Raw genomic sequence first — 57,671 nt, 5'->3', positions numbered from 1 at the left:
CGCCTCTTTCCCTTACCATGCTTTGGATGCCTACTTACCCAAACTTATCCGAGCGGGTATGCGAGTGGCTATCTGTGATGCGCTCGAAGCTCCTAAACAAATCAAAAAAGAATCCACCCTTTCAAACAACGAAACTATGGCGAAGAAAAAGAAAGAACAAGGTACGCAGGAAGAACCTACTCAGGCGGTCAAAAGTGCTGCAGAGGAAAAGCCTGCCAAGAAATCGAAGGCTGAAGCTACAGTGGAAACTAAGGCAGATGTCAAGAGTGAGCAACAATTTGAAGCCAAGCAGGAGCGTAAACCCCGTGAACCGCAGATGATAACAGCCAATGGGGAGAAAGTGACGCATGGTCATGCTTACCAAAACACTACCAATCCCAATGAATGGTATTTCACTGCTAAGATTGATGGTCAACAACTGAAACCACAAAAGATGGATGCTGCCGACCTGGCCGCTTATCAGAAGAAAGAGATGACGGTGCCCCAGCTGATGGAGCGTTACTATCCCAGTAAGCTCCAACCGAAAGTATCTGAAGAAGCCTTCAAGTTCCCGAAGCAGATAGCCGGTCCCGATGGTGCCATCAATATCGACAAGTTCAATGTCTATAAGGAGAAAGATGAGCAACGTCCAGATTTTGGCAAATACAAATTCTATGTCGAGGTAGGAGATACCAAGATGTCTGCTGTAGCTTCTCGTCAGGATTTGAATGCCTACTTTGATCGAACGATTGCCCCCACACAACTGGTAGAGAAAAATTTTGGCGAACGACTTCACTTGAAGTCTGCCTATGAGAAGTACCAACTTCCTGAGGGTGCCGATGCAAACGGCATTCGAGTAGCCAAAGACCATAACGACAACAAATGGAAAGTATCTATGGACTTGGGCGATAAAGGTCAGACCTCTAAGAAGGAGATATCCTTTGACGATGGCTATTCGCTCTTCAAGTCAAAAACGGCTACCCGTGAGCAAATTGCAGCCAAGTACCTGCATACAGAAATCACCGGACTACTCGCAGCTCCCACTGCCAAAATGGAGAAATCAGCCTCCATGAAGATGTAATATCATTATCCACTTAAAGAACAAAGATTATGTCAGCAAAAATGAATCACGAGGAGTTGGTAGAACTCCTGCAAGACGGTAAGATAGGCTATCTCCGTTTCGTTATGGACGGAGAAAACTCACAGGATTATTTGGATTGGTGCCAGAAGCATGGTACTGACCCTACCGATGAGTCCGCAGAATTTTATGTAGAACAGACCGACATCGCTCAAATGGACAGTCAGGTCATGAATGACGAAGCGTATGGCATATGGCACTAATACTTCCTCCACCGGCAATGCAGGGCAGGTGGCCATCGATCGCTTTGCCGAGATGATGATTGCCCGTATGGAGCAGATGAAGAGTGCGGATTGGAAGCAGGGTTGGATAGGAGGAGCATCCGGTTATGCCGGTCTTCCTCAAAATGTCGGGGGACGTAACTACTCCGGCTCCAACTCTTTCTTCCTCCAACTCCAGACAGCTGCCATGGGTTATCAACTTCCGGTCTATCTCACCTTCAAGCAGGCGCAGAATCTCAAGGCGCATGTGCTGAAAGGCGAGAAGGCGTTTCCGGTGGTCTATTGGGATATGCTGGTCAGAGACCAACATGGACAACGTATCAGTGCAGAGGAATACCGTGCCATGAGTAAGGACGAGAAGCAAGGACTGGAAGCGATTCCGTTCATCAAAGCTTTTCCGGTCTATAATGTGGCGCAGACTAATCTGGCCGAAGTGCAACCCGAGCGGATGCAGAAGCTATTGGATAAGTTCAAAATGCCTGAGCTTCGCGATACGCAAGGCATGTACGAACATGCTGCTCTTGACCGCATGATTCAAACGCAAGGTTGGCTTTGTCCCATTCAGGCTGATAAGCGTGAGAATGGTGCTTACTATTCGCCCAGTAAAGATATTGTAGTACTTCCGATGAAGGCTCAATTTAATATTGGCAATAGTCCCGATGAAACCTATCGGGGCGGTATGGAGTACTATTCCACCATGCTGCACGAGATGACGCACTCCACCATGACTCCGGAACGACTGAATCGTGAGATTGGCGGTAAATTCGGTGATCCATTGTATGCCAAAGAGGAGTTGGTGGCCGAGTTGACCGCAGCGATGATTAGTCACTCCATGGGCTTTGACTCCAAGATAACCGATAACTCAGCAGCCTATCTGGATTCTTGGATTGGGGTACTGAAGAAGGAACCTAAGTTCATTGTGTCGGTGATGGCGGATGTCAACAAGGCTTCGGAACTAATCCTAGACCATGTAGATAAGCAACGCCTACAGCTGAACGAGCAACCGTACTTGGCCAAGAACGATCCGCTAGCTCCTTTGGATGGTGTGGAACTTCCTTTCAAGAATGCAGCCATTGTCAAAACCCGAAACGGAGATTATGGCATCCGTGCTTCTTACGACGGTGTGGAACTGGGCTTGAAGAAGGTCTCCAAAGAAACCGCTCGTACCTATTTCCAGCTCACGGATATGAAGGACAAGACCGCTTTCCTTCATATGACTGCTCAAAAGACGTACGAACCGGAGTTGGCTATGATGCGTCAGACGCAGAAGGCCAGCGCAGGATTAAGAATCTAATATTCACCTTGTTAATAGACAGCAGACTATGACTGATTACAAGATTAACTTTAGGGAGCTGAAATCGAAGGTGGGCATCGATGATGTGGCTTATGATTTGGGCTATAAGCTGGATAAGAAAGCCGGTGTGGGCCGCTATATTGAGCTGGTGTTGAGTGATGGTAGAACCAAAAGCGACACCATCATCATCAGTAATCCCAACAACAAAGCTGCTCAGACTTTCTTTCGCAGAGATGGCTCCAAAGGGGATGTAGTTACCCTCATCCGCGAGAATCTGAACGCATTCAACGTGTCCGGCAAAGACGAATGGCACCGCATCGCTAAAGTACTGGCCAGATTTGCCAACGCACCTGAACCTGAGTATCATGAAGACCGGGAGTATGTCAGGTCTGCTAAAGTGGATGCCGTCTTTGACAGCGCCAGGTATGAGGTGAAACCGATTGATACGAATAAGCTACCTCCTTTGTTCGCTCAGCGAGGCTTATCCGCAGAAACAGTCCAAGCACTTTCTCCTTTTATCTCCTTGATACGAGATAAGAAGAATGAGAAGTTCGAGGGCTTCAATATAGGTTTCCCTTATACCCAAGGCGAGGACCAAACGGTCAAGGGTTATGAGATTCGAGGCTATGGTGGCTACAAGTCCAAAGCAGCAGGAAGTAATTCCAATTCAGCGGCCTGGGTAGCCGACCTCTCAGGAGGCAATTCAGAAGCAGTCAAACGCGTCTTCTTCTGTGAATCCGCATTCGATGCCATGGCCTTCTATCAGATGAACCGCCTACAGCTTTCATCTGATGTGGCCCTGGTATCTTTAGGAGGAACCTTTTCGGATGGGCAGATAACCGGCGTGATGCAGCGCTTTCCGCAAGCCAAGGCTTACGACTGTTTTGATAACGACTTAGCGGGACGTATCTATGGCCTTCGTATGTTGGCTTTATTGGAAGAGATACCGATGAAAATCAATAAAACCAACGAGGGGATTCTGGTGGAAGCGAAAGGAAAGAGATTCGTTTTGAATCAAGACCGTTCCTTGGCTGCACAACTGAGTGAACACTTGAACATCCGCTATCGAACCGGACAATGGCTTCCTCCCAAGGCATTCAAAGATTGGAATGACTGCCTCTTGAACAAGCCGATGGAGAGGATAATTACTCATCACAAAGAAGAACGTGAACAAAACCTGGCTGAGCGTAGAAACGCTGGCCTTAAAGTATAACAAGTATGAAAGCAATCTCATTCAAACCCAAAGTGCTGGCACTTGCAGCCTTTTTCGGTTTTGCGCTCTGTGCTCGCCCAGTTTTTGCTCAACAAACCGATCCGACTCTAACCGCAGCGGTAGTGGCACAAACGGTGATGTTGAACGATGTTCATCAGAAGCGCAAGAAGACCCAGGAGAGAATCATTGCAGCCGAAGCAGCCGTGACCATCGCCCTCGATCGCGTACATCGGGTCGAGGACAAGATGCTGGAGTACCTATCCAATGCCCAAGGTGCGATGCAGAATCTGTATCAAATCAAACGGGCAGGAGAGTTGGTCACGAAGGAGATACCGCAAAACTGTGCCTTGCTCACGAAGTCGGTAGGAGGAAACCTAAAAGGAACCGCGATAGCAGCCATCGTGTCCGATGAGCTAACGGATGCCGCCACGCAAATGGCTGCCCTCTACCCTTTCATGAAGCAGTTGGTCACCTCTGGTAGCTATAACGTGACGAACTCCGATGGCAACAAGGAGAAGCACAAAGTCAACCTGCTCAACTCTTCGGAACGCTATTATGTGGCCAATGAAGTCGTTACGCGCCTTGAAGCCATTAATACCGACCTTTTTATCTTAGCCTGGCAAGTTCGCACCCTCTCTTGGAACGACCTTTGGTTCTCTCTTGACCCTGAAGGATGGGCCAACGTGATGTCCGGCAAGAATATCATTGGAGGTATCATTGCAGATTGGAATCAAGGCTACGTACTAAAATGGTAATTTTCAAATCAAAAAACATCAGAAACATGGAAACAGAAAAGAAAACAATTGGTTGCTGTCCGTTGTGTGGCGGCAACGTCGTGAAGACCTGCAAAGGCTATCGCTGTGAGCACAACTTAGGTGAACAACCCACTTGTGCCCTCAATATTAATAGCATCATCGGCAATCGGAAGATGAGCGATGAAGAAGTGGCTGAACTGTTGGAGAAACGAAGCATCCTCTTAGATGGCTTTGCCACCAAAGAAGGCAAATCGTTCCCTGCAGTACTTGAACTAGCCAATGATGGAGCCATCAACATGCAGTATGTCATTGGAAAATGCCCCCATTGTGGCGGTGACATCCGTGTGGGTACTCGTGCCTTCAACTGCTCCAACTACAGCAATCAGACCGCTCCTTGTAGCTTCTCCATCTGGCGAAACATTGGTGGCCATCAGTTGACCTTAGCTGAAGCCAAAGAAATCTGTGAGAAGGAAATCATCAGTTCAGAGCTGGAGATGTACCGTGATGACGGAGCCATCTATCGCAAACGTCTCGGCCTTTCTCCCGATAAACTCCAAATCGTGAAGATATGAAGCCGGGTATGAAAATCGTGATTATCTTGATCACAGCCGTCCTGTTTTGGGGTGGCATGTTGGTCGCTTGTGTCAGTTGTTCGGAAAAACCGAACAACTTGGCGGTGAAGGTGGCTGAGAAAGCCTTGATGGCTACTGTGGATCATCCGGAATCAGTCAAGATTCTCGGCATCAGTAAAGCTGATTCTGTCTTTGGCAAGAACTATGTGACCATGGAAGAGAAGATGGCACTCTCTGTAATGATGATGAAAATCAACGAGCAAGTGATGAAGGCCACGAACAACTTCGAGGATTTCAATCCCGACAACAGGGAGATGAACGAGTTGGTGGAACGTCAAATGGAAGCCATGACTACACTTCGTGCCTTAGTGGCCTTTGGGGACATTCAACCGGAGGTACATGGACAGAAGAAACCGCAAGCTCCCTTCTCAGGTTGGAAAGTCAAGGTGGAAGTTGAAGCACCCAATGCTGAAGGGAAGCTGTGCCGTTCGGAACATTGGTTCATTCTCGATATGTCTGCCCAATTCGTTGTCAAATCATTTGAAATTCCCTTGTTATGAGACTAAATCAAATCATCATATCGCTGATGCTGGTGGTCTCACTTTGGGTAACTACCTCTTGTGAGTGTAACCATGACATCGTAACACCTTTTACTTCTTCCCTTCAAGTGGGGAATGTGGTGTGTGCCGATGGTACCGTGATTTCCGCTACAGATTTCAGTAACTCGGGCAAAGAACCGGTTGCCGTCATATATCATGTGAACCAAAATTCTGAAATCAACTGCCTCGGTTATGCTGTTTACATCCACGATATGGCTCCTCAAACCTTTGCCGATAGTCTCGGTGTGGAACAGGAAACATCTGCTTCACTTACTGACGAGGATGGTAATGCAAATACTTACGCCTTATACCATTGCGAAGATGTTTCTTCTTCAATGGCCATCAAGGTCTTTGACATGTGGAGCTATGGCCAGTCGGCCTTCGTTCCTTCTATTCGCCAGTTGAGTTACCTCTTTCCAGTCAGATATGCTGTGAACGAACGAATAAAGGCTGTGGGTGGCGAGCCCATCAGTCTGGTACTTATCAGGAAACGCCAAAGAATCAGGCGCATCGGTTCAGACCGATAATCTCCATCTATCATGTGGAGTAGGCATAGACAAATCCATGCTGACAGAAGATGAGTCGCGTCATCAATCTGCAGCATGGATTTACTATAATACTACAATTCGGTCTATTCAGCGTCAAATACTTCGATGGCCACACATTTACGTCCTCGAAGTCCGACAAATCCCTTTGCCACCAATTCTGTTGCTTGGTCTTCTGCATCACTACCACTGACGGCTGTAATGCCCAAAGTCTCATGTTCATCCAATTCTGTAGTAATATCCACTTCATAGTGGTGCATGATTTCGTGTCGATTATCTTCCAATGCTCGACTTGCCAAATCTGAAGTCCAATTGATCTTAGTGGCAGGTGCCTTACGCATATTCTTCAGCATTTTTACCTTTACAGCAGCATCAGACCCATCTGGATTGACTTTGCGAAAGCGTTTGCAACCACAAGAACAGCTCCAGATTGGTGGCCGGCGAGGTATATTGTCGCCACCCATGATGGCATCCTTTCGGTACTCAAGCACAAACTCAATCTCAGTCATGTCTCCTGTGCCATAGATTATATCTACCACCTGACTACCACAATCTGGGCATTTTGAGGGTTTGCGTGTCACATTGATGATACGTGGTTTCCTTTTGTCTAACATAAGCGTTACAATTCCTCTTTGATATTCCAAGTGATACAATTCAAAGCGCCACCTTTCTCGACAACTTCAGAAGCTTCTATCTGTAGCACTTTACATTCAGGATAATAGCTTTGGATTTGTTGAAGTGCTTGTTCATCTTCTTCTGCGTCCAATCCTGGTATGACAATCGTATCGTTCACACGCAAGAAGTTGATGTAAGCCCAGTTATTCTTATTCGGATGCTCCAAATGGTAGCTTAGCTTCTTCACGGTAAAGTGTTTGCTCAGTATATTTTCAAACCTCTTAGCGTAATGAGAATCAAAATTATCGTAATTAGTCAGAAGAACTGTGTTGTCGTCGATAGCCTTAATGATTCCGTCTGCATGTCCATAAGGTTCTTTTATATCCCATGGCAGCATGATAACATCACGATGGAAGATTGAACAAAGTTGCGCTCTAACTTCAGCAGGCTTTAGGTGGCTATTTTCAACATAGACCTTTTCCGTCATGATGATGTACTTTCCTGCTTTTACCACATTACCACCATCAATCACCAAATCTGTTTTATACGTTAGTATGCCTAGCTCTTTACATACAGAATCAACATCAGTAATGCTCTCTTTGTCTTCTTCATTCTTTTGCAGATAGTTTGGATTATAGCAATACCGTACAAAGTGGTCATCATAAATTTGTATGGGCATGTAATCACGGGCCCATATATCATTGGTAGACTGCATTACTTGATATGATATTCCATAGTCTTGAAGCAAGGAGATAAAGCGCCCATAGAAATCTGGGCATTCGTCTTTTAGCCAAGAAGAGAGATACACCTTATTAGAATCTGAGTCTGTGATCTGTTTGCGTTTGAATTGCCATTTGCGTAGGTCTTGAACAAACTTTTTGTCTTCTGTAGCTAATAGTTCCGGATAATCAGAAGCTTTCTTCTTTTCTCCATTGGTATCGAATAGAGCCACATTCTTACGAACATCTGCAGTAACTTCAACTGGCACATTGCCATCAACCCACTGTACGGAAATGCCGTCAAATACTGATGATTGCTGGTAAAGTGCTTCGTAAAGCATCGTTGAGCAGTCGTCATTCCTTCCGTCAATTTCAAACTCACGAATTAGCATAGAAGCTCGAATGGCATTATCTGGTGAGTCACCTTTTTCAAAGGCAATATCAATACCAGACACATGATTATGTAGAGTTCCGAAATCGAAAGCAAGCTTGGGATTATCTTTCATATTGCGGTGGTACACAATATAATCCTTAATTCCGTGTTCGGCCTCTTCATGATAATAGAACTCCACGCAGGTAGGGCGTACAAGAACGTTACCTTCTTTGCCTTTGACACAAAAGTGTCCGGCCAAAGTCGTTTGGGCTATTGCCTCAAATTCTGTGGGAGCTTCATAACTTCCGCTGATTATGTTTTGGTGAGAGGATTCACTTAGAGAAAAGCCTCTCAATCGTTGTTCAAGTTTGATCATAGCTAATACCTTTAATTGGAATAATTGATTTCAATCCGTAATCGGTCAATGGCAATTATAGGCGCTTTTATGCTATCATTTCTCCTTTTATTCATTGATTACAGGCAATTTAATTCCAACTTTATAAAACCTTACATATCCGGACACCTTTTCAAATTGAGGTTCCTTGTATCGAGTGAATGTGAAACGCTCTTCCTGCTCTTGGTCAGGATAGATTATCAGACATTTTATGGGTGGAGCTGTATTCTCATCAAGGCCCAGTTTGGCGTAGATGCTAATAAGCCGCGCATATCCACCAACTTCTCTTGCATCATCGATGGATATTCCTTTTGACGATTTATACCGAGGCTTATATTTCGCATCGATAATATAGGGCTCTGGCCATTCTGCAGGATTCAGCAAGTAGTCCAGCTCTTGATAGTATGCGTTTACATGATAACGAACCTCCCCCTTAACTGTGAAGACCTGACGCAGATGATGGAAAACATACAGTTCAAAGAGCTTACTCATATCAATCCAGAAGGGTGGTGTCTGAATCTCATGCTTACCAACAACTGTAATATCATAGCTATAGCGGCGTAGCAATAATTGTGCAAACTTTATTGCTTGGTTGTATTCCTTAAATACAGGATTGCCTTTATAGCTTTTAATAGACTTAACGCTAATCTCATCACTGACACTATCGAAGTATGGCGCAATCAAGCGAACTTTTTTCTTTAGGGGCTCTATATTGACTGCATTTTTGTAGATTTCAAGCTGCTTGCTGCAAAACCTAAGTGCCATTTTGAGAATTTGGTTCTCTGGGGAATCAATATCATAAACTTGATAGCGACAGACGTTATCTGTAATATTACCTCTCGAAAGGTTCTTACGGATATTCTTTCCTATAATAATTTTACCCTTAACCTTTTTAGCAAGGTTTTCTTCAACTGTGTAGTAACTTCGCTTTAATCCCTTTCTTACTATGCGATGCAAAATGCTCAGATATTCTGTAATGAGAAATATACTGAGTATGTCTTGCTGTTGACTTACCTTTATCGATGGTTTATCAAATCTGATTGTAATCAAGTCTGTTAGATGTTCAAAGTTCTCAGGTTCAAGAAGAGCATCATTGAGCATTCTCACATAGTCAACCTCAAAACCATTGTTCAGTTTGGGGCTTACTTGTACGGCAAGTTCGTTTTCACAAAGCCAGTCTATTCCTACGAAATAGGAACCGCTTGCAGCAATCTGTTCCGATTGACGTTTAAGCGATAGGCAAAGCGTTTTTTCCTCACGTCCCCTTTTGACAGTGTACACAACTTCTTCTCCATCCTCCATATAAGGGAGGATGAAGTCTGCATCTTGCCGAAGAAGTGGTGTATTCTCCAGTATTTGCTCTTGAAGTTGTATTATAGTCATTGCTCGATTGCTTTTTGATATAATTTATCAATGGTTTCTTGTGCCTCTTCGGTTAATACACCATCGCGGACATACTCCTGTAGTAGTGGAATGATGTCATAGAGAATACGATCACTTGTGATGTTTTCTCCATTTTCCTCCATTATGAAATAACTTTGGCCAATCCACACATCTTCAGGTTTGTATTCTTCCGATAGAGTTTCAGCTGGTTCTAAAGTAAAGTTTGGATCCCATTCACTTGCTTCATAGTCCTCATAGTTGGAAATAAATAAAGCACTTACTTCTTTGAACAACTCTTCATCAAATCCTTCTACTTCACCCTCAAGAGAATAAGGCTTCCAGGGGATAAAGGCAAATCGTCTTCTGATGGCGTAGTCTAATGTCCCCAAAGAGCGGTCTGCCGTATTCATCGTGGCTATAATAAATACGTTGCTGGGAATCATAAACGACTTTTTCGAATACGGAAGCAACGCACTCTCAGCATTTTTGCTTCCCTTGCGTTTGTCTGCTTCCAGCAGCGTGATTAGTTCGCCAAATATCTTTGAAACGTTACCACGGTTAAGCTCGTCAATAACCATCACATAGGGCTTAGTATTGACCTCCATCGTAGTTGGCTTCTGATACTTATCTAAGAGCGCTTTCACATTATCTAAAGTGATGGAGTTCAAACGGTACACAATACTTAATGTCATCGTCTTGCCATCATTCATCTCAACGATATTCTCATTGATACCTTTTAGAATCCAATTGACCTTCCTAACTCTCTTATAGTCGTGGTATGAATCAATGAATTCATAATCACCTACTACAACACCAATGGCATCAATGGTGGTATTAGTATAACAGCTCATCACAATGTCACCAATCTTCATACTGTTCAGAAAGGCATCAAGGATACGCTTACCCTCACCATTGTAAATACTCCAATCGGTTTCATCAGAAATGACAGGGCCATAGTCGTCCCATCCAATGCGGATATGTCCATTATCCATGCATTCTTTGCGCACTGGGTTATCACCAGTTCCACAAAGAGAAACTTTCCAAACAACAGCATCATCCGCAATGCCGATGTGCTTATCTTTCACGATAGGACGTGCTGCTTCCTCGCAAAGCTGTTTGAAAATGCCAGATTCGATTTCGTATGTTACCTGATTGTTATCTGCTACGGGCTTTAAACCTTCAATCCAATCTTCATAGTCCATTGACTGGTGGAACGTCGTAAATGCAATGCGCTTATCCTGCTTCAATTGATTATATCGTTTCATCAAATCTTCTCTTGAAGAGCAATCAAAATCAGGGTCACAAAGTCTTACGGCAATTTCAGGAACATCATAAGTTTTGCCCGTGCCAGGAGCGCCGTACATCACGATATTCTTTCGTCTGCTGAGAATGCGTACAACATCGTCGTACCATGTGTGTTCGGTATCTCTATCTGATGTATGGCCACCTTTATTTGCGTTTGAAGAAAGTTCATAGAATGCCTTTTCCTTGATTTCTTTGGAAGCTATCTTATCCTTGATACCCTTTAACAAGCCCATATACGTTTTGTAGTCAGGGGCTTTCTTGGGTAAGTCAATGCCATATTGTTTCTGTAGATAATCTCTATTGGTGCTATCCAAAGCAAGAAAATCGTTTGGACGAATCCAAAACAATGCCATTGTGATATTAACATTGATGATGAATTGATTTACAACTGCATTGTATTCATCATCAAAATCTTCATTCTTCACAACCTTCTCAAAAAGTGACCAGAGGTTTTCAATGTCATTGGCTTGTCTTTTGCTTCTAAAGCCAAAGAAATGAGATTTTTGATTGTTGAGCACAGGAATACCTCTGAAGTCTTTAGGCACTTCAGCTTTTATCCCCAGCAGTGTTTTAAACACTTCGGCCGTATGAATTCTATTTTGAGATTTAATTCCTCTATTAAAGAGTCCAAACGTTGTGAATGGATCTATGTCCGAACAAAGATCATCATAACCATCCTCATCATGCAGGTAGCCGGCAAGAAGTTCTTCTCGTCGGTCATAAATCAATTTCAGCAACGACTTTCTGTCATTACGAAATGCCAAGAGCTTTTCTGCAAACTCCTGATAGTATGGTATCCATGTATAGTTCATATCATTATTGAGATTATGGCTTTTATTGTACTGCAAATTTGTTAATTACTTTCTAATGGTCGAAATTAATCGACTAAAATTAGAATAAACGACCTCCTCACTGATGCCAATATCAACAAGGGTATTCTTTATTGAACATACCTTATTATATGGTGCATCGGTTTCTGTTAGAATCCTATCTTCTGGTATGCGTTCTATTATCTTTCGACCACTATCTGTTTTTGTCATTCTTTCATTGATAGAAAAATAGTAGCCACGTTCAACTATCTGTGGAATAAGTGTCAGTGGTCCAGAATACCAATGAAAAATAACGTTCCTAATGTCATGCTGGCACAACATATCAAACAGTACCTTTTCTGCTCGTCTTGAATGAACGCTTATGATTTTATTCTTTCCTGCAATTTGAAGAAGTATATTGTTCAACACAATCATTTGGTCTTCCTTTGTTGGTAGTCCCTCGCTGCTGAAATCAAGACCTATCTCACCGATATAGCTAGTCTTATCTACATATTGATTAAATAAAAGCAACTCGCTTTTCTTTTCACAGGCATACAAGGGATGTAAACCTAGTGCAAGACGGGAATATCGGTACGATTTGACATGCTCTATGCCCATAGCAAAGTGACTCGGTAGGTTGGTCATACCTATCGAGATATTGTGCATAGCCTCTTGCTCTTTGAGATAGAGTTCCGGAGTCGGCATCATATCAAAATGACAATGTGTATCTATAATCATAAACCTAAATAATCATTTATTGAGCTACTATTTACAGACCTAAGCATTACTGTCAATTCATGCCTTGTGCGTTTAACAAGATCTACATATAGATCGAAATTAGGTAGATTTGACATTCCTGCTATGGTGAGTTCATCACGAATCTCAGCATCACTAAGATTTCGTCTTAAGAAATTCAGCATTGCATAGAAGTCATCTGAGATTGAACGAGTTCTTAAACGATAAAGAGTTTCGGGCTTTATTCCGTATCGAGTATTGTCATTAAAACCAATCAAAGAAGCCTTTCTATACATACAAGGCATGCAGCGACCACAATGAGTAGCATTTGTGTCATCATAGAAAAGCTGCTTACGACCTCTTTTTCCACATGAGTTTGATAACTGTACAATATTAAGTAATAAATTAAGATTGTGGCAACTACGAACCATTTCACCTTTTGTCATAAACTCATATGGATTATGTATTTGTGAGGTTAAATCCATTTGTATTAGCAAATGATTAAGACTATGAATAACGATCGGATGTGTAGTTCTCGTTGAACAGGAACCTCTTCTGGAAGCAGATAAAGGATAGTTTAATGAAACAGATCCATTTTCGGGGATTACAATATCCGTATGAGTGTATTCAGCAACAACTAAGGCTAAAGCTATAAAGAGCAGTGAACGAGATCTACATGTAGTATCACGTCCATCCTTTGGAGTCACCATAACTGCTGAATGATGATATGGGAACGTGATATACTTTTGACAATATTCCTGATGAAATACATGCAGCAAACCAGTTTGATCTGATTTTGGCCCCGGCATTGAGCTATCATAGTGGGATGCAAGAAATACCTTCTTCGAATTATTGCTTGACAAGAAATCTATTGCTCCAATAAGTGAGTCTAATCCACCAGAAAACAAATTAACTTGAGATATTTCATCATAAGCCGTTGGTATTTCAGCCTCTTGATATACAGGAGCATCAGATGGAGCAAAAGAACATGTCCAATAATCTCCTGTCAAAAACGATAGTATCTTCTCGATTTCAATACGGTTTATAGAAAATACCGCATTGCCAGGAAGCTTAAACTCAACATCAAACTGTCTAGACCAACCATCTACGGAATAAATTTCACGCTTAAATGTTCGATCTATTGCATATACCAATGATGCGAAATATAATAGTCCACATACTGTTCCTGAACTTTTAGCAAGTATTGCCGATAGATAGGTCACATTGATTGTTACATTACTGGAGAGCATACCCTCCTTGGATTCACTTCTAAAGTGGATCTCCAAGAACAACTCTTTTTTCCTAGAAACGAGTTGATATTCTGTAGTCTTAATCGTTATCATCAGCTGAGAGGATTCTTAATATTCGGTTAAACTCTTTAGTGATATATTCATGGCCTTGTGTGCCCTTCCAGTCTATTTCTGTTGCTGGAGTTCCATCATCAAAGCCAACTCGAACATCTTCCATAATCAAATCTTTGATTTCAGCAAAAGTTTGATTAGAAAGTTCTTCTCCTTTTGTTTTTGCTATTCTTTCTGAAAAATCTTGTACCAGATGGTGAAATATATACATGCCAAAGTATTGATCCAAGAGATAAGTCATCATCTTAGGGTCAAGTACTTTGTCTATATTTTGATCAATTGCATCCACTTTATCACCAATAATTTTTTCCATCAATTCAATGACGTGCATTTCTGCTTCACGAGCTGCAGTATCATCAAGTCCACCCATGTAGTCAGAAGATATTTGAGCGATTAGCTTTATAATATCCTTGCTTGTCTTATTATCAATGGTCTGATTGTGTTCAGCCAACCAATTAGCCAAACCTTTAGATTGGATATCTTGTAAGTTCCCAGCGAAGTTTCCTAACCATGAAACGCCACTTCTTCCTATTGCATAAGATTTGCCACTAGCTACAGTTGAACGTCCACCTGCAGCTCTAACCATATTACTTACAGAACGGTGATAATTGGATCTAATCCTATTATTCACACGACTTTGTGCCCTGGCATATTGTTTGGGTGGCATATTACTGGAGTTCTTCTCCAATTTATTACCATCTTCCACAGCTTTAGCCGTAGAAGTCACTGATTGAGAAGCTTTACCCCAATTCGGTTCCCCAGAGACCGATGCTTTATGTCTATGTGATGTTCCCATATTACTTCGGATTAATAGTTGCCATTAATTTGGAATTTTTGCTGAGTAAATCTGTTATTGCTTTTTGCTCATTATCGTTGCAATTCTCTAGAATTTCTCTAAACGAGACACCTAAAGGAGCAGGCAGCTTCCTGCAATCAATTCGATTTAGTATTGTAATGTATTTATTAAAATACAAGGCCTTATCTTTTATAATAAGGAGATGATATATAGAATGTAATTTCTTATCATCTGACGTAATGCTAAGTTGATTATCAAGGAGAGCGAAGAAATCTTCTCTGTCTTCTTGATTCAGAGCTTTGATTGATGCGTAATCTATCATATCTCTGTTTGGAGCGTTTAGAGCCTTATTAAACATGTCCTTGATTCTCGGCGATATAATAGATATTCCAGAAATATTATCAATTATACTATCTCTGGACACCCAAAACAACTCACGAAGATCAACTCTACTAAAACGAGGCTCTTCTTCAATCAACCTTTTGAGAGAAGAATTATCCCAATTTTTCCATTCGTTTTCAGTTTTATGCCCTGTAGCATATTTTTCTAAATCTAAAAGCTGCTCAGTATAATTTTTTGAAGAGGAGATGAGATTATACAATTCTTTGAACCTTTCATTATACTGTTGTTCGATAAGCATGAGCTTAAGTAATGCAAATTCATTGTTGTCATTGTTCAGTCCGTTTATCCGGAGTAATTCTCTTCGAATATCGAAAGCATTAAGAAAGCGCTTGATTAGACGTGGATTTCTCTTTAATGCATAACTAATCGTTGACGAAAATTTGAGGACATGAGTAATTCTAGCCTTCAAATCATCAAGTCCTTCAACTCCCTTGATATCGGATATGGCATCAGTTAAGGCAAAGGAATCAAATCGATTTTTCTGAACAAAGTCCTTGTAACCATTATGTATGGGTGTGAATATGTCAGAGGACAATACGGAATCACACAGAAGAAGCGAAACATAGGTTTCTACTTCCTTATTGCTCAATTTGGGCAACCTATAGGGTAGTTGAATAAACTTTTCCATATAGGCATTCCCAATATCTCTCTTTTCCTGACCATCTTTACCATCTTCGACCAAGGTATTGTACTCGTTTCTAATTGCGCCAGATACGATGCTCTCGTCTGCCGCAATAATGAAGGCTGTTTTCGGGACATTTAAGAACAGTTTTATAGCTTCAAGATTGTCAATGATGTGCCTCGGAAGACAACGGTCTAAGTCATCAATGAGAATAATGATTTGGTCTTTTCCTGTAGCTTCAATCAATTTCTCGAAATCTTCTCTAAACTCACGAACAGCAGCATATTCTTTTTCGGATATAGACTTACCTTCCCAAGCATCTTTCAATGTGGACAAGACTTCCTCTTTAATCTCTTCCTTATTACTAATTAGCAAACTTAGTAATGTAGGGACTATGGCTCCACCAGTTACTGCAGCTGTTCCAATAGGAAGAACAGAATTCTTAACTATGGATTGAAGCGTGCGCATTGAGAAAATATGCTCTTTGATCTTTTTAAAAAAAGATTTCGTTTTCTCAATTTTGCCGACTTTGACTTCCAATTGATCAACAATGCCTTGGATTAACGCCATCTTGGCATCATCAAAACTTTCAAATGACCATCCGTCAAAGTAGAGAATGATAGTTCTATCTTTTATTCTATCATCCTCATCTATAGACTTTTTAATCAATTTAAGGACACTGGATTTACCTGATCCCCAATCGCCATATAGCCCTATTGTTATCGGCAAATTCTTCTGGTTACACACAACATTCTTAAGAAGGTCTGCATGAACTTGATAACCAAGAAAGTCTCTATCTGTTTCTTTGTCTGACCACATACTTAATCAACTTTAGTGTACACAATTTTGGTTTCTAAACAAGGGCGTAAATCTAAGTCATAGTAGCCCATGAGGTAGAAGTTGCGGCCGATGTTCTGGTAGATATGGAGCCCACGGTCGAGCGAGATATTCCATCCGTTATCAGTGATGATATACCTTGCATGAATCAAATCCGAGAAGGTAAACTCAAAATCTATGTCTATATCCTGCAGGGCAGCCTTGAGCTGTTCAAGACCATCTTGAATTCTTTTCGTGTCATCAATTGTATCACCCATCTTCGTGGTGAGGGTAATCTTCTTGCAGTCGCCAATCTTTGCGATGGTTTCGGCAAAACGTGTGAGGTTCTGCAACTGGTAACCATGGGACAGGTAAGGCTCTTGTAGCTCGATGGATTTAGCTCCTTCCAAGTATTCGGCAAAGAGTTTATCGTAGCTGTAGCCAGTATCACCATAGCGAATTGACAATGTTTTTGGCTTAGGACCATTGTCTGTGATAGCCTCTGACACAATATCATTCTCTGCAGGCGTGGAAGGTTGCAGATTCTCTACAGGATTCTCTTCTGCGGAAATGTTTATTGCTTGGGTAGGGCGAGCCGCTGGTGCCTGTGGTTCTTCTGCTATTTCTACATCCCCAGTCTTTCTGGGATCCTGTGTAGCCATAGAGTCCTTACTTTCCGGACACCAAACAACCACCTTTTTGCCATCCTTATTGACATACGACATGTTGATGCGGGCGTACTCCTCATCAGGCTTACGCTTGTTCAACTGCTCCTTCACACGACGGCGACCTTCAAGTGCATAGGCTACAATATCATCAAATTCCTCAGGTGTAGGTTCACCTACAGGGTAGATGAGCTTCAGGAAACCAAGCACGGTTTTCTGTAACGCACGGCTATCTCGACCTTCTACATTATCGCCTACCTTGAGATATTTATTCAATACAGGTAAGTAGTTGCTATTATGGTCAAAGAGGTAATGAAGTATTTCCGACAAGTAGTCAGAAATCATACCATAGTTATTGTTATAGGCCGAATCGTCAATCTTTGGAATCTCCCATCCGGGGATGTAGTTGTAGAAACGGTCGATAACTGCGAAGTCGAACGCCTTAGGCAGTGTGGCCAAAAGGTCATGGTCGTAGCTATTGACGATTGAAGGAATATTCAAGTCGAAGTTTCCCACAAAGACAAAGCTGGCTTGTCCGGTAACTTCCTGCCCACGACTAAAACGGCCATTGGCCATGTAGTCCTTCATGATTTGAATGGTATCAGCATCCTTAATTTTCATGTTGGCCACTTCATCGAAAGCTACATTGTCCCAAAAGCCTACAGCACCCACTTGCTTACGTTGGTTGTTATAGAGCAAGGTTGCCGTACTTGCCTGTCCTCCAGAAAGCAAGGTCGAGTAAGGTGAGAATTCGGAATAGAAATATGATTTACCAGTACTTCTTCCACCCAATTCAATGCTATTGTAGTTATTCTGGACAAGAGGGATAAAACGAGCCAGAATGTGATATTTCAATCGCATGCCATCTTTGTCTCCTTTGATTGAACGGCTACGTGTAGCCAGCCAATCAGGATTGATACCGATGCTGCGAATCAGTACATCAATCCACTCATCAGTGGTAAAGCCTTTTCTGCCTTCAAACAGTTTTTCGGCATCGAAGCGAGCTATCTGGATGGGACGAAGGTCTTCTACGTAGAAAGCATAATCATCCTCCTGCACTTCATTGTAGGCCAATGTAACCTCTGCCCAGATACCACTTTCAAGCAGCTTTTCATTCTTCTGATAGAACTGAGGATTGATGGCTATGCGCTTTGAACCAAAATTTTCCATTTCGGCCCAATAGCGCTTTTCGCGTTCCACATACTTCACATGAATCTTATCAATGAACTTATGACGCTTTTTCTGTTCTACAAGAGCTTGAGCCTTGTTACTTTCATCGGGCTTCACATAGTTCTTCTCGATGGTTTGCAGCACGGCTTTCTTGCCTTCCTCTATCTCGTCCGGGTCATCTGATGCACAATAACGTGACAATAGAAATTCCAATACGAAGGAGGGTACGTTTACTGTTTGCTTGATTTCATGCAGCAAATCCTTACGCACCACCTTCCCAGGGAAGTATTCATTCAGTTTTATATCTAATCTGTCCATTTCTTAAAAATCAAATTCAGTTTGTAATTGAATGGAAGCCAATGTGGCATTGGTATCAGGATCGAGCGCCATAACAATGATGTCACCCTCAACACCCTCATTGATTTCGATGGGCTGTTTACATTTATCACATTCACTTGGAATAGAGATTAACCCAGTTGTTTCGTTATAGAAGGAAGAATCGACTACGTGACCGACTTCATTGCCAGAAACATCGGTTACCATCAACTTGACAATGCAATGTTCAGGACGGAACAGCGTGTCAACGCTACTGAAGTTCAATTCTATGAGCGGACGATTAACACGTACCACGCCACCATTCTTACCCTTATAGGTCAACTCCAGTCGGAATGATTCTTTCGCACGTTCTTCTTTGAGTTGAACAGACACAAGTGGGACTATATTTTCCTGAAGTGATAATCCTTCATGGAAATAGATGGTATTCTTTTCATATACACCATACTGTTTGGCAAAAGCGAAACGATAAACCTGACTTCGCACACCTACATGCTCAGGGGTATAGAGCCAAGACGTTTCGTTTCCATTAAGGTCACCTGCCTGACTACGTCGTTCATTCATCACACTGGTACCTACGGGCTTGCTCATGTTATCTCCAGCTTGGTATTTAGGCTGTATCATATAGCCGTGATCAGCCATCATAAGTACCATGTCGAAACCTGATTTCTTGCACGCACGAATACACTTGGTGAACAGACGCATTTCGCTTTCCATTTCAGCATAGCCTACGCTATTGATGTTTTCACCAGCAGCATCAATGGATTGACTGCGAATGATAAGCAGATTCACATCTGATGGAACATTGGCAGACAAGAAATCTTCAGACTTTACGTCCATCAACTTCACATGAGCAGGAACTTTGCTTTCGATATAACTAATACGGTCGGCAGGCAGCTCCACTTTCTTTCCCTCAAGATAGGGTTGAAGTTTGCCATCTTCCACTACTAATTCCAGCTTTGTTTCAGCTTCAGGCAATAGTGCAGCCATGCCAAATCGGGTGACGGTAGGCACGTATGCTGTAGATGGCTTTACATTGACAGTATAACTATTTTCCAAGCTCAAAGCCAAATCTTTACCCATCTCATAGCGGAAAGCATCAGCAAAGATAACCGCTACTCGTTTACGTGCTGACAAGAGTGGTGCTACTTCTTTATTCCAAGCCTGAATGTTGCGGTTGATTCCGGAAATATTATAGCCCTCTATCTCGATTTGCTTTTGATAGCGACTTTGCATCTGCTCAGTAAAGCTACGGTAATTGCGATAGACGAACTGTGCCAATTCGCTGATTTGAGGCGTATCTTCGTCCGAACTTGTGAGAATCGTCTGAAAGCGGCGGAAAGCATGGTCCACTTTATAGCCTTCTTCGCTGTACCACTTAGTGATTTCATTAAGGTTATGAAGGTCGGACATTGGTTGACGAATGCTTTGCATCATGCGCTCACATTGATCGGTCAAGTTCCAGAACAGAGCCACACCGGCATCTGCTTGATACCATACGCTTTTCTTATTCTTGGCTACCAACAATGTTGCTTCATCATATTTTCCCTTATGTAAATGATCCAGATAGAGATTAAACTCCACTTTATTCTCAAAAGCGAAGGTTACAATCTTACCTAAATCAATGGCATCAGCAAAGAGGGTGTCAAGGTGCAGACGACTGGTGATAGCTTGTGCTTGCTCTACATAGTCATCACGAAGGTCAGCACGATTACGAATGCTCTGACAGAGATTGTTGATACTCTCGATGTTTTCTTTCGGGCACTTGGCTACTGTATTGAGTTCAGCGGGGATAGAGTCTGGCAGGTCATGTACAAATTCGCTGAAGAGTAAGTATTGCCACAACTTCTGCTTTACGTCCTTCAGGGTAGTGCCGTTACAGTCCAATCCTGGCAAGTGGTTTTCGCCAAAGCTCTTCCATTCGCTCATCCAAGCGGTATTGTTCGTTGAAGTGAGAGCCAAGAGATTCAATGAAATCTCCACCATGCTCTTACCGCCTGTCAAGTTTTCCAATTCAGGATAGTTGACTCCCTCTTGCAGGGCATTGATATTGGCAAAACTGGCGGTGCCATTCTTGATCAATTCATCGATAGCCTCTGTTTTTCCATGCAGAAAGCTTTTGCAGAGATTGACGTATGAGTCATTGGGACCAATAGGGAAACGAGCACCTATTTGGGTCATACCGATATAGGGGTTGTTTACGCGCTCTTTGTCTTTAGGTACGGCTGTTCGACGATAGATAAGCATACGAGCTTCTTCATTTTTGGGTAGCTCGTTAATCCAATAGTCACAGGCCTTTTCTCTGTTTTCAATCAACGATTGGGTTGTGTCAATGACCATGACACCACGTTCGGCCACCAAAGGCAAAAGCGAATAATATTTGCCTTCGGGGTCGTAAACCGTTATGATGGGATGTTCTTTGGTAGTCTTACCAATCCAAAAATCTATGATATGTCCTTGTATATCCATATAGGTAGGAGCTTTATAAGTCTAACATTTGTTGAACAGGTTCATCGCCACTTCGCTTCTTTCGGGTCTTTTTCTCTTTAGGCTTGTTCTCACAAAGCTCTTCAAGCCCATGCGTCAAGGCCATGCACCAGTCTTTCTTCGCTTTATCGCGAATGCGAGCCGGATAGAGGGCATAAGCCAAATGGCTCCAATCGTACTCACCTTTTTGTAGCTCGTCCCAATTACTTTGACATTCTTTATTCCAACCATTGTGGCGGAAAGTGTTAAGCAAGGGAGCAGCTGTTACAGGCACACCGTCATCGTGATTGGGCTTATAAGGTAAGTCGTTCACACGTTGAAGCTCGGCTTCCAAGGTTTGAATATCGCCCAGCAGACTAAGCAGTGCTGCTTCACGCTTCTTGTCGTTGGCCAGTTGGGCGGCAGTCAAGTCGCTTTGTGCGGCTGTGCGTTCTTTGCTCAGCAACAGCAGCAAATGCGGCAATGTCTGATTGCTCAGTTTCGGATAATACACCCACATCGTTATCTCTCCCTCGGGCGAAGATATGGGCCAATAGATGGGAGCCTTACGGCGACTCTTTGTATAGCGCTTGAAATGGTAGTCGAAGAAGCCATTAGGTGATTCGAGATAGCTTTGCAGACTATCCACGCCTATCAACTGGCAGAGTTCGCTTTCTATTTCGTCAGCATCATTTGGCCAAAGGCTTTGCATTACTTCCTGCACGCGTTTTACCAAACTATCTGGATGATTGTTGTCACCCATCAAGATGCCATCTGCAGGGAGGGTAAGCGGATAAGCCATCGTTTCTTCTGCTTTCAGCGAGACAACCGGCATAAATGGAAGCGGGTCGAATACGTCACTAAAGGCGGGAATGGTGGAGGGCTTGGCTGCATAACGGATATTCCATCTGCCGAAAGCCATACCTACCAGTTCCATCACGATTTCTTGTGCCATCACTTGCTTGTTGATAACATTTCCACTGCTGGCTCCGTCGATGGAGAGCAGCTCTTCATACGGACGACGACTTTTATAGGCATTCAATGTTGCTCTAAAGTCGCTATCTTCTTCAATCCCTGCTAAATCCATCCACAAGTCATCGTTTTGCTTCACCAAATTTTGGTAGCTGTTGTAGTCGGCTGTGAGTTTAGCTTGAAGCTGGTTTATGCTTTCTTCAATATGATGGCCGCTAATTATTTGCCCTATGAAGCCATGATATTCCAAGTTGGTCTCGTCTAGGCTAAACCACCAACGTTTGATGTCGATAATCTCAGCGATAATTCGCTCGATGTCAGACTGACGGGTGGCATAGTCGGGCATAGGTAAAAGATTGACATTACCTGTTTGTTTATGCTGACCTGTATACAAATTGATTGAATACTGCCCTAGAATTGAGTTTAGAAGAGCATTTGATGCGAAAGATTCATAATTATCTAAATTAGGTAAGGCATAACCTTCCACAGTAAATACGCTATTCTTTCTAAAGATATGAGCATCAATTATTTCTCCGCGCTTTCCATAACAACTTCCTTGCTTAAAATGGTATGATAAATTTCTTAATACTACAGAAGGGTTGTTTTGAAGAAGTACCGCATTGTCTCCCCAATAAGACAGTTCTCTATAGTAGGTATAAAACATAGAAAATAATGAACCATTATACATTAGCCTATAATCGTTGCTTTTTGGGGGAATTTCATAGAACAGTCTAAAATGCACATCTGCTGTAAGAGTATCTCCATTCTTAGCTGTCATATTCAGATCTTCCAAATTATGGAATTTGAATAAGCTCAATATTGGTTCATCAAAATAATATCCAATTATTGCATTAGGAAGGTTTACAAATTCAGCAGATTTCCGAATATATGTATTGCTCCTTTTTTTATTAATGAATAGATCTTCTATAGACCCTTTAATTACTTCTGACTTAATAGAAGAGTCTTCATCAAGCACGTTAAGGAATACTCCCTCCCTTTCTTCAGAAGGAGTCTTAGATAATACTAATGTAGATGTTTCTACACTCGCATCCAATACGCCCCAGCCAGTATCAGCACAGGTCGAAATAAAACCACATATATTCTTCTTGCGGAATGGCTCATAAGAAGATTTAATGAGTACAGTACGGTCAAAGATAGAACCTACCAGACCATTGTCTTCCAATAATTCTTGCATACGATCGAAGAAAGCACATACAAGGTTTTTACACCAGCAGGAATAGTGGTCGTCCAGATAACCAACCGTACATTCAGATCCTTCGCCAAAAGGTGGGTTCATTAGAATCACGTCATAACGTTTTTGGCATAGCTCAATAAAGGCGAAGCCACGTACTGCATCGTTGGCAAAAAGAGTGTTTTCGTAGCCTTCTTCCTCAGAAAGACGAGAGGAAACATTGCGCAAAGCCTCTTGCAGTTTCTCAACAATCGTAGCAAAGAAAGCAGCCTTGGCTTCTTTCTTATCAAACTTCGCTGTCTTTTCGTAGGCTGCAATGATTTTAGCCTTCTTCTCATCAGAGTCGAACAGACTGGCTGACGGGGTGGCATTCACCTTGCTCCAGTTTTTACGTAAGTCCTCAATTTCTGCCTCAATCTCTTGCTCCATCTTAATGAGCAGACCAGCTTCACCAGCATATTGCATCTTTTCCCATATCTTCACGAGCAGGCGTTGCATGGGTTTGTCGAGCTGTTCCGTCAAAAGTTTGAGCATACGCTTATTGCCCGGCATCGGCTCAGCCAATACCAGGTGTGAACGCTCAATCACAGGACGCTCCTCACGAGGTACACCCAGTTTGCTCCACGACTGTTGCGCACGGAGCCAGAGCGACAGGGCTGCAATTTGTAGGGCACGAGGATCAATCTCCGCGCCATAAATATTGTTCTCCAAAATAAGCTTGGGTACCAAGCGGGCAAACGATTCTCTGGTTTCCGTATAGCGGTATTTCGTTAAGAGCTCAGGCTGATTGTCCCACGCATCCATATAGATGGCTTCCATCACATCAAAGGTGTAAAGGCCAAAGTGCATCGAACCGCAAGCAGGGTCGAGCATCGACATCTCCGTAGGATCCTTGATAGGACGCTGTGGTAGCACCTCGTTGGGACGGTGAATCATGTATTGGCACAATTCGGTGATAGAAGTGTGTCCACCTGTCATCTCATACCAAATACGCCCCAAGGAGTTATCCGTGAGGAATCGCACGACATAGTCGGGTGTAAAGAACTGGTTGCGTACCGCCATCTCACGACTGTTGCGTGGGCGGTTGCTCTCTTCACGCATCTTACGTCGCTCTTCCAGGGAGTTGTAATATTGGAATATCCACCCCAAGGTTTCGTTTTCACGCCAAAAGTCAACCGTTTCGCCTGTTTGCTCGTCATAGAAAGCCGTCAGGTTCTCATTATTAATGAGTTCAAAAAGCTTAGTAAGTGTTGCTTCATCGGGCCACATGAGTCCATAAGGAGAGTAGCGGTCGAATACAGAAGGCAGTTCGATAGACAGTTCATCGTAGAGTGACTGAATATACCAGCAGTAGCGCTCGTAACGAGTACCCACGGCTCCTTGTCCGGTCACCATATCATAACTCACGAAGCCAGCAGAATCGTACCCCTCAGCAATGGAAGGCATAATCAATTCCCGTTCTTCGCACATACGTACCGCACAGAAACGGTTCAAGATGGTGAAAGCCTGTTCGGCAGTGAGCTGCTGTACAGCCTTCATATCGATATTAGCACTATCTGCAGGCAGACTATTCTTGATGTGTTGTAAGCGTCCGCGAAGCATACGAGCGCGATATACCACATCGGCATCGCTTGTAGTGAGCTGGCCTACGGGTATAACACGACCATCCGCCCAAATACCATAGTGATGTTGGAGGGTGGCTATGATGTTGTTTGTGAGCAACGTTTTTACATCACTCACAAACTGCATTAATATTTTACGTCCTGATGTTGAAATCATATCCGTGAAATCTTTTAATCAACAAAAGAGAGGTCGATAGACGAACCCTCATCAATCTTGGGTAACAAACTCGTCAACTCATCAATGATGGCTTGTACATCACTTCGTTGAGTGAGGTGACGCTTAATCTGGCGACGTTCCACTGTTGTAGTGGGTTCATTCGCCGTCGTCGGACCGTCATCGGTCGTCGGGTCTGTATTATCGTCGGTAGGTTCCGTAGAACCATCATTTGTAGGCGTGGGTATCGTCACAGGCGGTACATTGTCTGCTACGAACTGCTTCACCTTACGGTCGATGCTATCATACACTCCCAACGGTGCATAGAAAGTAGTGAACTGACTACACATCTCCTGCAAGCGATCGAGGGTACTACCTTCTTGAATAGAGATTCTACCCATCATGGCTTCTATAGTTTGCTTTTGTTCATCTTTCAGCGAAGAGAAGTCAGCCGTAGTACGAATCTCGTTATTTTTTTGGTTGATGCAGTCGGTAGCTTCTATGTAGAAGTGCGTACAAGCTTGCTCAATCTCGCTATCTATTCGTGAAGATAAATCAGCATATTCTGAGGTGTGGTTAAAACAATCAGGGTCGAGCATGACGTCATTGAACGCTTGTTCGTCTTCACCTAGTTTATTTTTCAAATCCTCCAAGGTTGGCAATTGTGGCAGACGCTGGGCATCAGTCAGGCGCTTTTCTATTTTCTTGATAGAAGAAAGCATTTTGCCTTGCTCTTCCGCCTTTTGCACTTGATTGACATAGCGCAAGGAATCAACACATGCCTTATCCTTGGCGAAGAGGTAAGGAGCTTCAGCACCTTCTGAGTCGATAATCTTCACCAGATAGTTGACCGCTTGACTGATGGTGCTGGTTCCTGCCATTTCAAGCTTTTCAAAGGTTTCTTTAAGTTGTTCTACTTTGGTACGACGTTGCGTCGCAATTTTCAAAGCAGCCTTGGCTATGCTGGCAGGTATAGGCGTTAATCCTTGTGGGTTATACAGCTCCTTGAGCATCTTCATGGCCTCCATCATTTCTGCCGGGCTCAAGTGAGCATCCGTATTGAGCGAAAGACCAAGGTGGCCGAATGAAGTATTGTTCTTCATGGCCTCGGCTGCGTTTTTGGTGAACATCTTAAACGACTGGGCACCACTTCTTACCACTATCATGCCAGCCTTTAACATTAGAGCTACCAGATAGCGGATGGTATCTTTGCTCCAGCCGTACTTGGCACGGCTGAAGAAGTCGGCTAATTGTCCGCCATTGGCATCGCTGTGTGAAGCAATATAGTCCTTTATTTCAGCAAAAGCTGCATAGCTGGTATCTATTACACCGTTATCATCTACAATCTTAAAAGGATTGAGCGAAGCAGGAAGCTTGGTCGCATCATCATAAGCCAACAAGTCGCTAACCACAGAGGTAGGCATGCTACGTGAGGCCAAAGGATATTTGTCATAAACATCCTCTGCAAACTTTTTTAAGGCCTGAGTCTTATATGTTTCGCCATTTACAGATGTAGGAGAACCCTTGCAGATGGTTTCGCTATTATTCTGCGACTGACGAAGAATGCGTGTAATCTCTTGTCGATTTTTTTCTGCATCAGCCTGTTGGGCACGCAGATAGTCCTGAATCTCCTTATTGGTGTCGTGGCGGTGATTGTTGCAGATGGTTTCGTCCCTCACCACATCAATCAGCAAAAGTTCAATATCCTGAGGCAATGTGCAGAGCCAGAACATAGTTTGCTTATTTTCCACCTTGGTGCTCTCCGTGAGAAGCGCATTATGTGTCTTCTCAAAATCACTGGCATCTACAAAACGTACATTGATTTTGATGTCTCCACCAGAGATGAGTACGGGATTTTGACGGCCACGGCAAAGTTCAACTGTCGCGTTAATGGTCTTTGATCCGTAGATGCTGACAGAGGGAGCTGGTGAAAGGATATCAAGAACCAATTCTTTCATTACCTTAAACTTCTCAGAGTCGGTGGCATTGAGGCGTGAACGTTCATCTTGTACAGTTAAGATGGCATTGGTCATAAAACGGAAACGGCCATCAATCTCTTGAAGGGTTACTCCTGGAGTATCTTTTATCTCATCAAGCAAAGCACGGAGTTCCGGTTTATTCAATGGATGACCCACTTGCTGGAACAGCAGCGAGCAAAGGTTATCAAACGACAAACAGAAATCGTCCAACAGCTGCATGATGGCAATGGTCTTACAAGCCTTTACTGCCAATGGATTGCTACTGTAAAGTTCAATGGCTTTCTTGGCTGAGATGACTATCTCACGGAAGTCTTGATTCTTCTCCATGTAGGTATGGAGGGTATCATAAAACAAATCGGGTGTTGCCATCTTGCCGATAGCACAGTCGGCCAAATGGCCATCTACCAATAAATCTCGAATCAGACGAATCACAGAACGTAAACCAGAACCACCGCTTCTACTGGCCAACTTTTGAAGCAGAGCCAACAATATGTCGATATGTACCGGTAAGAAGGGATAGAGGTTTGCAAACAGTTCACCTGTCAATGGCTTCATATACAGAGATCGTTCCATATTGGTCAAACGTGTCTCCAGCTTGATAGAAGCTTCATTGCGGTTGAAAAGGTCAGTCAAGTATTCTTTCCCCTTGGGGGATTTACCTAACAAACGCTTGGTAATAATCTCCTTGATGTCATCAGCTTCGATATCCACCTTGATGGGGAATCGGTCATTCAACTTAAAGAGTTTATCCGAGTTAACTTGTGCTTGGGGATTGTCCTCAGTTAAGGTCTGCTGAGCCGTAGCTATGAGCCATACATTTCCCTTGAATTGAGATTTCAAGATTTGCATGGTACCTTGCATGCTACGAATCAAATCTTCGCTGGCAGCCACATATTGGCCCACCTCGTCAAGGACATAGATGATGCGTTCTATGCCGTATTTCTGTTTCACCAGCGCGCAAAGACGTTTGAAACGGTCTGTTTCATTTTCTACAGAATCCACCTTGATGGAGTTGTATTCCTCTGAAGAAGCAAAATATTCAGGAAGGATAACGGGCGCAAACTTAGCTGCATATTTGTTGGCAATCAATTTCTTTGATTGAATTGCTTCCCAATCCTTTCCTTCACCCTTCACCATGTCGCAGAACTGGTCGTACTTACCCTCTTCTTGGAGGATAGATACAAAGTCCATCAACTTAGGGTCAGTAGCTTTAATGCCAATGAGCTTTAATGTTTCGTAGTACATAATATCGCTCACGGTAGAGGTGATACCGGCTGTAGCTTCGGTAGTGAGGTCAATCAAGATGACCAGTGGGTCGTATTTCTGGATAACGGCACGATGCAAGGTTTTGAGAGCGTTGTCCTCAATGCGGTTCATTAGCTTTTCGCCAAAGCTAATGCCATCCACTTTCAAAGATTGCTGGAAAGAGTAACCCAAATATTTGGCAAAGGAGCTCTTACCCGAACCATAAAATCCGGATACCCACACACCAACCTCATTGGAGGAATCACGAAATGCCGACTCCAATTCCTCGATAACCTTTTCATAGTTATCGTGCAGTTTGTCGGTCACTACATATTCGTTAATCTCGTTCTTCAGATTTTCTTCGCTGTTATCTGCGAAAGTAACAACACTCTCTATTCGGCGATTTATATCTTTGGACGAATCAAAAAGTTCTTTTATCGTATTCATATCTTAGAAGTTTTTAGAACGATAGCTACCGTCCATAGGATAAATATTCAAAAACGTTCTGGCAATACCTTGGGCACTACCGGGATAGAGTATTAAGATGGGTATATCAATTTTATTGTAAATCAATTGCTCGATACGTCCAATCTTATCATAAGGATGCAACAACTCAAGATCCTTGAGGATGAGAAGCGGATGAACGGTAGCCATCATCTCCTGTTGGGTCTGAAGAATGGCATTGGCCACCACTGAATTGTCTTGAATCTCTTGTCGAATGCTTTCGTACAAATCAAATTCATTTTCTTCTTCAATCCAGACTTCATCGTAATATTCCTGGTTGTGAATATACTCCTGAAGCATTTTACCAATAGACAGAACTTTCACATCTGCAAAGCCATGGAATTTTGCTTTTGGAATCAAGTGAACAGGAATCATACGATATACCTCCATCGCATCTTCCACGTCGTAATTCACATAGCAGATGGGACGGTCACCCGTAGGGTTCAGAATGTCAGGACGACTCAGATAGCTAAGCGCTTCCTCAAATTTTTGTTCATATAGTTGCATTGATAAACTCCTCCATTGATTTGTAATTCCACGAAATTGTCAGTAATTCACCAGAAGTTTGAGCCATATAAGCCCCCTTTAGGCTGAGGTTCATAATTCGCTCCAATACCTGATGACGAGAGAGATTGAATAGACTCCATTCTTCCATGTCCCATATAGCCATGTCTGATAGTCCGGCAAAGTGTTGTTCGTGCATGAAATAGAGAATGGTGAAATCATTCACCTCGTATGGAAGAATCTCTCCTTTACGATTGATCATTTCATAATCAATGAAGCAAGAACGTACATAAGAAGTATTTCTCTTTTGAACCGATTCGCTCCATTTTGCTTTATCGTCTGTCACGAGCTGACTGATGTATTTGGCAACATCTTCTCTTTCCATGATTCGCAGGCTGTCTTTTTTGCATTGATTTAAGACGTTAATCACGGCATCAAAGAAAACTGCATTTTCACGAGCGCAATATACCATCAGTAGTTGAGTAAAATGCTTCAAGGACAAACCTCGCTCACGAATCATCTTTAACCAAATAGGCACATTAGGGTTCACCTTCATATAGCGTTTGTAGAATCCATCATAAATAATATGTACCAGTCTATTCTCAGTCTTACATGACAAGCAATCATTCTCTTTCACATACTTAATGAGCGCATCCTTATCCATTCCTTTTTGGTAAACAGATAGCAGGGACAATGTTTCATTAATCATTCCTGTGCCATGAGTCAGTTGGGTAGTGTATTTAGGATTTCTCATTAGTTGAAGTATGGATAACAGCTACTGCTGTTGGTGAATAAATTAGCATAATGATAGGCCATCACTCTGAGTGAATTGTCTATGTTGTCAGAAAGCTGACCAATATATACCACATCGAACTTAGGATCACATACGATGGTGGCCATGGATTGAATAAACTCCAACGGTTCCATGCCTAAATCAATCTCTTCATGAAGATGACTCTTAAGGTATGAATACAGTTCTTCCTCTATTTGAATAGGACATTTGAACAAGCTATACATTTCTTTGGGTATAAACTTCTCTTGTGTCTTCTGAACGATATTAACCATCAGGTTATAGAAGGCCAAATTGGATGACTTCGGGAAAAGGTAAGTCATATACTCCTTTGCCGCATTATCTTCCAAGCAAGGCCAAAGCCCTTTGGCGCACCCTGCCTTGTAAACTGCGAATCGCAATTTCAGTAGATTTATAATGTCTATATTTTCCATATCGCTCTTATTCTTTGTTGGTAGGTATAAGCAAATCTCTGATGTCAGCTTCAAGTAGCTTGGCTACTTTAGCTAATGTCTCAATTGATGGCTGTGACGTATTTGTACACCACTTGCTAATTGTTGCAGGGTCTTTGCCCATCTTGTCAGCCAACCATCTTGCAGTTTTCTTCTTCTCGACGAGAACCACTTTTAGCCTATTTAATTCTGCCATAATAATTAATTGTATTGAACTAATACGCAAAGATAAGACATTAGGACGACAACACGGCATGTTTTATTGATTATTTGTATTGATGACTAATATTTAATTGAAAAACATGCTGAATAGCATGAAAATCAGCGCTATTGCCCTATTATCCAGCTTTTGTATTGAAATAATGAAGCCAGCTGGCTTGCTCCATGTCTGCGACACCAAGCAAGTTTCAGCTGATAGGTTTTGGCTACCAATGGGATAAATCCAAGGCTGTGGCCAAAAAGAGAAGCTGCAAGGTTGCGTTCCGCCATTAGGATGCTACACTTCACTTTGCTGATTCTCACATTGTCCACAGTTGTTTGAGGATAAGCGGTTTCTTAGGAAGAATGGTTCAGAAGCTTTACTGTTGCAGGTTGCACTTGCAATAGAAGAGCTGCTGAATTTGTTTTGTGGAGGTTTGTCTGCATAAGGAAGACTTGTTCACAGAAGGAGATTCCACGCCACTCCCTACAGTCCTATTGCATGGGACGCAAGGGAAGTGACGCTGCAAGCTCTATTTGTTTTCGAAGATTTTTGGGTGAATACAATCGCGGCCTGCCTGATCCTTCACGGACAAGGTAGGCCGCTATATCATAGATAGTAGGTCAAATGATAATTCAATGGTTCATTTGCGCTTGCGCCCTTTCTTGGGCAGTCCGGCTGATTTGAAGGCGATCAAGTCGGTACCTTGAAACGATAGTCGGTCGCTCTGCAGTAATCGGATGAAAGGTAAAGGTCGTTCAGAAAGGCTGATATAGGTATAGATGGTGCAACGATGCACATCCAACAATCGGGCGGCTTCACTCACCGAGTAAAGTCGCTCCGGAATAATCTCCATAAAGTTTCGACATCTGTTCATCATGCTCTTTCTGCTTTTTGCGGTAAAGGTACGGAGGATTGGGAAGCGATACGAGACGTTAAATATTGGAGAATCAGTGCTTTAGTGGGAACTTGTAGGAATATGTGGCCGTATGCTGATGGTGAGGATTGATAAAGGTGATGAGGTTTATTGTGTGAGTATGAGAAAGGCATATGCTGGAGGGTTGACTGCGTTGACACGGTTGATGCCGATGATTGCAGGCTGTGAGGCCTGACGAAAGCCGCTGTATATCAGTTATTTCTTCTTTCTTCTTGAAAAAAGAGTAGATATAGATAGGCCAGAGTTTGTCAACGCTTGGCACGGCATTTTTTCTTTGGACGGATTTTCATCAACGCTTGTCAACGTTTGTCAACCATGTCTTTGTGATGAAAGATATTGATACATAATGGTTTGTGCTTTGTCAACGATAGCAACTCTGAAATGTACGCATATTATTTTCTGAGAAAAGAGGTTTGATACCTACTCATGTGTTCATCTGTGCCGCTGCGGATATGTTTTGCAAAGGAAGTGCCGCCAACAGCAAACGTCAAATTCGAGTAGAAAATCTTCCTCTGTCAAGCAGAGCGTATGGCACAAGTAGAAGAAAGCATCTGAAAGCAGTTGGCGAAACCTCAGACTTGGTTTTGCAAGTATTTCCCCAAACGCATCCGCAATGTTGGTGAGAAAGAGGTGGCTGATAGAACTCGGGTATATAGGTTCAAGGACGGGGTGGCTCATGAAGAGGTGGCTCAAATGACGGCATCGAGCATGTTGCAGCAGTATGGTGCGGCCTGTTCCACCATCGTCTTTACACCGGTGCCTGCATCCACTCCTCAGAAGAATGAAATCCGCTACAAGGCTTTTTGTGAGCGAGTTTGTGAACTGACCGGAGCCATCAATGGCTATGAGCATGTAAGAGTGTGTGGCGAACGTTTGGCCATTCATGAGAATCGTAAGGCCGAGAAGGAAATCCGCAAGGTGAACGTCATCGAGTTCGATGAAGAGTGGTTCAATGGCAAGACCATCGTAGCATTTGACGACATCATTACGCGCGGCATCAGCTATGCCACCTTTGCCATTCAGCTCGAAAGCTTCGGTGGAAATGTGCTTGGCGGCATCTTCTTAGCGAAAACCCATTATAAAGTAAAATGAATATGAAGACGAATGTAGATTTGAAGGGCCAATCGGTGGCCTTCACGGGGCATCGGGCTATTCCGGTGCCCATGCAGGCAGAGGTAATGAGACGACTCAAGGCAGCCGTTTCTTTGGCTTACTCCAGCGGAAATCGCCGCTTTTTATGTGGTATGGCTATGGGCTTCGATAGTTTGGCGGCAGAGGTGGTTCTTTCTCTCAAGGAAGACTTGCCTGACATCAGGTTGGTGGCAGTTGTGCCTTTTAGTGGCCAAGCGTGCCGAGGGAATGCCATCGAACGGAAGCGGTATTATCAGTTCATCAGTCAAGCTGATGAGGTGATAGTGCTGAGTGTGGATTATTACCCAGGTTGCTTGCTTCGCAGGAACGACTATCTGCTGGAGCATACCCACCAGGTGATAGCCTACTTCGATGGCCAGCCCAAAGGGGGGACGTATTATACTTGCAAGAAGGCCAAGCGATGCGAGATGGGAGTGGTGAATCTGTTTGGAGCCGAGGAGTGAAGACCGGATGGTGTGAGCCTTATAACCCCTTGTTTTAAAAAATAAAGTGCGATTCTTGCAGAAAATCCGCAGGAATCTCACTTTAATTTGCTATATAGGAGATGATATTCTTAGATTTCTATCCTGATCATCGAAGCGTCATCCTCAAACTCCCCAAGGATGGGGAGTTGTGTCGTAAACAATTGTTTCAAACCTAATTGCTTGTATAGCCCATCCGTGCAAAGAATGAGCTTACATCCAGCCTTAACAGACAAAACTCGATAGGGCCAATCCAGTCTCACTCCCTTACCTTTAATGCATCGGGTCAACAGCTGTTTACCATATCCTGCATCCAAGCTATGATCTGTAGTGAGAAGCTTTGTTTTTGCTTGTTCAGAAAGATAGATTCGTACATTTCCGAGCCAAGTGAAATGTGCGGTGTTGGCATCTATGAAAACAAGAGCTATAGCAGCACCCATCTTACTGTGGGTCTCTTTACTCTTTTGAGCGATGATTCGATCTGCATGTTCCAAGGCCTTGCCAAACAGTTCTTGAATAGAGTTTCTTCCAAGATTCTCGCAAATGAACTCAGAGACAGCATGAACGATGAGGTCAGCTGCTTCTTTCCCAAAGTTCAGACCGCCCATACCATCGGCCAAAACTGCTACTACTTGTTGGGGAGATAATTGACGAACGCACAAATTGTCCTCATTGGCGTAGTGTTTACCTCCTTTGGAAAAACAATCAATCTTCATCTTTTATTCCCTTTCGTAGTACGTTAGTCATTCCTATGAGAGTGTTTCGTAGGGTCATATGACCATTGCTGGCAGGATAATTACGACTCATCGTTCTCAAGAGGGGGCTGTTTTCGTCCAAATCAATCTGCTCTTGCAATTGGTCAATGTAGAATTGAAGATGCTCTTTGGAGAGGAACTCCCTCATTTCACAAGCTATCCATTTGGCACCACCTTTCAGTAAGTCAAAATCTTCGCTATCTTCCTCTACATCGTCAGGAACGGGCTGTTTGAAAGAAACATAAGCCAAGTAAAAGCTGTCCATGATATAGAGCATGTCGGAGGCATCTTTGTCTGTGAGCAGATGTCTATCCAGCCAAGTATCAAACTTGATAAGAAACTGACCCGACAAAGGTGCCATCTTAATGGTAATGGCATCATCAATGACCACCGTATCGGCGATGTTCATGACGTCCTTGAAGCACTTAACCGACATTTCGGGATTTCCCTCAGGAGGCCAAGCCACTTTCTCGTCCGCTTCAAGTTCCCCGAAGGGTACGATGTCAATCTCGTAGTCATTATTACCATCTTCCCCTTGATAGTAGAAGCGTTGTTTAGGCTCACCTTTGATGAAATGATTCTTCAACAAGTGTTCCTTTAGTAGCTCAAACTGACTCCAGTCTTTGAGGGTGATGGCCACATCGAGATCGGCCGTTCTTCGAGGCGAAGGTGGCATCTTGAGGATTTCCATGGCGATGTCTCTTGCCAAAGCGCCCACGATGAACACCTCTAGCTGTAAGTCGTTCATCACCTTACTCAATGCACACAAAGCGTCATAGAGTAAGTCATTTTGCAATTGCTCTCGTGTAAGTTTAAATTCCATTTTCTTTGATTCTTAAAGCAGCTTCACGGCAACGGCTATCACCCGTTCCCATCAAGTCGGCGTAAATCACTAAGGCAGGTGCCAAGCGTTCATCACTTTCTCCTATCCAAAATTTCTTGTAAATCTTTATCTCTCCCTGAGGGTCGGGCATCACCGCTCCGGTTTTTAGAAGCATGGTGCTGACTACATCTGAGTAAAGTTCGAACTCTCCGGGAATCAAATAGCCATCCAGTAAATTGGCTCCACAGTCGCCACCCCAATAGACTCCAAGGGGTAACTCTATCTCTTTCCAATGCTTTCTTGCCTCCGGCGAACGAAAAGCCATTCGGTTGACCAACAATTTAGGCTTCAAGAACTCATTGTATTGTTGTTGCCACCATTCAATCAGTTCCTCTCGCATGGCAATCTTTCTTCCTTTTTCTGTCTGCGCAAGGTAATTGTTCGCTTTCAGTAAGTCAAAAGCCTTGGTGATGGTACCTAGTGAGTAGCCCACCTTCTCTTGAATCTCACGATAGGAGAGATTGATGGTATCAGGGTGTTGCAGAAAGAACAGGATAAGTTTCATGCTTGCCTCATTGATTTTACCCGTAGCTGTTACCTTGGTTTCTGCGCTGCCTTTCTGGCCCACAACCTTCATTGTCAGGTTCTCGTGTCTAATGTCGCAGTTTCCAGCTTTATCCACCCAACTGATATGGTTGTCAGCCAATTGATTGGCCAATTTTTCATATAAGTGATTGGTGATTAAAAGCACAGGCACCTTTTTGAGGGCACTTTCAGCTTTCAAGGTATCAATAGTTGAGAGGATATTGGCATTGCTAATGGTCTTTTTTACGATGCAATGAAATCTTGTGCCATTGATGCTTACCGTTTGTGGCAAAGCATCAGTGGTTATTCTCTCATTACCCGTTGCTACCTTCAATCGGTGGATAGCATCGTGGAGCAGTTCCTGATAGTCGGTTCCCATATTTTTTATTATTTTGTTCACTATTTATAGAGTGTTCACGAATTTGTGAACACTGCAAATTTAGTGAACAATTTCCGACTAGCCAAACTTTTTGTTCACTATTTATAGAGTGTTCACAAATTCGTGAACACTGCTGCTTTCATGAACACACCTATTGCTCAGGCACATAATACTTCTGGTCTTTGGTTATCTTACTCAAAGCATCTTGGGCTTTCTGCCATTCCTCTTCTTCCAGATAGTCGTTGCAGTCTGATGCGACATTATGAGTGACGACTTCTCGCCAAAAGTACACATCTTCGGGTGTCCTTGCGTATTTGAGTGAATCGCCATGGAGTAATTCAATGTAGTGATTGACCTCTTCGGTCTGCTTTTTCGTAGGCTTATAGCCCGACCATTGGTCTTTGGCAAATTCTACCATGGCGGCAATGGCCGCACCTTGGGCTGTAAAGCGTTCTCGAATTTGCGCAGGAGTTAATTTCTTTCTTGACATGATTCTTTGTTTTAATGGTGATACATGGTTTACTCATTCATCTTGATCATCCACAACCACTTCTGTTTCCAAATCCAGACCAAACATCTCCTTCAACTGCAAATAGTCGAAGCAGAGCGCTTTGGGACGATTGACCTTCACATGCTTTACCTGCTGACCATTCACGATGTCGATAGAAAAGTCGGGCATACCGCTGGGCAGGAGAATGGTGAAGCGGTCCTGTTTCAAGCCCAGGTAGGACGCATGGGACTTGAGGTAGGAGATGATGGTGGACCAGTTGGAACGGTTGGCCGTGGCATTCATGTTTCGGCTATTGAAGAGCGAAGCTACGGCTGCTGTATTCAGGTAGAGGATGGGGCGAGCTTCTTGAAATTCGATGTCCTCCTTGACGTTCAGCGGACGGAAAGACTTCATATAGCGAATGCGGTAATGTGCTCGGTCGATACATTTTCCTGAAGTTTGGAAGCCCTGCAGCATACTCCAGAAGTCGGCCACCTCGGAACTCTCTTGTGCCAGCTCATTCTGATTGCGCATTCCTCGAATAGTGGTGTCGAATAATTCAGTGAAGCTGAAAGGTACCTCTATTACCGTTTCCACGGTCCGGAAAGTGGCCAAGGGTATCAGCCAATTGCCGAAGATGCGGTCGTGAATCACCTCTTGATCCAACTTCGTAGCCAGCTCACGCTTCGTGATGCTGTAGATTTCGGGAAAGTTCTTCTCGAATAATTCTCGATGAGATAAGACCTCGATGGTGAGATGGGTAAGGCCCAAGTTGCACAACGAGACCAAATCCTCATAGTGACGTTTTTCCAGCTGATTGAAGGAGGTTTTTGTGAAAGCCAAAAAGATGACACGGGTGTAGAGTGCCATATCTTGCGTTGGTTTGTCCTGTCCACATAGTGCCACGCCGGTAGTGACAATGGTTTGAGCAGCCATGCCATCGGTATTGGTATTCTTCTTGGTCTGGCCACCGCCACCCCAAAGTCCTTTGAGGTAGGCTATTTTTCGGAGGTCGAGGTCGTTCTTGTACTCATCCAGCACCACCAGGGTATTGATTGCTTGTGAAACACGGTCGTTCATAGCAGGAACCGACGTTACACCCAGGTTAGGAGGGTCGATGCCATGCAGGAAGAACGACTGGAGGGAAGTAGCCAAGGTGGTCTTACCAGTGCCTTTTTCACCAAAGAGGTTAAGTATTGGGAAATGGCGGGTACGGCGGAAGATGATGTCGCGAAACAAGGTCGATAGGAGGTAGGAGAAGGCGACACGAGCGTTCTCTCCAAACACTTCGGTGAGTCTGGCTACAAAGTCGTATAATTTGACACCATTTCGGTTTTCATGTACCATCAGACGCTCGAATTGGAAAATTTCCTGGTTGTGAATGTAAATCTTTGAGGTGGCCGGAATATAGAAGGCTTTGTCGTTGATGCCTCGTACAATGCCCAACTCATCGACCGCCTTGAAGCTTCCATCAAACCACAAACCATTGCCAAAAGCAAAGAAGCCTTCGATGTCGTTCCAACCCAGTTTTCGAATGCGCTCTGCCGTATCTGTCTTGGAATAAAGATATTCCTTGACGCGATTGAGCTTATCAATCTTGGCCAGCCACACGTAGTTGCCCAACGAACCAGCTTTCTGCTGGAAGTTACTCAAAGAGCAAAGCTCAGATTCCTTTAGCTCGATGACGCGGCATACATTGTACATATTGCGCAGGCGGAAGATGCGAGTGCCATTACTCTCATCCTCGATATGAAAGAGCGGTTCCATGATGAAATTGGAGATGCGAGACGGATCTTCGTCCTCGTCGCCAATCGCATAGTAACAATGGTCGCGCACGAACAGGCGAAACTGTCGTAGCAATTCAGCCTCTCGCTGCTGGTCGTTCATGCCCGTCTGCTTCTCATTTCGCTTTCGGGCTTCTCCGCGAGCTTGCGAAACGGCATCCCGCCAGAGTTTTACCTTGCCATGTAGCTTGGCCAGCTGTTCGATACATTGATCGAACACCAATTGGTCTTTGACATAGCGAAGCAAATCGGCTATTTCTGCCACACATTTGCGCTCTTCCATCAGTGAACCTGCTACAAAGAAGCGCTTCTGAGCCAGCCAAACGATGAAATGCTTTTCTGTTAGGGAGGTATAATCCTCTCGACAATGGATAAAGCTATCCGCATCGTTCTTGACGGGCTTCATTCTTGGCGCATCTTCAGGAACTTCACTATCAGCATACAGATTCTGCAACTCTTCATCTGTCATCGGTGCTTGGGCAAAAGGAAGCTCTCGAACGGTTACATGAAAACCTTTCTTGATAGCCGAAGCGCCATTGGCCATGACAGCCTCAAAACCGGGGCCATAAAATTTGTCTAAGGCCACATCGGAGTCTGGAACAAAGCAGACGGAGGACGTGAATTTTTTCAACTGCTCAAACTGCTCCTCTGTCCATGCGGTACCGAGTGAAGCTACTGTATTGTCAAAGCCAATCGATTGCATCTTCAGTACATCAGGCGCTCCTTCTACGATGATAAAGTAGTTCGCTCCACGCTGACGACTGGCACGGTCAATACCGAACAAAGTTTCGCCTTTGGAATAGACTATACTCGTAGCCGAGTTGATGTACTTAGGTGCTTGGGAATTCTTGCCGATATAGCGAGCCGTATAAGCGATGATACGCCCCCAGCGATTGCGGATAGGAATCATAATGCGCTCCCGAAACATGGCATAGGCACGGCCATCTTCACTACGCTTCAAAAGGCCCAACTCAAAGAGAAGCTCTTCGTTGAGTGCTTTTTGTCGACAAAAGTCCAGGAAGGCTTGACTATCCTTGGGGGCATAGCCAATAGCGGATGTCGCACAGAACTCCTCTGGCCAACGACCATAAGTATAGTCTCTGGCTGCCCGACATTCGTCATTCGTGTTGATTCTCATGTTTTCTTGAAAGAAACGCTGAACATGATCCAGCACAATCAACAAAGATTCCCGATGTTTGGCTTCAGCTTTCTGATCCTCCGTTTGCTTTTCATCCACATATTCTATCTCGATATTGTGCTTCTTGGCGATGAACAGTACCGCTTCCATGAAGGAGAGATTTTCTTTCTCCATGATGAAGGTGATAGCGTCGCCACCACGGCCACAACCGAAGCAATGATAGAGATTCTTCTGAGGATTGACCTTAAATGAAGCCGTATTTTCCGAATGAAACGGGCACAGACCTATCAGCGCCACACCTTTTTTGGTTAGCGTGACGTATGGTTCAAGTACCTCTTTAATGTCGAGGTCTCTCACTTTATTGATAGTGGTTTCGCTAATCATAATGTTGTCAGTAAAGTCCAGCAGTCGATGATGGACTGACCGGAATATTTGGGGCGGCAAACATTATCTGGGTTAAGTGGCTTGATATAGCCACTCTTCTTGTACTTGCGAAGCGTCTTGTGGCTGATACCCAACTCAGCACAGGTTCGCTTCACCGAATAGACTCCATTGGGGTCGCAAGTTGGCTTTAACTCTTTCATTTTACCTACTATATGATGCAGCAGTCCCTAAAATTGATATTTAAATGCAACTATATAGTAGGAACTGCTTCGCATTTATATAGCCACTATATTGTTTGCAAAAACAACCAATATATCCATTACTTCTTATCCTTTGATGGGGAATCATCAAAATAGTCCTGAACGGTGCGCTGCAACAAGCGCAAATCGGCTGTTCGATACTCCACTTTACCAGGGCGCTTATAGCATTGCACCTTCCCTTGGCGTCTCCATCGTTCCACATTCCGACGACCAAACATTTCATAAGCTTTGCGCTGGCTGATAAACTCCGGGTCGTCTTTGTCTGATTTGAGCAGCTTTACCACCCTTGCTGCCAAATCGTTAAGGAATGTATCATAGGGAATTAAGTGGTCCAAAAACTGCAAGAATTGCATAGGCCTATCAAGAGTTCAGGCCTAAGATACTCGCCGGACAATGATGAGGTGGTTCACCTTGTCGGTTCTGGTTTTGAACTGGCGACTATACATTACACCCAGCTCGGAAGCTTGTGTACGGACGCTTTTCAATCGTGTAATGGGGAAGTTGATTTCTTGACCAACTTCGAGTGCCATGAGCGCAGGACGAATTTTTTCTACTTTTTCTTCCATAATTGTTTGATGTTTAATATTTAATGTTTAACTTTGCGCTTGGAATAGCTGCTGTCAACAAGCGCAAAGCAACATAAAATGGTTTAGATAGCCAAATATTTGTTTGATTATTATTCAACTGATGTTCAATTTTTGATGTTTAATATATGAATATACCCGTAAATGACGTCCATATAGGCAAAGCGATTGATGAACAACGCGAAAAACTCAAGCTTAGTAAGTCTGAGTTTGGGCGTAGAATTGGTGTGCCCCAACAACATGTGAACCGTATTTTGGAGCGTGATACCATGGAAACTAAACGACTCGTTAAAGTCTGTCAGGAACTCGATTTCAACTTCTTCAGCCTGTTTTGCCCACTACCAGCCCAGCGGATTTCAGCTTATCTCTCCGCTATATCTTTAGCAGGTGATGCCAATAATCTCATCGGTGATGCGTCCTTATTGGCACAGCTGGAGAAAGTCAAAGGAGAATTGAAAGAAGCCCAAAGTGATTTAGAGCACGAGAAGCGGGAGAATCAGTTATTAAAAGAACAAATAGCACGTCTTGAAGCCAACATGAAGGACAAAGACGCCATTATTGAACTTTTGAAAGAAAGGAGGGAATAACTCATTACATTATAATAAATAATGTGCGCGCGATGCTTCAGCCATAATCAATGTATGCATCACGCTAAATTTTTCTTTTTTAATCCTTGAAATAGCATCAGAAGCCCCATACACTTCGCATACACTAACTTCATAAGATATTGAGTATCAGTGTAAAATTAGAGTGGCGCAAGCCGCCATAGAGGATTAAACCACTTCTGCAAAGCCTGTGAGATATGTGTGCACGGAAAACGCATACACTTCACATACACCAATCCATATAAGTTGTTGATAATCAATAATAACCATGTGGGGCGCAGGCAGCAATAGAAGATTAAGTATTACACGAATAAAAAAGTACTAATTCTATACATTAAGAAGGGTATTCTATTTGAATATCCTTCTTAATTCGTTTTAAAATATATAGTATTATTGGATATTTATTTCGTTATCTTCAAATTATAATTACTTTTGTATTAAACATTTTATATTTATTTATTAATATAGTAAAGTTTATGGCACGTAAAGTAAATTATTCAAAGAAGATCGAGAAAATTAAGGCTCAGTTGGATGAGCTGTCTGCTGAAATTGAGAATGGCTCTAAGAAGGAAGAAGAAGTGGTAGAACAGAAAGTAAAAATATCTGATATCGACTTCGAAGGTGAAGAGTTAGCTTCACTAATGAAAATTCAGTCTCGCTTAACACGCGCAATTAAAGCAAAAATAAACGGATAAACAAAACCTGGGTTTTTATATTATCGGGAAGGGTATTCTATTTCAGAATATCCTTCTTTTTTTGTATTAATTAGTTTTATATCCAATACCGGCTTGAACCAAAACAGCTTTAAAAATGTATTATGTAGACAAATAATTAAAAATGGTTGGTTATGGAAACTAAATTACTCAAAACAACGCAAGTGGTAGCATTCATCTGCACAATTATTCTCTTTTCAGGGTGTACGAAAAATATAATAACACTTGATATCGGAGACGAAAACAAACCCACGGGAGATAATAATCCGGATGGCACGAGCCTGATCACCTTTAACGCTTCTGTCGAAGATCGTAATTTACTTACACGGGCTATGTCTCCAATGAATCAGGGAATAAAAAGTACGTTATATGCTTTTGATCCTTCTACTCTAAATGGCATTAAATCCACACCTTCAGCGCAAGGATTGTACATAACATCTTCTCCCGGCGTATTAACCGGTGTGAATGGATATAAAATGTATTTGGAAAATGGTATTTTTGATTTCTATGCAGTATCCGATAATTTCTCAACTATTCCTCCTAAATTCTCTGCGGGAAAATCCGAACCATTATTTAATGGAATAGATTATTTATGGTGGCATAGCCCTAACCTGGACGTGGCAAGTTCACAGGTCAATATTCCGGTCGTTTATCTGCATGCGGCAACCCAGGTTGTCATTGAAATAACGGAAGGAGACAGTATACGATTGAATAAACTGGTTTCAGCCATGATCACTCCCCCTGAATCAGGAGCCAGCATGGAGCTGGCAACCGGAGTTATACCTCCGGCTACGAAATTAGATACTCCCGATAAAATGGGGATAAATGGTACTCTCGCCCAATACATTATGCTTCCACTGAAAATATCTACTCCGATGTCTTTAACACTTGAAGTGATGGTCAACGGAGAAAATACTTCACGAACTTATACTGTCGACGTGCCTGTTCCGGATGGGGAACTAAAGGCTGGCAATTCTTATTTATTTAATGCTATAATAGACGGTAATGCAGTTACGTTTTCAAGCGTAAATGTGAAAAACTGGACGGAAGTGGATGAAACAGGAAATCCTCTTTACCCGACTTTGAAGTAATTATGTGCCCTAAATTATTCCTGTTTGATAGAGCTATTGAATTTTAACCGATGGTCAATTTTTATCAAACAGCTTAAAAATCAGGTATAAAAGAGGAATGTTCACAGAGAATCTTCCTCTTTTCATTTATATTTCTTTATAAATTGTTGCCGGATTAAAGATAAAATACCGTATATTTGTTACTTGATGAAATAAAAAAAATAATATCAACGTATGGAGCGGTATTTAATAATTAAGACGAGGGATGAGTTGTTACGAATAAAGATAGGGCAGATACTCTACTTTGAAGCTGACAGAAATTATACTAAATTACTATTATCCAACGGGATCCAGTTTACGTTTGCGATAAATATCGGTAAAATAGAAGAGATACTTGAAAAGCAAGTAGCCGGTTGTAATAAGATATTAATGCGAGTTGGAAAAAGTCATATCATCAATAAGAATCATATTTTGCAGATCAATTTACCCAAGCAAAAACTGTTATTGTTGACAGAAGAGGGTAAACCCCGTGAACTTATAATATCCAAAGATCCTTTAAAAGTGCTAAAAGAATCACTGGAAAAGGAAATGGGAAAACCGGAAGAACCAAAAGAAATTAATGATGAAAATTAAAATTGGTAAAGCTGAAGATAATGATTTTATAGTTAATGATCCTCATGTAAGCAGACATCATGCTTGTCTGATTCGTGAGGATCACGGCTGTTGGCTATTGGAAGATCTCGGCTCTACTAACGGTACTTTCGTTAATGATTCACAGATCGTCAAGAAGCGTGTGACACCAACAGATAAGATTGTACTTGGAACCGGGTATGTATTGAATCTATCAGAAGTCTCCAAATACAATAATGATTACAGTGAAGAGTTTGCGGCCTTGAAGGATATATATAACGATTATGTTCAAGCAAAGGTTAAGATACAATCTGCTAATCAATTCAAAACGAGGCTGTTTCAGTCGTTGCCTTTTGCTTTGCCTGGTATAATAGGCGTCGTGATCGGTTTCTTAGGCAAAGGAAGTCCGGAGCTATTCGGATTAAGCTTATTCATAACTATTTGTGCTCCAACAGTCGGTATTTTTCTGGGAGCAAAGCAGGCATCCAAAACTCCCCAGCAGTTGCAAGATATTGCAAATCAGTTCAAAATAGATTATGTGTGCCCTAAATGCGGTACTTTTTTGGGTGAAATACCCTGGGAATCGCTTAGAAACAGAAAGCAATGTCCCGTTTCTTCCTGTAAAGCCAAGTGGGTGAACGAATAAGTTTCGTATCTCAAAAGCACTTGGTTTGTACAGAAAACCCAACCATTTGATTATAAGAGAGAATTAACCATTTATTAATCCATTACTTTTCCTACTTTTGTTTCCAGAAAGATTATTTAAATCAAACCAGTATGCAAGAGGAGGAATACACATTCGTTACACTAGACGGTGACGACTCCGTATTTAGTGATGCGGTAGTTGTAGATGTGGATGGGGAAAATGATTTATCTGATGTCGTGGTTATCGACAATGATAGTATGGATGTTTCAGATTTTATTACATTATCTGATGATACTATAATGTTGTCTGACGCAGATATGCAAGACACTTTCTCTACTGATATCGACGAAGCTGATTTATCATTTATGCTATGATCTCAATCAGATGTCCACATTGTCACGTAGGATTAAAGGTAGACGAGGGGAAATTACCCCTCGATCTTACCTCCTTCAAATGTCCGAAGTGTAAGCAACCGATTCCTGTCTCTTTGCTTCAACTGGGAAACAACGGGTTGGATTCCGATCAGGATACCATTCTGGTCAATCCGGTATTGAATAGTACCGGACAGCTTACAGTTGTCAGTGATTCAGCCACTCCCGAACAGATTTTCCCCCTTTATGAAGGTATTGCAGTCATTGGCCGTAAATCGAATGCTTCGAGTGCAACAATAGGAATTGTAACGGCCGACAAATCAATGAGCCGGGAACATATACGAATAGAAGTTAAAAAAGATCCGAAAGGAGGCTATAAACATTATCTTTCTGACAATAATAGTAAAAACCATACGTTATATAATAGCAATTACCTGGAGAATGGAGAAGTAGTAGTGCTAAAAAACAATGACGAGATCATTATCGGCCATACTGTTCTTCGCTTTAATGAATAAAATCTGTTCGTGCTATGAATATAACGATTGGTAAGCCTTGGGCCGTCTGTGAAAAAGGCGGCAGACAAAACAACGAGGATTCTATCTATCCGTTACCAGAAATGGTAAATTCCAATCAAAAACTATTTCTGGTCTGCGATGGTGTAGGCGGATCGGAAAAAGGAGAGATTGCCAGCTCTTTAGCCTGCGAATCTTTTCAAAGTTTTTTCTCTACTTTTCTGGAGGAAGAACCTTCCGGAGAGTTTATTAATAAAGCTGTAAGGTACACGGAAGCACGTTTTGACGATTATGTAAATTCACATCCGGAAGCCAAAGGAATGGCAACTACACTGACAATGGTTTCTGTCGGAGTTTCAGGGATAACACTTGCCCATATAGGAGATAGCCGGATCTATCAGTTCCGCCGCGGAGAGATCATCTACCAGACCGAAGACCATTCATTAGTGAACTCACTTGTCAAGTTAGGAAAAATTAGTAAAGAAGAAGCCCTTACTCATCCACAGAGAAATGTTATTATTCGCGCCATACAAGGCACGGAACATCCTACGGAAGCTGATGTCACTTTGCTAAATGATATACAAGCAGGCGATTTCTTCTTTATGTGCACCGACGGTGTATTGGAACGGCTTAAGAATGAGGATCTAGCACATATCTTTTCTTCTCATAGCAATCCGGAAGACATTAAAGATACTATCATGGCATCTTGTTGTGGAAAGACCAGAGACAACTTCTCTTTTTATATTTTGCCGGTTCAAAATGTTGGTGAATCTATCGGAATAAAACAAAATATTCTCTCTTTCCTTTATTCTTTTATATAAATAACGTAATTTTGGCAGATTAAAAAGAGAATTGCACGCGAAGTTATGAATTTGCCAAACGGACATCTTCTTCAAAATGGAAAATATCGACTTACCCATATAGTTGGTCAGGGCGGCTTTGGTATAACTTACAAAGGTGTTTGGTTTACCGAGGTTAAAGGGCCGTTGGGAACTATCAAAACTGAGGTTCCTATATGCGTAAAAGAATATTTTTTTAAAGATTACTGTTACAGAGATCCTGAGTCTTATGCTGTCAGGGTTCATTCTGAAACGGGGAGGGTTCTTTTTGACAAGTTTAAAGAAAAGCTGATCAAAGAGGCCAAAATATTATCGGAAGTTCATCATCCCCATATTGTCAATGTATTGGAAGTATTCGAGGAAAACGATACTGCCTATATTGCGATGGAGTACATTTCGGGAAACAGTCTTAAATATATGATGGATAAGGAAGGAGTTTTGCCTGAAGCGAAAGTCCTGAGATATGTTCATCAGATAGGAGAGGCACTCCAGTTTGTTCACGAGAAGAATATTCTTCACCTGGATATCAAGCCCAGTAATATATTGATCGATCAGAATGGGAAAGCACGACTGATCGATTTCGGTGTGAGTAAGCGGTATGATATCGAACAGCAGGAAACCAGTACCACGATGCTGACCTTATCGAAAGGTTTTGCTTCCATCGAACAATACGATAATGAAGGTACCCAAAGTTTTTCACCCTGTCCGGATGTTTATTCGTTGGGGGCAACAATGTATAATCTACTGACTGGGAAGATACCTACAGAATCTATTCTGCGGGCAACGCGTCCGTTGCCATCCCCCCGGGAACTGAATCCGGCTATTTCTGCAAAAACAGAGGCCGCGATTATCAAAGCAATGCAGATTATTCCGGCAGATCGTTTTCAGTCGGTATCGGAAATGCTTGCTGAATTGGATTTTCCGCAGATAGAAGAAGAGGTAGTAAAGAATAATATATCGTCACCCGAATATTTTGAAGAAGATGAAACAACAATCTTATTTACTACCCGCCTGCCTCAGTCAAAGGGAGCTGAAGATGATGAAACGGTATTAAACAACGTTGATTTACCTCCGGTACCTAAAAAGAAAAAAAGAAAAGTAACGTTAATATCTTTACTTATTATTATATTTGCAAGTATCGGTTCGGCTGTGGCACTTTTGGTTCAGCGATATAAAACGGCTCCTCCGGTAGCAGAAGTAATAAATACAGCTTCGGGAGGAAATACAGAGCCTGTACAGGATCCGGTTATGCCTGATATTATTGAAGAAAGTGATACACCGGAAGTGGTAGAAGAAAAAACAAAAACGGAGAATGAAAATGAAGGTAAAACAAATAAAGAGCAACAGGATACATCAACTGAACCGGTGGATAAACCAGAAACTGTTCAGCAACAGCCTGCATCAGTAAAGCCGGAAGTTAAACCTGTAGTAAAAGATGTGGAACAACCGGTAACGGTAAGACCGGAGCGCTCGAAAGAAGAAATTAATGCAGAATATTTATCGTTGATCAATTCAGGGAAAGATAAAATGGCTGCAGCTGATTTTTCCGGTGCAAAGGCTGATTTTACCAAAGCTTCAGAGATTAAAATGACAAAAGAGTTATTTGATCTTATTGGAGATTGTAAGCTCAAAGAAAACGAAAATGATCTGGCAGAACGGAAAGCCCAATATGAAGAAAAGATGTCTTTCGGTAAATATATTATTGTACGAAAGAAATCGAACGGAAATTACGGGGCTGTTGATGCAGATGCCATTGAACAGATTCCTTGTAAATACAAGAATGTGGGAAAAGCGGATAATGGACGTGCATTTGAACGTGCTGACGGTTTGTTTGACATATATAATACAGAAGGAGTGTTGATTAATCAAGGTGTACCGTATTATTAAATGTGTTTATGAAAAGACTTTGGATACTTATCTTATTAGTTGTTGTGCTTCCAGGATGTTTGTTGGCACAACAACGTTCCGAATACAATAGAAAAGGCGATGAAGCAATGAAACGCCAGGATTATAGTGATGCGAGGATGTGGTACGAAGAAGGGGTCAGCCTTTGCGACTCATACAGTATCGATCAGTTGACAGCTATATGGAAAGCAAATAAAAAAATGCGTGGCTCTATGCGCAGTTTAATGACTAAGTGCTTGAATTGTCTGACTGTGAAAGCTACAGATAACGACACGACGGCTGTTGCTCAATTAATCATCTACTATAATGAGGGGATAGGGACTCCGATCAGCGAGGAGTTAGCGACTTACTGGCAAGATCGTTTGGAAGAACTTCGTAAACCGGTAGAACCGATAACCTACGTACCCATACAAGAAAGAAAACCGAGAGAACCCATGAAGTTCTTTGTAGGGTATGCTTTCTCTATTGAAGCTCCTTATGGTCTGACGGTAGGAGGTGTAGGCGAACGGTTTGGATGGTATGCCCGCTTCAGAACCAATCTGTCTTTTGATGATTATACGAGTGAGTGCAAAGGAACAGATGAATTTATCAGTTATCCGGAAAACTCCGCATTGAAATTTACTAACAAGAAGAAAACAAACTGTTTTGCTGCATCTGCTGGTCTTGTTGTAAAATGCACTCCCTGGTTGTATACCTCTGTAGGATTAGGATATGGTAAAAGGGAACTTCTATGCGAGTATACTACTATCGATCATTCCGATACCAGAAATACAAATACTTTCTGGGCTAAAAATATTGACTATTCCTATGAAGGAGTTGTTGCCGATCTGGATTTTATGGTAAAGTTCGGGCCTGTATTTATTAGTGCAGGTTGTAATACTCTGAATTTTAAATATATTGATCTTAATGCCGGTCTTGGTGTATTCTTTTAATTGATAATCATATGAAACAACTATACTTACTATTATTCACATTGTTTGCAGCCTGTTTATTCGGATGTCTGGAAGAACCGGAAATGGATACAAGTCTCCAAAATGCTTTTGCTCCGGAATTAGAGAAATTTACAAGAGCTAACGTTGATATCACTGCTACGACGGTCGTTGCAAGAGCTACGGTAAAAAAAGAAAATGGCGATCCGGTAACAGAACGTGGTTTCATTTATTGGCTGAAAAATACGGATAAAGTTGAGACTGTAAATGAGACTAATTTAGAAAATGGGAAAGGTGAATTTAGTCAAAAAATAGAAAAGTTGCAGAACGATACTATTTATTACATCAGTCCGTATGCAAGGAATAAGAAAGGCATAACTTATGGAGATACCTTAGATATTAATACGAAGCCAGGTATTGGTAGTGTCGTTACCTCAGAAGTCACAGATGTTACTGCTACTACTGCTGTAGTGGGAGGATTAATTAAGGATAAAGGAGAAGGTGAAATCAAAATGATTGGTTTCAATTTATATAAGAACTCCGAATTGGATTCAATTATCAAGATTGATATGGATGAAATGCCTACAGATTCTACATTTATCCATACATTAACAGAGTTGGAACCTGAAACCGAGTATGTTATTGAAGCGATTGTAGAAAATAGTTTTGGACAATTCGCTACAGATAAACAAAGCTTTAGAACAAAGGACGGACATCCTGTACTTGGCTTTCTGTCTGAAATAGAAACTGATTATACATTTGCAACAGTAAGAGCCAAGTTAGTGAAAAAAGGGGATGGTGAATTAGATTCTATCGGTTTCTGTTGGGGAGAAGAAATAACTCAGGGCTTTTTACCTGATATTGAGAAGGATTCAGTTGTAAAATGCACTGTAGATGAAGAGGGAATATTTTTAGCTACGATACCAAACTTGAAAGCAAGGACGAGATATATTGTGCGAGGTTTTGCTGTAAATGCTTTTGGTACTGTTTATACTTCAGATAGTTTAGTTATAGTTGCAAAAAGCAATGTTCCTACTATTTTTATGGATGAAGCATCAAACTATGAAATGACAAGTGGAAATGTAACAGTAAGTGGTGTTTTACAGAGTGATGGTAAGGAGCGTGTTTCTCAGATAGTTGTTTATTATTCAACTGCAGCCACTCCGGGGCCGGACAAGTTTGATGGGAAAATATCCTTAACCAGAGATGAATTGGATGCAAATAATAAATTTAAAGTATCTTTTAATAAGCTGAAAGGTAATAAAACATATTATGTTAGTGCTTATGCTACAAATGAATCCGGTACAGAGTCCAGTAAAATTGTTTCATTTACAACTCCAAATATATTCTCTACGAATAATCTAGCCGCGTTTATAGGAGAAGATCGTATAGGCCGTACCAATTATTCTCTCTTTACATTAGATGATCAAGTATTTGTTCTTGGAGGAGATGTAGGAAACAGTCGGACAAACGAATTGTATGGCTATAGAGCTAGTAATAATATGTGGAAACAATTTGAGTCTTATGAAGTGGAAGTTATGAATATGGCTGTATGTACAAATGAAAATACAGCATATGTGTTTGGTGGCAATACGCTTACTCAAAATATAACTAAATGTAATTCATATAAAGATAATGTTTGGACTCCTTTGGCTCCATTAGAAAATGGAAATGTGCGTAACAAGGCAGCTGCTTTCTATTATAATGATTATATTTATTTAGTTGGTGGAAATATAAATTCAATAGCAACCGATACCATTTGTTCTTATGACATCAAGAATAATAAATGGGATGATTTTGGTAACTTCATAGAACCACTAAGTAATGGTATTGCGTTGGTTTTCGAAGATAATGTATACATTGGTTTAGGTGATAAGTTGGCAAATCGTGGATTTTGGAAATCTAATGGAAGTGATTTTAAGACTTGGGAACCATTAGTAGAGGAACTTCCGGGGAAAATGGGCAGCGTATCTACTGGAGTAATTTATAAGAGAAATATATATGTTGTAGACGAATTTGGTGTAATCTGGCAATTTAGTATAGATGACAAGGAGTGGTATCAACGTTCTACTTGTTCAGGAAAGAGTAGAAACTTTGATATATTCGTTCTGAATGATACTATCTATATTTTAGGACTGGATATTTATGCTAATGATTTTATGACCTACGACCCTTCATGGGATAATTAATATGAACAGAACTGACATCCTAAACCAGATACAAAAAAACGTAGAACGTTTGTCGGCTTCCTGTTTGCCGGAGTATAAATATATACCGTTGCATCAGAAGCCGTCACCTTCCGTTCATTCGCTTCGGGAGATCATGCGGTTGTTGCGGAAAGTGATCTTTCCGGGATTCTTCGGTTCCGAGCAGGAGGCGCAGGTCGATTCCATACAATATTATACAGGAGTATATCTGGAGCAGATATATGACCTGTTGCAGGAACAGATATACAACGGATTATGCTTTGAAGTAGACCGCTGCTGTGACTCTAAAGACCGTGCTTCAGAAATCGCGATCAGCTTTATCAATCAGATACCTCACATTAAATATCTGCTTTCAACGGACGTTAAAGCAATCCTGGACGGTGACCCTGCCGCTAAAAGCGTCAGTGAAATAATATTTTCTTATCCGGCCGTACGTGCAATCCTGTATCAGCGGGTAGCTCACGAATTATTGAAACTCGGAGTACCCGTGCTGCCACGCATCATTACAGAAATGGCACATTCGGATACGGGGATCGATATTCATCCGGGGGCACAGATCGGCGAGTACTTCAGTATAGACCACGGCACCGGTATCGTGGTCGGGCAGACAGCCATTATCGGAAATCACGTGCGCTTATATCAGGGAGTTACGTTGGGAGCCAAGAACTTTACCCTCGATGAAGAAGGACTGCCTATGGATATACCCCGGCATCCGATCCTCGAAGATCACGTTACCGTCTATTCCAATGCTTCGATACTTGGACGGATCACAATCGGAGAAGGTTCAGTGATAGGAGGTAACATCTGGTTGACCCATAGCGTACCGCCCAACTCCAAAGTACTTCAGTCGCGAGCCGTTGAAGACAAATAAATCTTTTTCATTTTTTAGCCTGAAACACTACTATTAATTAAAGAGAAATACGTATGTTTGCGTTACACCCTGACAGGGTCTAATACCTTAAATGCATACGTGATGAGCAAAGTAAAAACGTTAGATGACCTTCGGAAGATGCGCGAATCCTTACGCACCTCCCTCGATTTGCGCGAGAAAAGTAATAACCCCGAACAAATGGTTCAGATCAAGGTCGCAATGGCCACCTGTGGTATAGCGGCAGGGGCTAAAGAAGTGATGAGCTACTTTATCGAAGCTCTCGACCGCGAACGTGTGGATGCACTGGTTACCCAAACCGGCTGCATGGGATATTGCTATGCGGAGCCCACTGTCGAGATTACCGTTCCCGGAAAAGAACCGATCGTATTCGGTAGCGTCAATAAACCGAAAGTGGATGAGATCATTTCCTGTTACATCAAACAAGGTATTTTGGTGGACGGTATCATCCCCGTCAATTATAACTCGGTCGGCGCCGAATAACAAACCAATCCAAATTCTTACATAATGGCACAATTTAGCAACTATATTCTGGTGTGCGGCGGGACAGGCTGTCGTGCATCACAAAGCGAACTTATACTGGAAAACTTAAAGGAAGCGGTCAAACAAAACGGGTTACAGGAGAGCGTACAAGTGATCCGAACCGGTTGTTTCGGCTTCTGCGAGAAAGGCCCTGTAGTAAAGCTGATCCCGGATAATACATTTTATGTAGAAGTAAAACCGGAAGATGCGGACGATATAGTAAACGAGCATCTGGTAAAAGGACGCAAAGTAGAACGTTTACTCTATGTAAATCCGGAGACGAACGAGCAGATACTCGACTCCAAGCATATCAACTTCTATAAGAAACAGTTACGCATAGCCTTACGCAACTGCGGTTTCATCAATCCGGAAAACATCGACGAATACATCGCCCGTGACGGTTATATCGCCCTGGGGAAAGCCCTTACGGAAATGACTCCCGATGAAGTGATCAAAGAAATCATGGATAGCGGCCTTCGGGGCAGAGGGGGCGGCGGTTTCCCGACCGGACTCAAATGGCAGATAACCCGGAAGGTGCAGGCTCCGCAGAAATATGTAGTCTGTAATGCCGACGAAGGCGACCCCGGTGCATTCATGGATCGTTCTATCCTGGAAGGTGATCCGCATTCTATTGTTGAAGCGATGGCTATCAACGGATACTGCACCGGAGCAAGCAAAGGGCTTGTCTATATCCGTGCCGAATATCCGCTTGCCGTAGAACGATTGAAGATAGCCATCCAGCAGGCCAAGGAATACGGACTTCTGGGTGAAAATATCTTCGGAACGGACTTCTCTTTTGATATTCAGATACGTTACGGAGCCGGAGCTTTCGTCTGCGGGGAAGAAACAGCCTTGATCCACAGTATGGAAGGACTCCGCGGGGAAGCAACCGTCAAGCCGCCGTTCCCCAGTGAATGCGGATATAAAGGTTGTCCGACCAACGTGAATAATGTGGAGACCTATGCCAATATCCCTGTTATCCTGCTGAAAGGAGCCAAATGGTTCAGTAGTATAGGTACCGAGAAAAGTAAAGGGACGAAGGTTTTCGCCCTCGCCGGAAAGGTCAACAATGTCGGCCTGATAGAGGTACCGATGGGAACAACCCTTCGTGAAGTTATATTCGGTATCGGCGGAGGTATAAAAGACGGGAAGAAATTCAAAGCCGTACAGACCGGAGGACCTTCGGGCGGCTGTCTAACGGAGAAACACCTCGACCTGCCTATCGACTATGATAACCTGATAGCAGCCGGTTCGATGATGGGATCGGGGGGTATGATCGTTATGGACGAAGACGACTGTATGGTCGCTATGGCCAAGTTCTATCTCGATTTCACGGTAGAAGAGTCATGCGGCAAATGTGCTCCGTGCCGTATCGGAAACAAGCGTCTGCACGAAATGCTTCAAAAGATAACTACCGGAAGAGCCAATGTAGACGATCTCGACAAACTGCGTAACCTGGCAATGGTAATCAAAGACACCGCTCTCTGCGGGCTGGGGCAGACCTCGCCTAATCCTGTTCTTTCCACGCTGGATAACTTCTATGAGGAATATCTGGCGCATGTCGATGAACAACGTTGCCCATCGCACCAGTGCCGCGAACTTACCCAATACTTCATCAATCCGGAGAAATGTAAAGGATGCACCATGTGTGCCCGTATCTGTCCGGTTCATGCCATCACCGGTAGCCGGAAAGTACCTCACACGATCGATTCGGAAGTATGTATCCGTTGCGGGTCATGTATAGAGAAATGTAAGTTCGATGCTATTTACGTACATTAAATAAGTTGATAGTCGATAATGGACAGTTGACAGATAATCATATGGAAAATATAAAGCTAACAATAGATAACAGGGAAGTGGAAGTACCAAAAGGTACGACCGTTCTCGACGCAGCAAGGAGCATGGGGATCCGTATACCGACTCTTTGCCACATGAAACTCGAAGATCTGCATTATGAAAACAATCCCGGTGCCTGCCGTATCTGCGTAGTTGAAATAGAAGGCCGCCGCAACCTGGCTCCGTCCTGTAAGACGGAATGTACCGAAGGAATGGTCGTTAGAACCCACACGCCGCGGGTGATGAATGCCCGTAAGACTGTGATGGAACTGATCTTGTCGAACCATCCGGCCGGTTGCCTTACCTGTAGCAGCAACGGTTATTGCGAACTCCAGACAATCGCCCACGACCTGGGCATACGGGAAATAAGATACCAGGGCGAACAGTCCACCTTTGAGATAGACCGTTCGCCGTCCATCGTACGCAACATGAATAAATGTATCATGTGCCGCCGGTGCGAAACCATGTGCAACAGTATACAGACCGTCGGTGCGCTGACCGCCGTCAACCGTGGCTTCAATGCTGCCGTTTCAACAGCTTTCGAGCGTGATATTGCGGGTAGTACCTGCTCTTATTGTGGACAATGCGTTTCGGTTTGTCCGGTAAATGCCTTGAGCGGACGCAATACCCAACAACCCGTACTGGATGCATTGGCTGACCCGACCAAGATCGTGATTGCCCAAACGGCCCCGGCAGTCCGTACGGCTCTCGGACGTGATTTCGGTTGCGAACCGGGAACACTGGTTACCGGAAAGATGGTATCCGCCCTTCGCCAGTTAGGTTTCGATTATGTGTTCGATACGGACTTTGCCGCCGACCTGACCATTATGGAAGAAGGTACGGAGCTGTTGCAACGACTCAGTAAATACCTGTCGGGCGACGAGGAAGTGAAAATACCGATGATGACGAGCTGTTGCCCCGGTTGGGTCAGTTTCGTCGAGCAGCATTTCCCGGAATTACGGGATAACCTTTCGACCGCCAAGAGCCCGCAACAAATGTTCGGTGCCATTGCCAAAAGCTACTTTGCAGAGAAGCTGGGCGTCGATCGTAAGGATATTATCGTAGTATCCATCATGCCTTGCCTGGCTAAGAAGTATGAAGCCAGCCGTCCGGAGTTTGCCGAGGATGGTAATCCGGATGTAGACATTTCCATTTATACACGCGAACTGGCTCGCCTGATCCGTTACGCAAATATCAACTTCAACGAACTTCCCGACAGCGACTTCGACCATCCGCTCGGTGAGTCGACCGGTGCCGGGGTGATCTTCGGAACAACGGGTGGGGTGATCGAAGCAGCCTGCCGTACGGCTTACGAACTATATACGAAGAAGCCGCTCGAAAAGATCGAGTTCAAGGAGTTGCGCGGCCTGGAAGGTATCCGTAGCGGAACGATCAACTTTGACGGCGTTCCGGTGAAGATCGGTATCGCTCACGGCCTGGGAAATGCCCGTAAACTGGTAGAGGAGGTGAAAAGTGGAAAATCACCTTACCATGTCATCGAGGTGATGGCTTGTCCGGGTGGCTGTATCGGCGGTGGAGGGCAGCCCTTCCATCAGGGCCGTATAGAGGTCTTACGTAAACGTGCTGCAGCCCTTTACAGCGAAGACGAGAGCAAGCCCCTTCGTAAGAGCCATGAAAACCCGTATATCCAGCAGTTATATAAAGAATATCTGGGTGAACCTTGCGGGCCGAAAGCACATAAGTTATTACATACCCATTACTTCGACCGCAAAGAAGTGATCAATATGTTTCTGGAAACCGATAAAGACAAATAAGCATGGAAAAGATACATTTGCCCCAACCTAAAGTAAAGGAACTTCATGCCGTATGCAAAGAGCATGACAATGATCCCGGCGAACTGATCAATATCCTGCACGCCGCACAGGAAATATTCGGTTATCTTCCCCGCGAAGTGCAGGAAATGGTAGCGGCCGAACTACATATTCCCGTATCGCGGGTGTATGGTGTCGTTACCTTTTATTCCTTCTTTACCATGACTCCGAAAGGAAAATATCCTATTTCCGTCTGTCTGGGAACGGCCTGCTATGTGCGGGGAGCTGAAAAAGTATTGGATGAATTCCAACGCCAGCTGGAAATAAAAATAGGGGAGACAACCCCCGACGGATTATTCTCCCTCGACTGTCTGCGTTGTGTGGGTGCCTGTGGACTGGCGCCCGTTGTAACGATCGGAGGAAAGGTGTACGGAAGAATTACCCCCGAAAAGGTGCGGGATATCTTGTCGGAATATTATATCCGGGAAGAATAAAAGTTTTTTGCAAAAGTGCCTTCATGGGTTCATATGAGCTTCTTGGGTTTTGAATATTATGGCATAACGATATGAAGGCACTTCTTTCGGCGGGTTCATTTCCGCCTTCATGCTGTGGCAGATGACAGATTGCGTTGCAGATAAAAGCAAGTATCTGCAATACCTTAATTCGTTTATTATCTGTTATATACGGCTAAAGGTGGCAGATGGCAGATAACTTTGAAAAACATTTGTGTAGAGAAGAATATAAGCTCATATTATAGTAAAGGGAAGCAAGCCGTTAACAACTAGCTTGTTTCCCTTTACTTTTTATCTCAAAGATGTATAGAAACTAATTTAAAAGTAGTAACAAAGAAAAGCCAGCCTGTACACCGTAATTCAACAAGGTGTACAGGCTGGCTTAGTATGGTGTACACTCTAATCGATTATCCTGTACACCCTGGCAATAATAAGTCCTATCCTTTAAATTAGTTAGTCCAGACTTGCCTGTTAGTTATTAGTGACCAACCGGTTAGAAGCGGCTGATAGAACCGCCACCACCTGAGCGGCCTCCTCCCCAGGAACCTCCGCCACCGCCAAAGCCTCCCCCGAAGCCCCCGAAACCGCCACCTCGTCCGCCGCCGCCAATAATGACAGGGCCGGTACTGCGTCTCAGTCGACTGATATTACGGTTCTTCTTTTCGGTATAACCACAATTCTTGCATCTGTAAGTGTCTTCAGCCAGCCCTTCCGAATTGTAGGTAGCACGCTGTATGACTTGCTGGCCTACATATACCAACGTTTTCTGTCCGCAACGGGGACAAATACGGGGGCGGTATTTCAGGAAAGAGACCAGGATAAAGATCCCGGCAGGAAATACTACGATCATTATCAGGAATAACCACAGAAACATATCGTCACCTTCTGCCTGCCGATTGCGTTGGCCTGTCATGGCGGCACGCTCATAGTCGCTGGCCATCAGGTATTCCTTTACGGCGGCAACGCCTTTCAGCATACCGGTACTATAATCGCCGGCTTTCAGGTCGGGGATCATGTATTTCTGTTGCAGGCGGTAGGTGATGGCATCCGGAAGTACACCTTCCAAGCCGTAACCTGTCTCGAAAACG

The 57,671-nt window shown here is 43.0% G+C and carries 52 protein-coding genes (2 of these 52 only partly in view); 26 read left to right on the top strand and 26 right to left on the bottom strand.

Annotation, left to right across the window (positions count from 1 at the left end; genetic code table 11):
* The 8 genes in view from HMPREF1212_RS11445 to HMPREF1212_RS11410 are tightly spaced (at most 29 nt apart) and all read left to right on the top strand, a layout consistent with a single transcriptional unit that may run on beyond the window.
* Positions 1-1,060, top strand: partial view of a MutS N-terminal domain-containing protein gene (locus HMPREF1212_RS11445; protein WP_046149438.1) — the 3' portion only. The gene continues 212 nt to the left of window position 1, outside the view; the window shows 1,060 of its 1,272 coding nt (coding positions 213-1,272); the start codon falls outside the window, past its left edge; it ends in the stop codon at positions 1,058-1,060.
* A 29-nt stretch (positions 1,061-1,089) separates the two neighbouring features.
* Positions 1,090-1,320: a hypothetical protein gene (locus HMPREF1212_RS11440; protein ID WP_046149437.1), complete on the top strand. Its 231-nt coding sequence runs from the start codon at positions 1,090-1,092 to the stop codon at positions 1,318-1,320.
* Positions 1,304-2,632 (top strand): ArdC family protein, encoded by a 1,329-nt coding sequence (locus tag HMPREF1212_RS11435; protein WP_046150354.1) that lies wholly within the window; start codon positions 1,304-1,306, stop codon positions 2,630-2,632. Before HMPREF1212_RS11440 ends, HMPREF1212_RS11435 begins: the two co-directional genes overlap by 17 nt.
* Positions 2,633-2,660: 28 nt before the next feature.
* Positions 2,661-3,845, top strand: coding sequence for a toprim domain-containing protein (locus HMPREF1212_RS11430; RefSeq protein ID WP_046149436.1), 1,185 nt, complete (start codon positions 2,661-2,663; stop codon positions 3,843-3,845).
* Between the two features lie 5 nt (positions 3,846-3,850).
* Positions 3,851-4,600, top strand: coding sequence for a hypothetical protein (locus HMPREF1212_RS11425; protein ID WP_046149435.1), 750 nt, complete (start codon positions 3,851-3,853; stop codon positions 4,598-4,600).
* A gap of 26 nt (positions 4,601-4,626) precedes the next feature.
* The gene (locus tag HMPREF1212_RS11420) at positions 4,627-5,172 is read left to right on the top strand and encodes a topoisomerase C-terminal repeat-containing protein (protein WP_046149434.1); all 546 of its coding nucleotides are present in this window, start codon (positions 4,627-4,629) and stop codon (positions 5,170-5,172) included.
* Positions 5,169-5,732 (top strand): hypothetical protein, encoded by a 564-nt coding sequence (locus HMPREF1212_RS11415; RefSeq protein ID WP_046149433.1) that lies wholly within the window; start codon positions 5,169-5,171, stop codon positions 5,730-5,732. Before HMPREF1212_RS11420 ends, HMPREF1212_RS11415 begins: the two co-directional genes overlap by 4 nt.
* The gene (locus tag HMPREF1212_RS11410) at positions 5,729-6,298 is read left to right on the top strand and encodes a hypothetical protein (protein ID WP_232430084.1); all 570 of its coding nucleotides are present in this window, start codon (positions 5,729-5,731) and stop codon (positions 6,296-6,298) included. Before HMPREF1212_RS11415 ends, HMPREF1212_RS11410 begins: the two co-directional genes overlap by 4 nt.
* 104 nt (positions 6,299-6,402) lie before the next feature.
* Here HMPREF1212_RS11410 and HMPREF1212_RS11405 read toward each other — a convergent pair whose 3' ends face one another.
* From HMPREF1212_RS11405 to HMPREF1212_RS11325, 17 genes are all read right to left on the bottom strand, one after another.
* Entirely contained in the window at positions 6,403-6,960 is a 558-nt protein-coding gene (locus tag HMPREF1212_RS11405; protein ID WP_232430083.1) for a hypothetical protein, read from the bottom strand.
* Positions 6,936-8,399, bottom strand: a complete 1,464-nt coding sequence (locus HMPREF1212_RS26325; RefSeq protein ID WP_052724978.1) for an agmatine deiminase family protein — start codon at positions 8,397-8,399, stop codon at positions 6,936-6,938. The genes HMPREF1212_RS11405 and HMPREF1212_RS26325 overlap by 25 nt, the downstream gene beginning before the upstream one ends.
* 87 nt (positions 8,400-8,486) lie before the next feature.
* Positions 8,487-9,800: a 5-methylcytosine restriction system specificity protein McrC gene (locus tag HMPREF1212_RS11395; RefSeq protein ID WP_046149431.1), complete on the bottom strand. Its 1,314-nt coding sequence runs from the start codon at positions 9,798-9,800 to the stop codon at positions 8,487-8,489.
* Entirely contained in the window at positions 9,797-11,917 is a 2,121-nt protein-coding gene (locus HMPREF1212_RS11390) for an AAA family ATPase (RefSeq protein WP_046150352.1), read from the bottom strand. The genes HMPREF1212_RS11395 and HMPREF1212_RS11390 overlap by 4 nt, the downstream gene beginning before the upstream one ends.
* A gap of 45 nt (positions 11,918-11,962) precedes the next feature.
* Positions 11,963-12,652, bottom strand: coding sequence for a TatD family hydrolase (locus tag HMPREF1212_RS11385; RefSeq protein WP_046149430.1), 690 nt, complete (start codon positions 12,650-12,652; stop codon positions 11,963-11,965).
* Positions 12,649-13,992, bottom strand: a complete 1,344-nt coding sequence (gene qatC / locus HMPREF1212_RS11380) for a Qat anti-phage system QueC-like protein QatC (protein ID WP_052724977.1) — start codon at positions 13,990-13,992, stop codon at positions 12,649-12,651. The genes HMPREF1212_RS11385 and qatC overlap by 4 nt, the downstream gene beginning before the upstream one ends.
* A complete protein-coding gene (locus HMPREF1212_RS11375; RefSeq protein WP_046149429.1) occupies positions 13,979-14,806 on the bottom strand; it encodes a hypothetical protein in 828 nt (275 codons plus the stop codon). The genes qatC and HMPREF1212_RS11375 overlap by 14 nt, the downstream gene beginning before the upstream one ends.
* Position 14,807: 1 nt before the next feature.
* Positions 14,808-16,649, bottom strand: coding sequence for a KAP family P-loop NTPase fold protein (locus tag HMPREF1212_RS11370; protein WP_046149428.1), 1,842 nt, complete (start codon positions 16,647-16,649; stop codon positions 14,808-14,810).
* A gap of 2 nt (positions 16,650-16,651) precedes the next feature.
* Entirely contained in the window at positions 16,652-18,799 is a 2,148-nt protein-coding gene (gene brxL / locus HMPREF1212_RS11365) for a BREX system Lon protease-like protein BrxL (RefSeq protein ID WP_046149427.1), read from the bottom strand.
* A gap of 3 nt (positions 18,800-18,802) precedes the next feature.
* Positions 18,803-21,283, bottom strand: coding sequence for a PglZ domain-containing protein (locus tag HMPREF1212_RS11360; protein WP_046149426.1), 2,481 nt, complete (start codon positions 21,281-21,283; stop codon positions 18,803-18,805).
* 13 nt (positions 21,284-21,296) lie between these two features.
* Positions 21,297-25,223, bottom strand: coding sequence for a BREX-1 system adenine-specific DNA-methyltransferase PglX (pglX, locus tag HMPREF1212_RS11355; RefSeq protein WP_046149425.1), 3,927 nt, complete (start codon positions 25,221-25,223; stop codon positions 21,297-21,299).
* Between the two features lie 14 nt (positions 25,224-25,237).
* Complete coding sequence (gene brxC, locus HMPREF1212_RS26675; RefSeq protein ID WP_046149424.1) at positions 25,238-28,891, bottom strand: BREX system P-loop protein BrxC; 3,654 nt, start codon at positions 28,889-28,891, stop codon at positions 25,238-25,240.
* 3 nt (positions 28,892-28,894) lie between these two features.
* Entirely contained in the window at positions 28,895-29,455 is a 561-nt protein-coding gene (locus tag HMPREF1212_RS11345; RefSeq protein WP_046149423.1) for a DUF1788 domain-containing protein, read from the bottom strand.
* Entirely contained in the window at positions 29,442-30,206 is a 765-nt protein-coding gene (locus HMPREF1212_RS11340) for a BrxA family protein (RefSeq protein WP_046149422.1), read from the bottom strand. The genes HMPREF1212_RS11345 and HMPREF1212_RS11340 overlap by 14 nt, the downstream gene beginning before the upstream one ends.
* A complete protein-coding gene (locus HMPREF1212_RS11335; RefSeq protein ID WP_046149421.1) occupies positions 30,206-30,676 on the bottom strand; it encodes a BrxE family protein in 471 nt (156 codons plus the stop codon). The genes HMPREF1212_RS11340 and HMPREF1212_RS11335 overlap by 1 nt, the downstream gene beginning before the upstream one ends.
* A 7-nt stretch (positions 30,677-30,683) precedes the next feature.
* Positions 30,684-30,890, bottom strand: coding sequence for a helix-turn-helix transcriptional regulator (locus HMPREF1212_RS11330; protein ID WP_046149420.1), 207 nt, complete (start codon positions 30,888-30,890; stop codon positions 30,684-30,686).
* A 646-nt stretch (positions 30,891-31,536) separates the two neighbouring features.
* Entirely contained in the window at positions 31,537-31,773 is a 237-nt protein-coding gene (locus tag HMPREF1212_RS11325) for a MerR family transcriptional regulator (protein ID WP_046149419.1), read from the bottom strand.
* A 618-nt stretch (positions 31,774-32,391) separates the two neighbouring features.
* On the opposite strand from HMPREF1212_RS11325, the gene HMPREF1212_RS11320 reads away from it, so the two are divergent.
* Both HMPREF1212_RS11320 and HMPREF1212_RS11315 read left to right on the top strand, forming a co-directional pair.
* Positions 32,392-32,922, top strand: coding sequence for a ribonucleotide-diphosphate reductase subunit alpha (locus HMPREF1212_RS11320; protein WP_232430082.1), 531 nt, complete (start codon positions 32,392-32,394; stop codon positions 32,920-32,922).
* A gap of 2 nt (positions 32,923-32,924) precedes the next feature.
* On the top strand, positions 32,925-33,425 hold the full coding sequence (locus HMPREF1212_RS11315; protein ID WP_046149418.1) for an SLOG family protein: 501 nt from the start codon (positions 32,925-32,927) through the stop codon (positions 33,423-33,425).
* A gap of 110 nt (positions 33,426-33,535) precedes the next feature.
* Here the strand turns inward: HMPREF1212_RS11315 and HMPREF1212_RS11310 are convergent, their stop codons facing one another.
* The 8 genes from HMPREF1212_RS11310 to HMPREF1212_RS11280 all read right to left on the bottom strand — a co-directional run bounded on the left by HMPREF1212_RS11310 (position 33,536) and on the right by HMPREF1212_RS11280 (position 40,607).
* Positions 33,536-34,159 carry a PP2C family protein-serine/threonine phosphatase gene (locus HMPREF1212_RS11310; protein ID WP_046149417.1) on the bottom strand — a complete coding sequence of 208 codons (624 nt, stop codon included), beginning with the start codon at positions 34,157-34,159 and terminating at the stop codon, positions 33,536-33,538.
* Entirely contained in the window at positions 34,149-35,021 is an 873-nt protein-coding gene (locus HMPREF1212_RS11305) for a hypothetical protein (protein WP_046149416.1), read from the bottom strand. Before HMPREF1212_RS11305 ends, HMPREF1212_RS11310 begins: the two co-directional genes overlap by 11 nt.
* A complete protein-coding gene (locus HMPREF1212_RS11300) occupies positions 35,011-35,985 on the bottom strand; it encodes a type IV toxin-antitoxin system AbiEi family antitoxin (RefSeq protein ID WP_008998462.1) in 975 nt (324 codons plus the stop codon). The genes HMPREF1212_RS11305 and HMPREF1212_RS11300 overlap by 11 nt, the downstream gene beginning before the upstream one ends.
* 151 nt (positions 35,986-36,136) lie before the next feature.
* Complete coding sequence (locus tag HMPREF1212_RS11295) at positions 36,137-36,475, bottom strand: hypothetical protein (RefSeq protein ID WP_008998461.1); 339 nt, start codon at positions 36,473-36,475, stop codon at positions 36,137-36,139.
* A 33-nt stretch (positions 36,476-36,508) separates the two neighbouring features.
* The gene (gene dnaG, locus HMPREF1212_RS11290) at positions 36,509-39,781 is read right to left on the bottom strand and encodes a DNA primase (RefSeq protein WP_046149415.1); all 3,273 of its coding nucleotides are present in this window, start codon (positions 39,779-39,781) and stop codon (positions 36,509-36,511) included.
* Entirely contained in the window at positions 39,778-39,981 is a 204-nt protein-coding gene (locus HMPREF1212_RS27310; protein ID WP_082099873.1) for a MerR family transcriptional regulator, read from the bottom strand. The genes dnaG and HMPREF1212_RS27310 overlap by 4 nt, the downstream gene beginning before the upstream one ends.
* A gap of 119 nt (positions 39,982-40,100) precedes the next feature.
* Complete coding sequence (locus tag HMPREF1212_RS11285; RefSeq protein ID WP_008998459.1) at positions 40,101-40,394, bottom strand: hypothetical protein; 294 nt, start codon at positions 40,392-40,394, stop codon at positions 40,101-40,103.
* Between the two features lie 21 nt (positions 40,395-40,415).
* Entirely contained in the window at positions 40,416-40,607 is a 192-nt protein-coding gene (locus HMPREF1212_RS11280; RefSeq protein ID WP_008998458.1) for a hypothetical protein, read from the bottom strand.
* A 146-nt stretch (positions 40,608-40,753) separates the two neighbouring features.
* Here HMPREF1212_RS11280 and HMPREF1212_RS11275 point away from each other — a divergent pair, with 146 nt between their 5' ends.
* The 16 genes from HMPREF1212_RS11275 (at position 40,754) to HMPREF1212_RS11200 (ending at position 56,565) form a co-directional block, all read left to right on the top strand.
* The gene (locus HMPREF1212_RS11275; protein ID WP_046149414.1) at positions 40,754-41,212 is read left to right on the top strand and encodes a helix-turn-helix domain-containing protein; all 459 of its coding nucleotides are present in this window, start codon (positions 40,754-40,756) and stop codon (positions 41,210-41,212) included.
* Between the two features lie 494 nt (positions 41,213-41,706).
* On the top strand, positions 41,707-41,925 hold the full coding sequence (locus HMPREF1212_RS11270) for a hypothetical protein (protein ID WP_028729373.1): 219 nt from the start codon (positions 41,707-41,709) through the stop codon (positions 41,923-41,925).
* A gap of 152 nt (positions 41,926-42,077) precedes the next feature.
* The gene (locus tag HMPREF1212_RS11265; protein ID WP_044193159.1) at positions 42,078-43,034 is read left to right on the top strand and encodes a fimbrillin family protein; all 957 of its coding nucleotides are present in this window, start codon (positions 42,078-42,080) and stop codon (positions 43,032-43,034) included.
* Between the two features lie 213 nt (positions 43,035-43,247).
* The gene (locus HMPREF1212_RS11260; protein ID WP_028729371.1) at positions 43,248-43,646 is read left to right on the top strand and encodes a LytTR family DNA-binding domain-containing protein; all 399 of its coding nucleotides are present in this window, start codon (positions 43,248-43,250) and stop codon (positions 43,644-43,646) included.
* Positions 43,636-44,289, top strand: a complete 654-nt coding sequence (locus HMPREF1212_RS11255; protein ID WP_046149413.1) for an FHA domain-containing protein — start codon at positions 43,636-43,638, stop codon at positions 44,287-44,289. Before HMPREF1212_RS11260 ends, HMPREF1212_RS11255 begins: the two co-directional genes overlap by 11 nt.
* Positions 44,290-44,420: 131 nt before the next feature.
* Complete coding sequence (locus HMPREF1212_RS11250) at positions 44,421-44,663, top strand: hypothetical protein (RefSeq protein ID WP_028729369.1); 243 nt, start codon at positions 44,421-44,423, stop codon at positions 44,661-44,663.
* A complete protein-coding gene (locus tag HMPREF1212_RS11245; protein ID WP_028729368.1) occupies positions 44,660-45,175 on the top strand; it encodes an FHA domain-containing protein in 516 nt (171 codons plus the stop codon). Before HMPREF1212_RS11250 ends, HMPREF1212_RS11245 begins: the two co-directional genes overlap by 4 nt.
* A 14-nt stretch (positions 45,176-45,189) precedes the next feature.
* A complete protein-coding gene (locus tag HMPREF1212_RS11240; protein ID WP_028729367.1) occupies positions 45,190-45,993 on the top strand; it encodes a PP2C family protein-serine/threonine phosphatase in 804 nt (267 codons plus the stop codon).
* 45 nt (positions 45,994-46,038) lie between these two features.
* Positions 46,039-47,898, top strand: a complete 1,860-nt coding sequence (locus HMPREF1212_RS11235) for a serine/threonine protein kinase (RefSeq protein WP_046149412.1) — start codon at positions 46,039-46,041, stop codon at positions 47,896-47,898.
* 8 nt (positions 47,899-47,906) lie between these two features.
* A complete protein-coding gene (locus HMPREF1212_RS11230) occupies positions 47,907-48,848 on the top strand; it encodes a hypothetical protein (protein WP_046149411.1) in 942 nt (313 codons plus the stop codon).
* A gap of 11 nt (positions 48,849-48,859) precedes the next feature.
* Positions 48,860-51,034, top strand: coding sequence for a Kelch repeat-containing protein (locus tag HMPREF1212_RS11225; protein WP_046149410.1), 2,175 nt, complete (start codon positions 48,860-48,862; stop codon positions 51,032-51,034).
* Position 51,035: 1 nt separating this feature from the next.
* Positions 51,036-51,923: a serine O-acetyltransferase gene (locus HMPREF1212_RS11220; protein ID WP_046149409.1), complete on the top strand. Its 888-nt coding sequence runs from the start codon at positions 51,036-51,038 to the stop codon at positions 51,921-51,923.
* A gap of 102 nt (positions 51,924-52,025) precedes the next feature.
* Complete coding sequence (locus HMPREF1212_RS11215) at positions 52,026-52,424, top strand: (2Fe-2S) ferredoxin domain-containing protein (protein ID WP_046150350.1); 399 nt, start codon at positions 52,026-52,028, stop codon at positions 52,422-52,424.
* A 24-nt stretch (positions 52,425-52,448) separates the two neighbouring features.
* Positions 52,449-54,242, top strand: a complete 1,794-nt coding sequence (locus HMPREF1212_RS11210; protein WP_028729361.1) for an NADH-ubiquinone oxidoreductase-F iron-sulfur binding region domain-containing protein — start codon at positions 52,449-52,451, stop codon at positions 54,240-54,242.
* A 41-nt stretch (positions 54,243-54,283) separates the two neighbouring features.
* Positions 54,284-56,074, top strand: coding sequence for an NADH-dependent [FeFe] hydrogenase, group A6 (locus HMPREF1212_RS11205; RefSeq protein ID WP_046150349.1), 1,791 nt, complete (start codon positions 54,284-54,286; stop codon positions 56,072-56,074).
* 2 nt (positions 56,075-56,076) lie between these two features.
* Positions 56,077-56,565, top strand: a complete 489-nt coding sequence (locus HMPREF1212_RS11200; RefSeq protein ID WP_028729359.1) for an NADH-quinone oxidoreductase subunit NuoE family protein — start codon at positions 56,077-56,079, stop codon at positions 56,563-56,565.
* A 511-nt stretch (positions 56,566-57,076) separates the two neighbouring features.
* On the opposite strand, the gene HMPREF1212_RS11195 is transcribed toward HMPREF1212_RS11200, so the two are convergent.
* A protein-coding gene (locus HMPREF1212_RS11195; RefSeq protein ID WP_046149408.1) for a TPM domain-containing protein crosses the window boundary here: on the bottom strand, positions 57,077-57,671 show its 3' portion. Its footprint extends 395 nt past the window's final position; 595 of the gene's 990 nt are visible here — the last part of the coding sequence; the start codon falls outside the window, past its right edge — the gene reads right to left on this strand; the stop codon is at positions 57,077-57,079.

It is taken from the genome of Parabacteroides sp. HGS0025 (assembly GCF_000969845.1).
Lineage (GTDB): Bacteria > Bacteroidota > Bacteroidia > Bacteroidales > Tannerellaceae > Parabacteroides > Parabacteroides gordonii.
The sequence above is the reverse complement of the archived record's forward strand: the minus strand, read 5'-3'. Positions and strand labels throughout refer to the sequence as shown.

What these genes read in the sequence shown, in the direction of transcription:
- HMPREF1212_RS11285 (WP_008998459.1), bottom strand. Translation starts at nt 40,394, where the DNA reads ATGCAATTCTTGCAGTTTTTGGACCACTTAATTCCCTATGATACATTC.
- HMPREF1212_RS11410 (WP_232430084.1), top strand. Translation starts at nt 5,729, where the DNA reads ATGAGACTAAATCAAATCATCATATCGCTGATGCTGGTGGTCTCACTT.
- HMPREF1212_RS11415 (WP_046149433.1), top strand. Translation starts at nt 5,169, where the DNA reads ATGAAGCCGGGTATGAAAATCGTGATTATCTTGATCACAGCCGTCCTG.
- HMPREF1212_RS11375 (WP_046149429.1), bottom strand. Translation starts at nt 14,806, where the DNA reads ATGGGAACATCACATAGACATAAAGCATCGGTCTCTGGGGAACCGAAT.
- HMPREF1212_RS11330 (WP_046149420.1), bottom strand. Translation starts at nt 30,890, where the DNA reads ATGGCAGAATTAAATAGGCTAAAAGTGGTTCTCGTCGAGAAGAAGAAA.
- HMPREF1212_RS11305 (WP_046149416.1), bottom strand. Translation starts at nt 35,021, where the DNA reads ATGGAATTTAAACTTACACGAGAGCAATTGCAAAATGACTTACTCTAT.
- HMPREF1212_RS11200 (WP_028729359.1), top strand. Translation starts at nt 56,077, where the DNA reads ATGGAAAAGATACATTTGCCCCAACCTAAAGTAAAGGAACTTCATGCC.
- HMPREF1212_RS11325 (WP_046149419.1), bottom strand. Translation starts at nt 31,773, where the DNA reads ATGATGAACAGATGTCGAAACTTTATGGAGATTATTCCGGAGCGACTT.
- brxL (WP_046149427.1), bottom strand. Translation starts at nt 18,799, where the DNA reads ATGGACAGATTAGATATAAAACTGAATGAATACTTCCCTGGGAAGGTG.
- HMPREF1212_RS11230 (WP_046149411.1), top strand. Translation starts at nt 47,907, where the DNA reads ATGAAAAGACTTTGGATACTTATCTTATTAGTTGTTGTGCTTCCAGGA.
- HMPREF1212_RS11280 (WP_008998458.1), bottom strand. Translation starts at nt 40,607, where the DNA reads ATGGAAGAAAAAGTAGAAAAAATTCGTCCTGCGCTCATGGCACTCGAA.
- HMPREF1212_RS11340 (WP_046149422.1), bottom strand. Translation starts at nt 30,206, where the DNA reads ATGAGAAATCCTAAATACACTACCCAACTGACTCATGGCACAGGAATG.
- dnaG (WP_046149415.1), bottom strand. Translation starts at nt 39,781, where the DNA reads ATGATTAGCGAAACCACTATCAATAAAGTGAGAGACCTCGACATTAAA.
- HMPREF1212_RS11425 (WP_046149435.1), top strand. Translation starts at nt 3,851, where the DNA reads ATGAAAGCAATCTCATTCAAACCCAAAGTGCTGGCACTTGCAGCCTTT.
- HMPREF1212_RS11295 (WP_008998461.1), bottom strand. Translation starts at nt 36,475, where the DNA reads ATGTCAAGAAAGAAATTAACTCCTGCGCAAATTCGAGAACGCTTTACA.
- HMPREF1212_RS11370 (WP_046149428.1), bottom strand. Translation starts at nt 16,649, where the DNA reads ATGTGGTCAGACAAAGAAACAGATAGAGACTTTCTTGGTTATCAAGTT.
- HMPREF1212_RS11385 (WP_046149430.1), bottom strand. Translation starts at nt 12,652, where the DNA reads ATGATTATAGATACACATTGTCATTTTGATATGATGCCGACTCCGGAA.
- HMPREF1212_RS11360 (WP_046149426.1), bottom strand. Translation starts at nt 21,283, where the DNA reads ATGGATATACAAGGACATATCATAGATTTTTGGATTGGTAAGACTACC.
- HMPREF1212_RS11420 (WP_046149434.1), top strand. Translation starts at nt 4,627, where the DNA reads ATGGAAACAGAAAAGAAAACAATTGGTTGCTGTCCGTTGTGTGGCGGC.
- HMPREF1212_RS11390 (WP_046150352.1), bottom strand. Translation starts at nt 11,917, where the DNA reads ATGAACTATACATGGATACCATACTATCAGGAGTTTGCAGAAAAGCTC.
- HMPREF1212_RS11300 (WP_008998462.1), bottom strand. Translation starts at nt 35,985, where the DNA reads ATGGGAACCGACTATCAGGAACTGCTCCACGATGCTATCCACCGATTG.
- HMPREF1212_RS11440 (WP_046149437.1), top strand. Translation starts at nt 1,090, where the DNA reads ATGTCAGCAAAAATGAATCACGAGGAGTTGGTAGAACTCCTGCAAGAC.
- HMPREF1212_RS11270 (WP_028729373.1), top strand. Translation starts at nt 41,707, where the DNA reads ATGGCACGTAAAGTAAATTATTCAAAGAAGATCGAGAAAATTAAGGCT.
- HMPREF1212_RS11205 (WP_046150349.1), top strand. Translation starts at nt 54,284, where the DNA reads ATGGAAAATATAAAGCTAACAATAGATAACAGGGAAGTGGAAGTACCA.
- qatC (WP_052724977.1), bottom strand. Translation starts at nt 13,992, where the DNA reads ATGATAACGATTAAGACTACAGAATATCAACTCGTTTCTAGGAAAAAA.
- HMPREF1212_RS11310 (WP_046149417.1), bottom strand. Translation starts at nt 34,159, where the DNA reads ATGAAGATTGATTGTTTTTCCAAAGGAGGTAAACACTACGCCAATGAG.
- HMPREF1212_RS11345 (WP_046149423.1), bottom strand. Translation starts at nt 29,455, where the DNA reads ATGCAACTATATGAACAAAAATTTGAGGAAGCGCTTAGCTATCTGAGT.
- HMPREF1212_RS11215 (WP_046150350.1), top strand. Translation starts at nt 52,026, where the DNA reads ATGAGCAAAGTAAAAACGTTAGATGACCTTCGGAAGATGCGCGAATCC.
- HMPREF1212_RS11250 (WP_028729369.1), top strand. Translation starts at nt 44,421, where the DNA reads ATGCAAGAGGAGGAATACACATTCGTTACACTAGACGGTGACGACTCC.
- brxC (WP_046149424.1), bottom strand. Translation starts at nt 28,891, where the DNA reads ATGAATACGATAAAAGAACTTTTTGATTCGTCCAAAGATATAAATCGC.
- HMPREF1212_RS11220 (WP_046149409.1), top strand. Translation starts at nt 51,036, where the DNA reads ATGAACAGAACTGACATCCTAAACCAGATACAAAAAAACGTAGAACGT.
- HMPREF1212_RS11395 (WP_046149431.1), bottom strand. Translation starts at nt 9,800, where the DNA reads ATGACTATAATACAACTTCAAGAGCAAATACTGGAGAATACACCACTT.
- HMPREF1212_RS11225 (WP_046149410.1), top strand. Translation starts at nt 48,860, where the DNA reads ATGAAACAACTATACTTACTATTATTCACATTGTTTGCAGCCTGTTTA.
- HMPREF1212_RS26325 (WP_052724978.1), bottom strand. Translation starts at nt 8,399, where the DNA reads ATGATCAAACTTGAACAACGATTGAGAGGCTTTTCTCTAAGTGAATCC.
- pglX (WP_046149425.1), bottom strand. Translation starts at nt 25,223, where the DNA reads ATGATTTCAACATCAGGACGTAAAATATTAATGCAGTTTGTGAGTGAT.
- HMPREF1212_RS11435 (WP_046150354.1), top strand. Translation starts at nt 1,304, where the DNA reads ATGGCATATGGCACTAATACTTCCTCCACCGGCAATGCAGGGCAGGTG.
- HMPREF1212_RS11240 (WP_028729367.1), top strand. Translation starts at nt 45,190, where the DNA reads ATGAATATAACGATTGGTAAGCCTTGGGCCGTCTGTGAAAAAGGCGGC.
- HMPREF1212_RS11210 (WP_028729361.1), top strand. Translation starts at nt 52,449, where the DNA reads ATGGCACAATTTAGCAACTATATTCTGGTGTGCGGCGGGACAGGCTGT.
- HMPREF1212_RS27310 (WP_082099873.1), bottom strand. Translation starts at nt 39,981, where the DNA reads ATGAAAGAGTTAAAGCCAACTTGCGACCCCAATGGAGTCTATTCGGTG.
- HMPREF1212_RS11315 (WP_046149418.1), top strand. Translation starts at nt 32,925, where the DNA reads ATGAAGACGAATGTAGATTTGAAGGGCCAATCGGTGGCCTTCACGGGG.
- HMPREF1212_RS11275 (WP_046149414.1), top strand. Translation starts at nt 40,754, where the DNA reads ATGAATATACCCGTAAATGACGTCCATATAGGCAAAGCGATTGATGAA.
- HMPREF1212_RS11430 (WP_046149436.1), top strand. Translation starts at nt 2,661, where the DNA reads ATGACTGATTACAAGATTAACTTTAGGGAGCTGAAATCGAAGGTGGGC.
- HMPREF1212_RS11245 (WP_028729368.1), top strand. Translation starts at nt 44,660, where the DNA reads ATGATCTCAATCAGATGTCCACATTGTCACGTAGGATTAAAGGTAGAC.
- HMPREF1212_RS11255 (WP_046149413.1), top strand. Translation starts at nt 43,636, where the DNA reads ATGAAAATTAAAATTGGTAAAGCTGAAGATAATGATTTTATAGTTAAT.
- HMPREF1212_RS11260 (WP_028729371.1), top strand. Translation starts at nt 43,248, where the DNA reads ATGGAGCGGTATTTAATAATTAAGACGAGGGATGAGTTGTTACGAATA.
- HMPREF1212_RS11265 (WP_044193159.1), top strand. Translation starts at nt 42,078, where the DNA reads ATGGAAACTAAATTACTCAAAACAACGCAAGTGGTAGCATTCATCTGC.
- HMPREF1212_RS11235 (WP_046149412.1), top strand. Translation starts at nt 46,039, where the DNA reads ATGAATTTGCCAAACGGACATCTTCTTCAAAATGGAAAATATCGACTT.
- HMPREF1212_RS11335 (WP_046149421.1), bottom strand. Translation starts at nt 30,676, where the DNA reads ATGGAAAATATAGACATTATAAATCTACTGAAATTGCGATTCGCAGTT.